This window comes from Bacteroides cutis, assembly GCF_900241005.1.
Classification (GTDB): Bacteria; Bacteroidota; Bacteroidia; order Bacteroidales; family Bacteroidaceae; genus Bacteroides; species Bacteroides cutis.
Genome location: NZ_OEST01000007.1, coordinates 1 through 57,671 on the forward strand (window position 1 = coordinate 1; position 57,671 = coordinate 57,671).

The following is a 57,671-nucleotide window of genomic DNA, read 5'->3' on the forward strand; positions in this document are numbered from 1 at the left end:
GATTTCTATCTCTTGCAATACTATTTGCAAAAGTATAAAATCAAATCCCGGAAAAATTTTATTCGCGTAATGCATTAATATAAACTAATTTAAATCATGTCTGAGAAAATTTCTTTGGACAGTAGTGTTTGAATATTTCAAATTATCAAAGGACCCTACATTGTAATAATAAGATCCTCCTATAAAATAGCGGACTTTTTCCGTACCACCTGTGATATTCAACGCGTGGCGAGTTGCCCATGGAGTTTTCCATGCATCATCCAAGAAACTATAATCTGTAGATGCAAAATGTGCTAATTCATCATCTGTATACCAGGAAGATTTTGTTGTGGGATCTTGTTGTTCCACATTCGGATTCCAAATCTTATTGTTAATATAACCTTGAATAGCCCTATCATTTAGATAAGTAGCGTGTTCATAAGCAGTCAAAGTTTCTGGGATCATGGCCGCAACATCAATACCTACCGTACCTGTATAATTGATAGTTGGTTTTACATTACCTCCTTTTTTAGTAGTGACTAATACAACACCATTTGCAGCGCGAGAACCATATACAGCGGCAGATGCACCATCTTTCAATACTGAAATATTAGCAACTTCACTGGCATCAAGTGCATCAAAAGCCATTTTATCTCTTACGACTCCATCTATAACGTAAAGTGGATCCGAGTTATTGGGAGTTCCTTTTGCACGTACACTGAAGGATGCAGATGTTCCAGGTTTACCGGTACCTTGACTAATATAAACACCTGAAAGACGCCCGGCAAGAGCAGAAGATAAGTTTGCGGAAGGAAATTCTTCAATAGCTTTTGCATCAACGCTTGTTACACTACCTGTAACGCTTCCTTTTTTTTGAGTACCATAGCCCACAACTACCACTTCATCTAATGCCTGTGAATCTTCTGTTAATACAATTTTTAATTTAGTACCTGTTGCTGTTTCTGTAACGTCTTTGTATCCAATGTAACTAAATTTAAGAGTAGCTCCTTTAGTACATTTAATTGAAAAATTACCCTCTACATCTGTAATAGCTCCATTAGTAGAGTTCTCTTCCGTGATTGTTACTCCAATCAGTGGATCACCATTAGAATCTACTACTGTTCCCATAACTGTTATACTTTGAGCTTGCGCCATTATACTCAAAGAAAAACCTAACAGTACCAATAAAATACGCCATGTTAGCGATTTTGATTCGTGTTCTTTCTGTTTCATCAATTTTACATTTTAAAATTAGACTTGGTTTAACAAATTTTCTCATTCTTTTTCTGATGTATCATCTTCTGTATTTTCGCATAATATCAATACGGAATTGAAACAGTAAAATTTGTTGCGGTAAAATATTATTATTTATAAGCGTTTGTTTCGTCTTGAAATATTTATTATAGAGAAATGGTATTAACGGATCTCCTTTATATGATTGAAGGTACTATTACTAAAAAATGACAAACTTTAGTTATAAAAATAGTCAATAAAAGAATAAGGTGATGTATCCCTCTGCGGATACATCACCTTATATAAATTCATGGAATATTAGATATAAATATTAGTAATTAGGATTTTGTACTAATATACCATTTGAAAAATCAATTTGTCCTTGTGGTAATGGAAGGTATTCGTGTTTTTTAGACCATGCAGGAATGATATTTGTATAGAGGGGATCTAATACAAGACCATTTAGTTTATCCATGATTTTCCATCGTCTCATATCATAATATCTAATTAACTCAAATGGAGTTTCAACCCGACGTTCATGACGAATAGCTTCACGCATTTGTTCTTGACTTAAGCCTTCGGGAAGGGCTTCCAGACCTGCACGTTTTCTTACAAGTTTTACCATATCTGCTGCTCCAGGTTTGCCCAATTCATTTGCTGCTTCAGCTCTTAGTAAAAGAAGTTCACCCCAACGTAAAATTACAATGTCTTGCTCGCTACGTTCTGTTTGGTTCCAAAAATCACTTTGTTTTAATACTGGACGTAGCCATTTGATCATACGTTTACCATTACTAGATTTAGTCAGATTAATCATATCACCACCTTCCCATTGATATACATCATTAAATGCAATAATCTGATTTAATCGATTATCTCCTTCTTCATATTCTTTAGTCAGATCTTCTACAGGATTTAGCATACCATAATTACCATATGAATTGTCAAAGATATGATAACTATTCGGAGCTAAATATTTAATGGAGAAAATAATCTCATTACTATTTTCCTGATTGGCCGGACGGAAAATATCTGCATAATTATCATCTAAAGAGTATCCCGTTATTGTTCCAAGTAATGTATAAGCTTCTTCCAAATCATCCATATGAGCTACTGTGCCATCGTCGCCATATGCATGAAACATTAAAACACGAGCCTTCAATGCTTTAGCAGCCCCCTTAGTTGCATGTCCCCCTGCTTCTTTATAAGTTTTATCATCCATTTTATTAATAGCGGATTGCAGGTCCGTTGTCAATTTTGTATAAACCTCCTCCAATGTGTTTTTGGGCATATTTTGTGTTTCCAGGGTCAAAGGTTTATCTATATATGGAACTTCTCCATAAAACATATACAATAAATAGTAACAATAAGAACGTAGAAACAGAGCCTCACCTTCCATCTGATTACGTACAGACGCAATGTCTGTACCTTGATATTTATTCAGTTGATCTATGAATATATTTATACGAGCAATAGCTCTATAGGCTTCCTTATAAATATTTTCGATCAAACCAGTGGTAGAAGGGTCTATGTTATCTGCTTGGATCATATCTGCATTGTATATTTTACTGGATCCCTGATTACCGTATGCATTATCTGTCAAACAGTCAAAAGTAGGAATGATCCATGATAAAGTTTCTTCTTGCATACCTTGATAACAAGCTGTTAAAGCTGATTCAAAATCCGCTTTTGATTGCCAATACACACTTTCGGAAGGTGTTGAGGTTGGAGGAGTATCTAGAATACTTGAACAGGAATTTAATCCCAATGCTCCAACGAAAAATGATATATATACTATTTTTTTCATTTTCATGTTTTTTGTATATTAGAACTGAAGATTTACACCAAATGATACAATTCGATTTTGTGGATAATAAACAAGACGGGTGTTAGCTTTGGAAGTGTAGTTACGTTCCGGGTCTCCTCCCTGAGGAAACTTAGTTATCGTCAACAAATTATCACCAGAGAAATAGACACGTAACTTTTCAATTTTAATTTTACGTGTTAATTCTTGAGGAATAGTATAACCAAATGTCAAATTCTTTAGACGGAAATACGACCCATTATACAAGAAAAAAGAATTAGCGCGAGTATTTTTGGTTCCGCCCATATTATCATAATACAAACGCGGATATTTTCCATTTGGATTTTCTTCAGTCCACATATTTTCAATGTAGTCCCAAGAAATCGGGGAACCTTGTCTAAATGGTTGAATACCCCAATCTTTAGCATAGTGTTTTACTCCCTGCACACCTTGTCCCATTATTGAAAGGTCAAATCCTTTCCATGTAGCACCAAGGTTGATCGTATATTCAAAATCGGGGAAACGTCCATCTATTACGGTACGATCGTAGTCATCAATAACACCATCCGGTTTTCCATCTTTACCACTAATATCTTTGAATTTAATATCACCAGGCTGAGTATTGTCGTTATATTGTTTAGGGGAATTTGCCACATCCTCCTCATCTTTAAAAATTCCAATGGCTTCAAGCATGTAGAATGATTCATAAGGTAAACCTTCACGACAGATTGTTCCGTTATTGATGTAGTCAGCTCCATATTTGGTTAACTCATTACGTGATCGGTCAAAGAAAACGCCGGCATTATAAGACAATCCCTGCATTTTACCAGAATTAACATAGCCATTATAAGATAAGCCAACTTCTATTCCTTTATTTACTAGTTCTCCACCATTTATATAAGGTGCATCCAAAGCTAATAAGTTGTTTCCTTGTGCCCTACGGAGAATATCATAAGTTTTTTTCTTATACCAATCAAAAGTAATATTCAATCCATTAAATAAAGTTGCATCAAAACCGAAATCCCCGATAGCTGTAGTCTCCCATTTCAGATCGACATTACTAAAAGCTGTTTGTGCTACACCTGAAGTCAATTCTGAATTATCAAAGCTGTAATCTTTACCAGTAGAAAGTACAGCATAATAAGAGTATAGGTCAATATTTTGATTACCCAGTACACCGTATGAACCACGAAGTTTCAAGCTATTCAACCAATTCCAATTCAGATTTTTCATCCATTGTTCTTCTGTGACACGCCATCCCAAAGAAAATGAAGGAAATAGACCCCAACGAGAGTTTTTGGCAATACGTGAAGTTCCGTCATAGCGAGCGTTAACTTCTAATAAATATCGTTGTTTGAAAGCGTAGTTTGCCCGGAAGAAAGCAGACATCAATCCCCATTCTTCGGATTTTCCTTCATTGGTTTGTACAGCAGCTGTACCGCCATTGATTTCATGTAACGGAAAATCATAGTACTGGCGATAAGCACCAACCATATCATATCTATAGGCTTCCAAATTATATCCAGCCATTAATGAAATATCATGGTCATGTTTCTTTGAAGTCCAATCATATTTAAGATATGTATAAAAGTTGAAGTAGGAACTATAATCCATGTCACTATCCAATCCTGTTCCTCCTGTGTTTAGGTTGTTAGCAGGCTCTCCGGAATGATACCAATATACTGGAGTAACTTGTGCACGCCAATCTTTGGTATGTGTCTGTTTGTAACGCATAGCTCCTTTGCTATACCAAGATAATCCTTTAGCCAGATTTAATTCAATCCATGCTTGTGCGTTAATATCAGTATTTACATATTTCTTGAAGTTCTCGGTTTCAATAATACCTACCATGTTTTTATTATTGCCTTCAAATTGATATGCTTTGTAAGTATATTTACGTATACCTGAACCATCATCCGGTAACCATGGCATATAAGTTGGTGCTTGAGAGATTGTGGACAAGTAGGCATCAGTATCTCCTTGACGGGTTTGTTGACGATAACTACGGCTTCCTGCAAAATACATACCAAACTTAACCCAACTATTGATTTCAGACTTCAAGTCCAATGCAGCATTATATCGCTCATAAGTTTGTCCCTTCATTGTACCAGGTTGTTTTACCATACTGATAGAAGCATTATATGAGGTTTTTCCTACTGTACCGGCTACACTTAAATTATGTTGTTGAACAAATGCTGGATTAAACATATAATCAATCCAATCAAAACTAGGATATTTTTCTCGATCAGATGGATTAGTATAGGCATCAATCATTTCTTGTGAATAACGATCTGTAGCTGGGGCACCAGAATTATCTTTTGCTATATTGAAATATTTCATATAGGTAGGAGAGTCCCATACCAAGTCTAATAAGGTTGTCGGAGTATGTATAGCGTAATTACCATTATAAGCAACAGATACTTTATCTTTCACTCCAGCACCGTTTTTAGTTGTAATTAATATAACTCCATTAGCTGCACGGGAACCATAAATGGAAGCGGAAGCTGCATCTTTCAATACAGATACAGATTCAATCATATTAGGATCAAGTGTTGCTAAATCACCTTCTACACCGTTTATAAGTATCAAAGGATTAGAACCCGCAGAAGAATATGTACCTTGACCGCGAACACGGATTTGTACATTTTCATCGCCGGGAATACCACGGTCTGAAGTAACACGAAGACCAGGCATTTGTCCTTGTAACATAGTAGAAGTGTTTGCTACAGGTCGTTTAGCAAGTTCTTCTCCTCCGACAGCTGATACTGCTCCCGTTAGGTTTACTTTCTTTTGAGTTCCGTAACCGACTACCACTACTTCCTCTAAAGATTGTGCGTCTTCAATCAACACAATTTTTAAATTAGTTCTTGTTGCTGTTTCTGTTACGTCTTTATAACCAATATAGCTGAATTTGAGGATTGCACCTTTGGCACATTGAATAGAAAAGTTTCCGTCTATATCGGTAATCGTTCCGTTAGTAGTATTTTGTTCAGCGATAGTAACCCCAATAAGAGGATCATTATTGGCATCCACTACTATACCTTTTACCGTTATGTTTTGAGTTTGTGCCAGCGTACTTAAAGAAAAACTTAAAAGTACTAACAAAATACGCCATGATAGCGTTTTTGATCTGCATTCTTTTTTTTCCATTAATAAATTAAATTAAAAAATTAGACTTAAATTAACTAAGGATTCATACCTAATAATCTTTTTGAGTAAAATCATGTTTTGGGTTTTCGCATAATATCAATACGTTATGTGTTTTGTTAATGATTTTCTACTTTTAGTTGATTGATTTAATCTATACAAATAATTTGTGTTATGTGTCTATTTTTGAGTTTTGAACATGCAATTTGCATATACGTTCATTATTATGGATTGAATTTTGTTAATAGTGCCGAGTTCTTTTTTCTTTCATCAGCTTCAAAACTGGCGAGGTAATTCTCGGTGATGATAAGGTTGGAATGCCCGAGACTTTCGGATATATAGGCTATGTTGACTCCACTCCGTTTTAGGACTGTGGCAAATGAGTGGCGGGCAGAATAGGTAGTGATACGGGGAATTCCGATTTCATGAGCTATTTTTTTGAGAATTTGATTACATTCGGTAACAACTTCTCTTATTAGCTTTACCTTTTCAAAAGGATCTTCTGTTCCCTTGGCAAATGGAAAGATGTATGTTTCCGGAGATATATTAGGGTTTCCCCATCTGTTGATTATATGTTGCATTTCGGGGGTGATGACAGCATGTATGATTTTACTATGTTTGGTATTTCTGGCTGTTTTAGCGCGTATAAAACATATTTCCTCATTTATGATGTTGGAATATTGTAAGAAGAGCATATCACGGAAATTAATTCCATTACAGAGATAGGAGAAAAACCATAAATCCCTGTATTTTTCGGTTGTTTCTGTACCATCACTATACGTTACTAATTGTTTGATCTGTTCCAGAGTTAGTGCGAGTTTTCGTCCGCTTCCGTTGGGAACTTCATATTTCCCTTTTCCAAAAGGATACTGGTTTTCTTTGATAATGCCATCTTTACGAGCCATGTTAATGATACATTTTAGATTTCTGAAATAGAAACTCATACTTGAATAACTACTTCCTGTTGAAAGCCAAAAGTGTTCACATCTGTTTAGCCAGTTTATGGTTACATCCTGAAATGAGATTTGTTTTCCTGCAAACTGTTCAATTTTATTTAGAGTACCTTTATAGGAGAGGTAAGTATTTGCTTGTCCATTTATTTTTAACTCTTCCATTTTTTTGAGGAAAACAGAATTAACGGAGATACCGGAATATCTTCCTAAGCGAGCATTCAAGATATCAAAGCTGAACTCTCCTCGGAAGACAAGAGTTTCAACTTGTTGTTTGATAATCGAAAAGCTATTTTCCAGGTTGGAACGTACCGTTGATAATTTACGAATTTTACTATTGGGAAGTAATTTCCATTCTTCGATGGAAAGTTCTTGTCCTGTTGAGTAATACTTTTGTTTACGATTGTAGATGACTTGTACTTTTACGGGATATAATCCGTTTTTTTTTGCTTTTCTTTTGTCTAGTACAGTGAGTACAGAAACACCGTCTTTTGAGTATTTGTACATAATCTAATTAATTAAATTATTAATATGTTTTCTGGATAAATTGCTGTAACATACAAATTGCATACAAAGTTGATAAATGTAGATAGAATTGGATGTTTTTTGATACGCAATCAATAGTAATTGAAACAAAGTTAATAGTATACGTTATTGTGTTTTTTTATTTTTGTTAAGAGATAGAAATATAATAATTGATAACAATTTTAATGTTATGATGAAGAAATTAATTTTCCTTTGGAGTTTATTGGTATTAGGATGGCAAACCACCTATGCAGATGGAAGTCCAACCCGGGAACGTGTCAACATCAATAGGGATTGGCACTATCAAGAGAATGATCCGGCAGGAGTTGACTCTACTTTACATTACTCTCGATTGAGGTCCTATTTACTTCCGTGTGCTAATGATTTTTTTATTTTTGGAGATAGGTACAAACGTCCTGAAGGAAATCCCGGGAATGATGTACCTTACGTTAAAACGGATTTTGATGACAGTCATTGGAGACAACTGGATTTGCCGCATGATTGGGCTATAGAAGGGCCGTTTAATATTGATTATGTGGGAGCTACCGGGAAATTACCCTATTGGGGAATACGCTGGTATCGTAAAAAGATTGATTTACCGAAGGAGGATGTAGGAAAGCAGATTTATTTGGATATAGATGGTGCCATGTCCTATGCTTCCGTTTGGTGTAATGGGAAGTATGTAGGTGGATGGCCATACGGGTATGCTTCTTTCCGTTTAAATTTGACTCCTTATGTAAAGGCCGGACGGCAAAACGTGTTGGCAATCCGTTTGGAGAACCCGGACGATGCTTCACGTTGGTATCCCGGAGGAGGAATTTATCGGAATGTATGGTTAGTGAAAACTTCACCGGTACATATATCTCAGTGGGGAACAGATATACGTAATAATTCTGTAAATGCTGATAAAGCCGTTATGGAAATGGGAGTGCGTATTGAAAATCATCAGGAGTCTGATGTACAAGCAACGCTTCATACCGTGATATATCATCAGGGTGAAAATGGAAATCCAACGGGAGAAGAAGTGGCTCGGGTAGCAGATAAGAAGATTGATATTAAAAAAGGAAGTTGGGGAACCGCACGTTTTAATTTCAGTGTCAGTAAACCTAAATTTTGGGATGTAGACTCTCCACATTGTTATGTTGCAGTAAATCGTGTATTTGTGGACGGAAAAGAAGTGGAAACTTATCAAACTTCTTTTGGTATCCGTACAGCTGAGTTCACACATGACAATGGTTTTATGTTGAATGGACGTAAAGTAGCCATTAAAGGGGTGTGCCTGCATCATGATCTCGGAGCATTAGGTGCTGCGTTCAATGAAGTGGCGGCAGAAAGACAGTTGCGTATTATGAAAGAAATGGGAGCCAATGCGGTACGTACCTCTCATAATCCTCCGGCACCGGAATTGGTGGCTCTTTGTGACCGTCTTGGCTTAATGATGCAATTGGAGTTGGCCGATACATGGCATAAGGGTAAGAGAAAGAATGATTATAGCAGACTTTTTGATGATTGGAATGAAGCTGACATGCGTTCAGTAGTACGTCATTATCGCAATCATCCATCAGTAATTATGTGGAGTATCGGTAATGAAGTGATGGAGCAGATGACGGATATGGGTGTAGAGATAGCACATCGTTTGACTGCCTTCTGCCATGATGAAGATCCTACGCGTCCCACTTCTTTAGGCTGCAATAATCCTAACGCACTTTTCCGGGATATAGTAAATCATGTGGATATATTGGGACAAAATTATCGCCATCAGGCTTATGCTAAGTTTAAAAAGCAAAATCCTACGCGCAGGTACCATGCAAGTGAAACTTCTTCTGCCACCAGTTCTCGGGGAGAGTATTTCTTTCCGGTTACGACAGATCCCAATGACAGTCGTGTCGGGTTTCAGTTATCTTCATACGATATGACTACTATTGGTTGGGGATGTTCTCCCGAAGCACAATTTAAGATGAATGAAGAATATCCTTTTATGAGTGGAGAATTTGTCTGGACCGGATTCGATTATATCGGTGAGCCTACTCCATATAATAAAGATCTGACTAACCTTCTGAACTTCAGCGATCCTAAAGAATTGGAAAAAGCCAAAAGAGAGTTGGAAGAGTTAGGCAAAATCAAAACTCCTTCCCGCAGTTCTTATTTTGGTATAGTGGATTTGTGCGGCTTCCCCAAAGACCGTTATTATAATTATAAAAGTTATTGGCGTCCGGAAGTTCCTACTGTACATATTTTGCCTCATTGGAATTGGGAAGAGCGTATCGGTGAGATTACCCCTGTACATATATATACCTCTGGAGATGCAGTTGAATTGTTTTTGAATAATAAATCATTGGGACGTAAAGAGAAAGTGCATTCTTATGATCGTCTGATTTGGGAGGATGTGCGCTATGAACCCGGAACATTAAAAGCTGTTGCTTATAAGAATGGTGAAAAATGGGCTGAAGAAATTGTTGAAACAACCGGAAAACCAGCCGCCTTGCAAGTAGTGCCTGAAAAGAAGTTTTTGAAAGCAGATGGGGTAGACCTGTCTTTCGTTCGCGTTTTGATTGTAGATTCTAAAGGCCGTATGGTTCCACGTGCTAAAAATCATTTGAAATTTTCTGTTTCAGGTCCTGCCGAGATTGCAGCTACCGATAACGGCGATGCCACTGATCTGACTTCATTCCAAGCGCCGGAACGGAATGCATATAACGGTATGGCATTGGTGATACTTCGTAGTCAATATCAAAAAACGGGTAAAGTAGTGTTGACGGTTGAAGCTAAAGGTTTACCTAAGCAGAAAATTGTATTGGATGTGGAATGAAATCGTCGATAACAAATAAAAAGCGGATGTCTCACAACATCCGCTTTTCCAAACAATCTAACCAAAAATAATCAATCTATGAGATAATACCTATCAATTAACTACGAATTTAAAAAGCCTATGAATTATTTGTGAGTATGATGTGATGTTTGTATTGCAGCCCTCACGTTATCCATTGGAGTTTTGGGCAAAATTGTACAATCCGCTCCCAATATGAAGCGTTTACCTATTAAATCGTGTTTTAATGTGTTTACTTCTTGAATAACTTCGTTTACAGTTCCCTCTAAAATTGTTCCTTTTCTATATAAACCACCCATTACAGGACGTTTAAACAACCTTTCACAATCTTGTAAACTGAATGGTTTGCCATTTACTTCTATGGGAGCATTGACAATCTGTCCCGGATACGATATAAATCGGGTTAAATCATCATAACTGCCCTCATAGTCGCAAATGTGGAGAATATTTAATTTTGTGTTTGTGTTGCATTCTTTCATGACTCTCAGGTCGTATGGTTTAACAAATGTTTCAAAAAAATCAGCTGTTCCATAGAATTTTTGTTCGCCACCCTGAGTAGGAGTGTAGAAACCGTCTACACCAATCTCTTTACAAGCTTTTACATATCCTATTAATGCTTCGGTAAAATATTCGAGCGCACGTTTAATTCGTTCCGGTTCTTTAGTAGCATAGGCTACTACTGTTTTTGCCCCTACACTTTGAATTAGCATCTGGAATGGGGAATACACAGTTGGAAGAACCATTGCATTAGTTCCCGCAATATCATATATTCCTTTTACTATATCTAACGTAGGTTTAAAAAAATCAGCAGGCAGAGGTTTTATCAAATCCCAATCTTCTGCTTTTTCGATACGGACACGTCCGTATCCTTGCTCGAATTGGATTTTCACAAAATCCATTCCTGTTGACAGGAAATACCTCAAATGAGCATTAATTGCATTGTCTCCGACTTTGGCATCTTTACCAAAATGCATAAAGAACGCACAAGGTATGTATGATTTGTCTAAAGTTCCATCTAGAAACTGCTGCATCACTTCCCGTTTATTGGTCGGGATTTGTGCCTGTACCAAAGTGGTGATGCAAAGTAATATGAAGAATAACTTTTTCATTTGTGTTTCTCATTATCAGTTTCGTTGCTGCAAAGATAGGGGCGTAGTTAATATGAGACTTTCAATATCGTTCCATTACTTTGCTCTTTTGTCTCAAAAACGGTTTTTGATATTAAAATGACTGTTTTTTATATGAAAAAAGGACTGAGTTGACACAACCCAGTCCTTTTTAAAAGAATATGTATTAGTTCTATTTCACTTGAATAATATCATAATTCAGATCACTTACCGCTTCTTGCAGGCTGTCGTTGACCAAACGCAAAGTAGTATCGTTTACCACAACAAAGTATACGGGAGCTTCTCCATTGTCTGGGGTCAACTGATAAGCTGTCTTTTTCTTTTTGTTTACCTCTTTCTGGATAACCTTGCTTTTGCCTTTAGAAGTGAAACTCTTGTCTTGTCCTTGTCCGTCTGCATCCAGATAAGTGGTGACCAATGTATAACCACATTCACCGTCAGGGCCTACGCTATCTACACTCAATACATACTGAATACCCGGACCGTCGGCAGCAGGAAGTATGCCTTCGTATACAGCCACAGCAGAAGAATCGTTACCGACTACAGTCATTGCGCCTTCTTCCATTACACCATTGTTTTGATTTCCTTTTGATTGGCAGGACACCAATGCAGCTACGATAGCTACAAACATCATTACTTTTTTCATTGCTTTAACAGTTTAAGTTAATATATAAAGACGCTTACAGCGTGATTATTCTTCATTGTCTCGTTTGATAACAAGTAATTTATCCACTCTTCCGCGGTCCATGTCCACTATTTCGAAATCCAGGTTTTTATAACTGAACAGGTCACCTGCTTTCGGTACACGTCCTATAAGGAACATGGCGAGACCGCTTAAGGTAGTAAAATCCTCTTCTTTCAGGTCATCATAATTCAAGATGTTCATTGCTTCCATAAAATCATCTATGTTCATTGAAGCTTCTACCAGCATTGAACCATCTTGTCTCATTACGATTTCTTCTTCTTCCGTTTCATTCTCTTCCAAGATGTCACCGAAGATACTTTCCGTTAAATCGTGCAGGGTGATGATACCTTCCGTATTTCCATACTCGTCTACAACAACTCCGAACTTATTTTTGTTCTTCTTAAAGAGTTCTAAAACTTTCTTTGCATATAAACTTTCGGGAATAAACAAGGGAGCGCGTGCGATATTCCGCAAGTCGAACGGTTGGTCGTTACCTATCATAAGAATAATATCCTTTACCGAAACTATTCCGATAACCTCATCTTTACCTCTTTCTACCAGTAGATATTTACTGAAATGTTCTTCACGGATGATGCGTAACACTTCTTCTTGCGTATCCGTAGGATGGAGTACGACAATATCACGGCGGTGAGTCATCAAGTCATTGGCTCTTTTGTCTGAGAAACGGAATACATCGCGCAGCATTTCGGTTTCTTCTTTATCAATAACTCCTTGTTCCGAGCTTTGATGCAGGATCATTTTCAGTTCATCTTGCGTCATCTGCCGTTCTTCATCACTGTTCAGCCCGATAAACTTGTTCATTAACTTGGTAGAAGCACTGAGCAGACATACAAACGGATAGGAAATCTTAGTCAGTACAATCATAAAAGGACTAAGCATCGTTGCCCATTTTTCCGGGTTGTTCAAAGCCAAAGACTTAGGTACCAACTCACCGATAATGAGCGAAAGATAAGTGATGACTGCCACTACTGTAACCATGGCAAGCGTGTCGGCATATGCAGCAGTTCCCGGAATCAATTCGAACAATGGTTCTACATCATTAGCAATGGTAGCGCCACCGTATGCACCGGATATAATACCAATCAAAGTAATACCGATTTGAATGGTAGAAAGGAATTTCTCCGGTTCTTCCAGTTGCTTTAAAACTCCTTTAGCTCTTTTGTTCCCTTTACCGACTAACGTTTCTAGACGTGCTTTACTAGACGAGACTAAGGCTATTTCATACATGGCAAAAATGCCATTCAAGATAAGTAGGAATAGAATAATTATAAATTCCATATTAAGTTATGAATAGTTTTGCTGCAAAGATAACGTTTTTCAGATATTTATTGTTAATATTGTCACCTCTTAAGAAGATTAAACAATGAAAAGCAAATTATTCTTATTCAGTCTTTTGTCTGTATTGCCTGTTTTAGTGATGCAGGCTGCACGCGTAGATACCATAAATGTACAAAGTCCGTCCATGAAAAGAAGTGTCAAAGTGGTGTATATCATTCCCGACAGAGCTGTCGGGCAACAGCCTCAAGCTTGTCCGGTGGTTTATCTTTTGCATGGTTATGGAGGGAAGGCTGAAAGTTGGTTACTCTTGAAACCCGAACTCAAAGAGATTGCTGATGAGAAAGGTATTATCTTCGCGTGTCCCGATGGTAAAAACAGTTGGTATTGGGATAGTCCGAAAAATCCGGAATATCGTTATGAAACTTTTGTGTCCTCAGAACTGGTAAACTACACCGATATACATTATGCTACCATACCTTATAGGAGAGGGCGTGCCATCACCGGTCTCAGTATGGGAGGGCATGGAGCATTGTGGAATGCATTCCGTCATAAAGATGTATTTGGGGCAGCAGGTAGTACAAGTGGAGGTGTTGATATCCGTCCTTTCCCAATGAACTGGAAGATGAGTGAACAGTTAGGTGAATATGCCGCTAATAAAGCATCTTGGGATGCACATACCGTCATCAATCAGATAGATAAGATTGAGAATGGAGATTTGGCTTTGATAATAGATTGCGGTGAAAGTGATTTCTTCCTTGAAGTGAATAAGGAGTTTCATAAACGCTTGCTGGCACGTAATATCGATCATGACTTCATCACCCGTCCCGGAGAGCATAACGGTAAGTATTGGAATAATTCTATTGATTATCAAATACTGTTTTTCAGTAAGTTTTTTAAGAAATAATTATTCGATTACATAGTTTATGGTGCGATCGTAGTTCGCATTACCACTTTTTATTGTTTCGTTGCAAGACGTAATAATCCCTTCATTGTTAGTTTTATAGGAATAATGGGTGGTTTCATTGTTTCCCGTATTTCCATCGGGAATAATCTGGGTTATTAGAGTTTCCAATGGTTCTCCCAATAGTTTTCCATAAAGGGCGGCTGAGTGTAAAGACATCGGATACATCTCTGCAAGGAACAGGCATGGTATTTCCGACAGGTTTGCAATTTCATTGCCGGAGGAAGTAGTTGCAGTATATTTTTGCTCGTGAGTGTCTACTTTCTGGGTAATACGCAGTGTCCTGTAACTTTCATAATCAATATCGATGGAAGAATATATCTTTCCTTCATCCAGACTTTCCGTTATCTTCTTCAGATAATATTTATTCTCTGTATTTATGAGATAAGAGAAAGTATATGTACGGGTAGTAACCGCTTCCTGCCGGACACATTTTGTGGCATATCCTTTATCGTTAAATGTATAGGTAGACACATTACCATAATCATCGGTCACTATAGCCTGATGATTGTCATTATAGGTTATGGTTGTAACCGATTTCATTCCGGCCTTTTCACCTGCAACCGTATAAGTTTGTAAGGTAGTGAAGTCTGTTACTTTGCCTTGGTTATAGGAGTAAGTTTGAGTAGTGGTAACCGTAGGGACTCCTACTTCAAAGGGACTATCTTCCGACAGTTGGATTTTAGAAAAAGAAACCTTTGGGTAATTATCCTCTGTAATTCCATTATCTGTATCTTCCTGATTATCGCAAGACGTTACTCCTACAAGAAGAAGTGAAAGAGCAAAGATTACTTTTTTCATTATTGCTTTTACTTTATAATCAGTCCCTTGCGGACATTCCGTTTCATCATGACACTTTTGTCGGCTGTCATGCGTGTATTGCTTGGTTTGGGCAATTCTATGTTTCCAACGATCAGTTGCAATGTTGTGTTGAGTAACGTTTCATCCGGATTTCCCAGGGGAAGATAGTTTGCCAAATAAGCTGTTTCATTGATAGGATAGTCCGGTTTAAAACCTTCGGCATATTCCGACTCTCCGTTGGAGTTGAAGATTTCACATACAACCGGGCGAAGCACCCAAGGGTATCGGGAATTCAGATAAACGGCAGTTCCTACGTTTTCTCCTTTCGTAGTCTGTCCTATGAGAACAACGTTCATATAAGGTTTCAGACAGTTAATAAGCATTTCCGCAGCACCGGCGGTAGTTCCGCTGGTAATTACGTATAAGGTAGATAAATTCAGATTGGCACCTCCCTGTAGCAGTTGGGCATCCAATATGAGATCGCGGTTCTTTGCGCTTTGCTTGTTGTTATATTGCAAGAAAGCCAATGGGCTGTCCAGCTTGTCGGCAGGAGCGAGTATATCTCCTAAAAGTTGCACACACTCCATTTCTCCCCCCGGGTTGTAACGCAAATCAAGTATGAAGTTATTGACGCCTGCCTCTTTGCACTCTGAAGAAAAACTTCTCAGTATGGCATTGTAGTCTTGGCTGCCGTCTGTGGAACCGGGAACAAACTGATTGTATGCCAGATAGCCGACAATCAAGTTTGTATTCTGAAGAGTGAAGATACGGCGGGCATGGATAGCATTGTCCGTTACCGTACGGGCGGCGGGAAGATTGACATTCCGGTCCGATTGGATGATACCCATTTCTTTGTCTTCTTCATCTTTCTGAACCGTATATTTCCCGATAAGCAGTTCACGGTTACCTCCGTCTACCAGTAGTTTTTCTGTTTTCTTGGTAATGGAATCGCCGTCTATCAGCATGATCCATTCTCCTCGTTCCAGTCCGGCATTGGCAGCCGGAGAGTTTGGAATGACGTATGAAATAAGGGCATTATATACCGTATCGCTCGTTGCCAGTTTATATAAAGTATAGTCGAAACCATAACTTGGCACAGGTGTATTGTCTAAAGTATCTACCGTTGAAAAACCTTTGTCATAAGAAGACAAAAGACTTTTCAAGAAAGCCGCCGGTTCTTGGAAATAATTCAGTTCCTTGGGTGAAGGGATATCCTCATACCACAGATAATCTTGTCGCATAACGCTGTCTATCCATAAATCTCGTCCTGTCAAAGGATAATATTCAGGCCAACGGTCTTGTCCGCAGGAAAACAGTGTCGTTAGCGTAAGAATTCCCAATAGAGGGATCAGCAACAGGTTCCTTCTCTTCATCAGTATCTTTTTCATTGATTTTCGTTGCAAAAATAGCGAATAGTTCGCTTATCTACCATAAATATGGTATAAAATTCCCTATACTGTGTCATTGGTTACCCTGCTTTCTCCCTCTATCTTTGCAACATCAGGAGATAGGAACGATTATTAACCATTAAAATACAGACGACAATGGAAACAAAGAAATTGCATTTTGAGACTTTACAGCTTCACGTAGGGCAGGAGCAACCGGATCCTGCAACGGATGCCCGTGCAGTACCCATTTATCAAACCACCTCATACGTATTTCGTAACTCTGCCCATGCGGCGGCGCGTTTCGGCCTGCAAGATGCGGGTAATATCTATGGGCGGTTGACTAACTCTACACAAGGTGTTTTTGAACAACGTGTCGCAGCGCTTGAAGGAGGTGTTGCCGGTTTGGCGGTAGCTTCCGGTGCGGCAGCCATTACATACGCTTTCGAGAACATCACTCGTGCAGGCGACCACATTGTTGCTGCCAAGACAATTTATGGCGGTACCTATAATCTATTGGCACATACATTACCCGGTTATGGAGTCACTGCTACATTCGTCGACCCGTCTGATTTGTCGAACTTTGAGGCAGCTATTCAGGAAAATACGAAAGCCATATTTATTGAAACTTTAGGAAACCCGAACTGTAATATCATTGATATTGAGTCCGTCGCTGAGATTGCCCATCGTCATAAAATTCCTTTGATTGTTGATAACACATTCGGTACTCCCTATCTGATTCGTCCCATTGAGCATGGAGCGGATATTGTGGTGCATTCTGCCACGAAATTTATAGGCGGTCATGGAACGTCACTCGGAGGTGTCATTGTAGATAGTGGTAAGTTCGATTGGGTGGCCTCCGGAAAATTTCCGCAACTCACTGAGTCTGATGCCAGTTATCATGGTGTTCGTTTTGTAGATGCTGCCGGTTCTGCCGCCTATGCAGTACGTATCCGTGCGGTACTGTTACGAGATACGGGGGCTACTATCAGTCCGTTCAACGCTTTTATTCTGTTGCAAGGGCTCGAAACATTGTCACTTCGTGTGGAGCGTCATGTAGAGAATGCCTTGAAAGTAGTTGAGTTCCTGAAAAATCATCCTAAGGTTGCCGCTGTCAATCACCCTTCATTGCCGCAGCATCCCGACCATACTCTCTATGAGAGGTATTTTCCTCAAGGAGCCGGTTCTATCTTTACGTTCGAGGTGAAAGGAGGTGTTGAAGAAGCCCATCGGTTGATTGATAATCTCCGGATTTTCTCTTTGCTGGCAAATGTAGCGGATGTGAAATCACTGGTTATCCATCCTGCCACCACTACCCATTCGCAATTGAATGAACAGGAGTTGGCCGAACAGGGCATCAAACCGGGAACAATCCGCCTTTCCATCGGAACAGAACACATCGATGATTTGTTGGAAGATTTGTCGCAGGCATTGAACAAGTGCTGAAAACGAGTGAAAAGGTGACGGATATATTGAAGAGTGAAAAGTTGATATATAGATGTTTGTAGTTTCCTATGGGTGGAAACGCCCGTTCCCTTTAATGGAAACGACAATTTCCCTTAATAGAAACGCCGGTTTCCCTTAATGGGAACGCCGGTTTCTTACTATGGAAACGAGCGTTCCCCTTTATGGAAACGAAAGTTTCTCTTGGGGAAGGTGATAATTGGATAATTGATTATGGATATTGCTGTACTACTTTCGGGAGGTGTTGACAGTTCGGTTGTTGTACATCTGCTTTGTGAACAAGGTCATCATCCTTCTCTGTTCTACATAAAGATAGGGAAAGATGATGCCGATTTTATGGATTGCTCTACCGAGGAGGACTTGGAGATTGCTTCGGCCATAGCCCGTCGTTATGGGCTTTCACTGGATGTGGTGGATTTGCATCGCGAGTATTGGGACAACGTAGCTGCTTATGCCATCGATAAGGTGCGCCGCGGTTTGACCCCTAATCCGGATGTGATGTGTAACAAACTAATCAAATTCGGCTGCTTTGAACAGCAAGTTGGTAAGGATTTCGATTTTACCGCAACCGGCCATTATGCAACTACCATGCGGCAGAATGGAAAGACTTGGCTCGGTACTGCATTTGATCCTATAAAAGACCAGACGGATTTTCTTGCCCAGATAGACTCCTTGCAAGTTTCCAAGCTCATGTTTCCGTTAGGCGGACTGATGAAACACGAGGTGCGTGACATAGCCCGTAATGTGGGGTTGCCAAGCGCCCGGAGGCGAGATAGCCAGGGGATTTGTTTCTTGGGTAAAATCAATTACAATGATTTCGTCCGTCGTTTTCTTGGCGAAAAGGAAGGAAAAATTGTAGAATTCGAAACAGGGAAGGTGATAGGTATGCATCGCGGTTATTGGTTTCATACAATCGGTCAGCGCAAGGGACTCGGTTTGAGTGGAGGACCCTGGTTTGTGGTACGCAAGGATATAGCGGAAAATGTAATTTATGTTTCACGCGGATATGATACTGATAAACAGTATGGTAATCGGTTCTTTATGCAAGATTTCCATTTTATTACAGAAAATCCGTGGAAAGATATAAAAGGAGAAATACCGGTTACGTTCAAAATACGGCATACTCCGGAGTTCATGACAGGACGATTGTTGCAAGATGGTTCGGGTTATTGTGTTATTTCCGGGAATAGGTTGCAGGGGATTGCCCCGGGACAATTTGGGGTAATTTACGATGAAACTTCCCGTTTTTGTATCGGTAGCGGGGAGATTGGTGTATAGAATAAACCGCTACATCTTATATATAGTATTCCACAAGATCTACAATTCCAGCCTTCATGGCATATTTGGTGGCTTCGTGTGCATTGTTCACCCCTAGTTTCCTAAAGATATTTTTCCGGTGGCTGTTTATCGTGTGGAAGCTGAGGTTTCTTTCGGCGGCTATTTCTTTAGTTGTTTTCCCTAAAGCTATTTCTTTGAGAATATTCCTTTCGGCGGGCGTCAGCAGGTCATCTTTGATGGCGGGATGGGTAGTAGAAGATGTATTGTTGTTTATCGAAAGCAACAGGTTGCTGACATGATTGCAGATAAAACGTTCCTTGCGTGAAGCGCATTGCAAAGCTGTCAATATCTCCTCTTTGGAGTTGTCCTTCATTACTACTCCAAATGCCAGACTGCTGAAAAGTATTTGTCTGAGGAACGGGACACTCAGTTCGTCGGAGAAAAGCAGCCAGTCTACTTCTTTAAATCGCTCGTGCAATACAATGAGTTCCTCAGCTCCGGTGAAGTCGAATAATGTATAGTCTAAAATAACCACCGCTTCGGGATGCAGGCGTAATTGTTGTATCAGTTCTGCCTTGTTGTCAGCTTCCAATAACAGGGAAGTGTCTTTCTGTCTGCCCAGCAAGAACATCATACCTGCTTTGGTAATATCTTGGTTGTCTGCGATGATAAATTCTCTCATAATGAATTAAAATAAAACTCCGTTGCAAATGTACACTTTTTGAGTGATTTGCAACGGAGTTGAGAATATATATATTGTAAAGGGCTTTACCAAGAACGTCCCTTGAAGATATTCGATTGGTTCAACGGTACCAGGTTACCATTCAAGGTCATGGTGTTGGAGTTGAAGTTCGGGCTGATAGTTACGGTCGCATTGTTGCCGCCGTTGGTCAGCGTAAGGAATATCTGTGCGGAGATGCCGATACCTTGAATGCTGAAATTGCAATTTATGTTGCCTTTCTTGTCGGTATTCATCTGGATGTCGGAAACTGTACCGTCTACAGTTACGCCGCCAATTCCGTTAGGACCGGGATATACTGTGTTGAATGCTACCTGGACAGTACCACGCCCTTGATTTACCAATACAAAGTTGGTGTTGGAGGTAACGAAAGCGGTTTGTCCGTTGCGGAACATAACCTGGTTGGCCTCCAATACAAACTGGTGTGCTTTCAGTGCTGCTACGGCGTCGTCGTATGAAACGACATCTGCCGCTTGTTCTTCTGCTTTCAGACGGGCACGTTCTGCGTCTCTCTGTGCCTTGCGGTCTGCACGACGTTCTGTTTTACTCTCTTGCGCATACATGGTGGTTGTCACCATGCTCACCAATACTAATGCTGCTAATGCAATAAACTTTTTCATACTCAATTTTTGTTTAGGTTTAAATAAATTGTTCGTTATAAGTTTATTGCAAAAACAATGCCTAAGCAGGATTGTTCACCGTTTTTTTAATTATTTATATCCACTCAATGAGGTTACGTAATGTAAATGCCCGCTAATAGGCTGATCGGACAATCATCTTTTTCGGCGCCTTTTATGGTATGCTACAAAGGTGTGACAGGTATGTTTAATATTTTTTCTTTCTTTTGTTGTGCAAATAAAAATTGTCAATTCATTACGTTTACTTGGAAATTTGATAGTATATTTGGCTTCCGATTGATGTTTTTGACTATAATAGGATAGTTTATGAATAAGAAATCTCTTGTAACCGGAAAGAAGGTGGTAACTTTTGGTGAAGTAATGCTCAGACTCACCACGTCCGGTTTTTCCCGTTTTTCTCAAGCTAATGAGTTTATTGCAACCTATGGTGGAAGTGAGGCCAATGTTGCCGTATCCCTAGCGCATTTTGGCATTCCAACAGAGTTTGTTACCCGCTTGCCGGATAATGCGGTGGCTCGTGCCTGTTTGGCTTCTCTTCGTGCCAGTGGTTTGGGAACGGAAGGTATCGTTTTTGGTGGTAAACGCTTGGGATTGTATTACTTGGAGAGTGGTGCCGCGTTTCGTAATTCCAATGTAGTGTACGATCGTGAGGGATCTTCCTTTGCAACGCTTCGTCCCGGTATGATCAATTGGGAAGCTATATTTGCCGATGCTGGTTGGTTTCACTGGTCGGGCATTGCCGCCGCCCTTTCTCAAGAGGGGGCTGATGCCTGTCATGAAGCTTTGGAGATAGCAGACCGTATGGGGCTGACTATTTCTTGTGATTTAAATTATCGTAAGAAACTTTGGAACTATGGCCGTCCGGCTGCTGAGGTGATGCAACCTTTGATACAATACAGCGATGTCATCTTTGGTGCCGAACCGGAATATCAGGAAATTTTGGGTATTCAGCCTGTTGGCTTTAAAGCTGTTGATGCCACCGATACTTCTTTTTATTCCAGTCTTCCTGCATTTGAATCTTTCGGACAAAAGGTATCTGAACTTGTTCCCCGATGTCGGAAGACTTTTCTGGAACTTCGCAACTCCATAACTTCCAACCACAATTTGCTCGCTGCCGTTCTTTATTCTGACGGAACATTGAAGCATACGGGGATTTATGACATCGAACATGAAGTAGATCGTGTCGGTGCAGGTGATGCATTTGTCGGTGGATTGATATATGGTTTAATTACATATCCCGATGATGATCAACAAGCTTTAGAGTTTGCACTTGCCGCTTCTGCTTTGAAGAATACTGTTTATGGAGATTTTAATCTGGTAACGGTAGAGGAGGTGGAAAGTTTGATGGGTGGAAATACCTCAGGAAGGGTATCGAGATAGAATGATGAAATAAAAAATCCCCCTTTCGCAACTAAGCTTTATAAAAGGCTTATGTTACGAAAGGAGAAATTAAAAACGAATTTTATTTCTTATACCAGTCCTGGTTATTTTTTCCATTACTGGTTACCCAGCTTTCATAATCTTTATATAATTGGTCGATTGGAACTCTTTCATTTTCGCTTTGCAATAGCTTTTCTATATCTTTTTCATTAGCTCCACTCAGGAAGAAAGCAAAGGGATAGTTGCCACTGCGCACATAATAAATGTTTTTGTTTGGCTGTGAGGCATCATCATTGGTTTGGAATAGAGACATATTCATTTTAGATGTAGGTTTTTCCTTAGGAATATGAACTTCCCAACGTTGTCCGTCCGCTTCATTCTTGAAAATGAATGGTTGGGCTTCCGAAGATGTTGTAATAGGGGAATCATAGTTTAGAATCACCTTGTATTCAGCCCCCATATCATCCTTCACATTGTCAGTCAGAATAAATACATTGTTATCTTTTTCAAAAGTAAAATTAGTCTCGGTAAACTCCTTTTCTCCCGGTTTACGAATAAAATATTGGGTTGAAGATGGATTACCCATATATAGCAATCTGAATGCCAATCCGTTGTTGTTACCTGCTACATTCTGGAATGTCTTGAAGATGAATGATTCTGCATAGATTTTATTATCCTTATCGAAAGTCTTTCCATAATTATAACGAACGACGACATCATTCATATCATAATCACCTTTACTGGGCCAAAGATCCTCGAATGCATAGACACCTTTTAGTATTTCTGTTGTGGTTTGGTTATTATCGGGGTCTACATCAGGATCAACTTCAATAGCTTTTACAGGATTGGATTTCATGGCGACAACAACATCACTGAAATTTCGGTCATTAATGTAATCTTCGAAAGAGACCATCACGAAATCGTTATATCTATATGCTGCTGTACGCGGAGTATCATATGGATTTCCATTATCGTCAATACTTAAACCTCTTGATGTTGCTGCACGATATTTTATGTTTTTATTATATCCGGAAATTCGATTACTCCATGCATTAGTAGCGATGACAAGCCCTACTCTATATCCGGCAGGAAATATTGTAGTTTCTCCTTCTGCGCTACCGGAACTAATTTTAGGATAATATTTTAATTGTACGGCTGTTCCACGATTAATACCGGCGGTAGGCTTTGCTCCCTTTCGATCATTTGCCCATTTGCCATCCTGTGTATTAGGGAACAACATGATAATATTAGCATCGTTGAGACTGGTTGGTTTTTCACCTTCCTTATAATAATAATATCCCATTGAACAGTTCCAACAAGTATTTTGTCCTAAAAATGTTACAGCGATTTCTGCTTTTTCGTTAATGCGTATGTCTGAATAACTACGATATTCTTCCGGACAAATAGCATGTGTGTTGATAATTTGAGCATGAGCTGTATATAAATCACCTGCATTTTGGGCTGCTAATTCTCCTGTATATTTGTAGTTTATCTCTCCATTTTTCATATACTCATATGCTCCTAAAAAAGTATGCCAACGCGTATCATTTTTATAAGCTTGAGGGATTTCTTTACTATAATAGGGGTATTTTACCATATAACTATCATGTGGAATACGCGTTGGGCTGACAATTCTCGTAGTAACTTTCTCCTCTATAATATCATCTGAAGCTTTTATGATACCATTTTCCACGTTAGCTTCTATCAGAGTTTGAGCGAAAAAAGCGGGCGTATAAATGTATACCTTCTTCAGATATGTGGGTAGTTCTATAGTACCTTTATAGACACCATTTTCTGCTGTATAGCTTGCAAAAAGAGGGAAAATATCAGCCTTTTTAGTATACCCATATTCTGTTTTGATGACAGGCATTTCATCGTATAACTCAAAATATACATTAGCTTCTACACCAGAATTAAGATAACTAACTTCCAGGTTAGTAGTTGGGTGAACAGTTGAGAAATCAAAATCATTGAATTTCTTCTCTTCTTCTTTCGGTCCTTGATAAATGTCTTTTTCAAGACAGCTACTCAATGCAAAGAGAGCAATGACAGCAGCTCCAAACCACTTCTTGTTCATAATGTCTGTATAGTTTATTTTTTGATTGGCTTTTTACGCCACAAATATATATCTTTTGATTAGATAATACAACTATATTTGAAGGTTTCTACAATAACATGGCTAATTTAGACAAATTCATAATGAAAGATGATTGTTATTCTTTTTATTTTTCTTTGTAGTATATGGTAATCAACAGTGAAATCAATATTAACACACTACCAATACAAGAAACTCCAGCCCATCCCCATGATTGCCAACAACTTCCAGCGAGGAAGGTTCCCAATGAACCGCCAATGAAATAAGTCGTCATGAAAATAGTATTCACTCGGTTGGAAGCAGAAGGATAAATAGCAAAAATACTGGTTTGATTACTGAGTTGAATGCATTGCATGCCTATATCTATCAATATGACTCCTGCAATAATACCTATATATGTGTTTCCGCAAAAATGAAGAGATGTCCAAGCTAATAATATCAATGTGCAACCTATAAAATTGAAATTACGTATACCTACTTTCTTTACGTATTTTCCGACGAAAGAAGCTGTCAGTGCACCGGCTATTCCGCATAATCCTAATATGCCGATGGTATCGCTATTAGCATAAAACGGTGCTTCTCCCATCTTGAATGCAAGACAAGACCACATGGCAAGGAAAGAACCAAATGCAATCCCGGCACGGATTGAGTAGATACGTAGTGCAGGATATTCTTTTATTAAAAAAAACAGAGACTTCATTAAATCACTGTATTTTCCCTGAAATGTAGGGTGGATATCTGGCAAAACTTTTAAAACGACAATGGAACACACCAACATCATACCTGCTGCAATGGAATACATTTCACGCCATCCAAGTACTTCACCCACAAATCCGCTGATAACGCGTGATGCAAGTATTCCCGTCAATAATCCTGAAATAACAATACCTACATTACGGCCTTTATTTTCGGGTTGGGAGAATTGTGAAGCAATCGGTACAAAAATTTGCGGTATCATAGAACAAATACCTGTGATGAGCGATGCCCCCCAAATTATATAAATGTTAGATGCTACAGCTATGGCTAATAAAGAGAAGATGAGTAGGATAAAATTTGTCAGTATGATCTTTTTGCGTTGATAAAGGTCACCTAATGGTACAATAAATAATAATCCTAACGCATAACCTATTTGCGTGATCATTGCGATCAGGTTTGTTTTGAATTCCGATACTCCCAGTTCGTGGCGTATCACATTCAACAAAGGCTGATTATAGTATAAGTTTGCTACAGAAATACCTGCTACAATAGCGAGTGTCCAAAGTATATGTGCCGGCAGTCCGCCATTTTCTTTCAATTTAGTTTTCATGTTGCAAAGATAATTAAAAGCTTAAAGACTGTAATCTTATTTATGTATCAATATGAATAGGGGACACTCCAAGTTATTATTTGTTCATCAATTCCACGCTGATGTAGCTTGGATACAATATCCTTTGGAAAATGTTCCGTAATGGGAATGATTGGACATCACGGATTGTACCTTAATTTGAAAACAATGAAAGTGAATCCTGTCTTTTTTCTAATTATTAGAATACCGATACTCATTGGGAGAGATACCCATAATTTTCTTAAATAGCAGACTGAAATATTGCACATTGGTATAGCCTAGTTGTCGTGCCACGATGGCTGGGGCGTTTTCTGCTTTGAGTAACATCCTTTTAGCTACTTCAAGCCGTTTCAGTTGGAAATACTCATCTAACGTCTTACCTGTCTCGAATTTCAACAAATCGCTGAAATAAGGAATGGAAAGTCCTAATCCTGTGGCACAATATTCTGATGTAGGCAATATGGCATTACGTAATTTGCCGGAATCTATGTAGTCATCGAGTAAGGTTTCTAACTCTTCAAGTACATTTTTGTTCTTATTCTCCCGTGTGATGAATTGCCGCTCATAGAAACGGGTACAATAGTCCAGCATCAATTCGATATGCCGTGAGAGAATAGTGGCGGTGTGCGCGTCAATGGAATGGTGTAGTTCCTCTTCAATATTTTCAAGACAGCATATAATGGTTGCTGTCTCCCGTTGTGACAAATGCAATGCTTCCTCCTTGCTATAAGAAAAGAATGTGTAGTTCTTGATATGATTCTTCAGTGAGGTGCGATACAGCAAATCGGGATGAAACGTCAATAACCATCCTTTGTCCGGTAACACGTCTGCTTTACTCATACGGAAAATTTCCCCGGGTTTGAGAAACACCATCGTAGCATTGGAATAGTCGTAATACTTGCGGCCGCAGCAGCAATAGCCATCAGAACATTCCTCGATGAGCAGCACGGTATAGAACTCGAATTTCACGGCTTCTTGCTCTAAATCCGGGTGTTCTAGATTGATGATACTTGCTTGGGGATGCAATGTCTTGCACCCCAAACGGCGATTACATTCGCACACGCTCTTTATGTCCAGCGTCTCTTTCATCTGTCCTTTCAACCAATCATCTTTGTCCGATATTCATTCGGTGTGCATCCGACCCGTTTCTTGAACAAACGACACAGATGTTGTGGATATTGAAAACCCAGTGAATAAGCTATCTGGCTTACCATATCTTGAGTGCCGGATATACGATCTTTTGCTATTTCAATCACTTTTTCCTGAATATATTCTTGCGGAGTTTTTCCGGTTTCTTTTTTAAGCATGTCTCCGAAATAGTTAGGTGAGAGAAACAATTTGTCGGCAAAGTATTTCACTGAAGGAAGTCCGTCATGTTCGGCTGTAGATCCTTCGAAATATTCGTCCAGCAGATATTCGAAACGGGTCAGTACATCCCGGTTACTTTTACTACGTGTGATAAACTGTCGTTCGTAGAAACGCATGCAGTAACCGAGTAGCAATTCGATATATGTAGCAATCAGTGTTTTACTGTGCTTGTCTATATCATGTTCCAGCTCTTTTCGGATAATTTTTAGACAATCCAATATAATAGTCTGTTCTTCCTCGGATACGTGTAACGCTTCATTGACTTCATACGAGAAAAATGTGTAGTTCTTTATCGTTTTATTCAATGATGTACCGCGAAGTAGGTCGGGATGAAAGATGATGCCGTATGCATTAGTCTGTATATGCCCGATCGTCGATGTTGTCTCTGCTGTTTGTCCAGGAGCGAAACAGACAATAGTCCCTTTTTCGTAATCGTACTTTTGGCGGCCATACTTGATGTCACATGCCTTTTCCAATTTCAAAAATAGGGCGTACACACCATAGTTAAGGCGTATGGTGTCCACCGCGCGGGTTGCTTCATTGAGATTGATGACGCTGACTAACGGATGCAGGGTTTCAAAGCCGTATAAACGGTTGTATTGATCTACGTTGTCTAAGTTGAGTATCTTATCCATATTCTCTATGTCTCTATGTTCTTCACCGCGCAAAATTAGATGATTATATTGATATTGTCATAACCCCAATTACGGATAATGTAACCTTGACTACAGATTCATGCCGTTTTTCCCGAAAATCATGTAATTGAGGTTATAACATCTGTAATTCATCTACATTGTATTTTTAGGCATACGTTTAATTTTGCATCAAGAAACTGAAACACTAAATTCGATAAAATCAAGAGATAATGAAACGTATATCATTCGTCATGATTGCAAGTTCGTTTGTCTTGGGAACAACTACCGTTACGGATGAGGAGACAGACTGATAAAACAAACGCCCTGCTTGCGTCAATCCGTGATGGTAAACCGATGACACTGCGACAACAGCTACGTCTGACCGTATTGCTCAGTATTCCTGCTATCATCGCGCAACTTTCCTCTATTGTCATGCAGTATATCGATGCGGCGATGGTGGGACACCTCGGAGCCGAGGCATCGGCTTCCATCGGACTGGTATCGACGACCACATGGCTCTTCTGGGGGTTGTGCGTGGCTGCTGCTACGGGATTCTCCGTACAGGTGGCACATAAAATCGGAGCGGGTGATATGCAGGGAGCGCGTGTCGTGTTGCGGCAGTCACTGACCGCCACACTTGTTTTCAGTCTGTTGTTGGCCGTGCTTGGTGCTTCAATCAGTGGTATGCTTCCCCATTGGTTGGGAGGCGATGTTTCCATACGCCGGGACTCGTCGCTCTATTTCTTCATCTTCTCCCTCTTCCTTCCTGCTTTGCAGATGAATTTCCTTGCAGGTGGCATGTTGCGTTGTAGCGGAAATATGCACGTGCCAAGTCTGTTGGGGGTGGCGATGTGCATACTGGATGTTATTTTTAATTTTTTTCTGATTTTCCCTTCGCGGGAATGGCATGTGGCGGGTATCTCTTTCAGGATGCCGGGTGCAGGATTGGGTGTGGAGGGTGCAGCACTGGGTACGGCTGCTGCCGAAGCGGTGGTTGCCGGGATATTATTGTGGTATCTTTGGACCCGTTCCGATGAATTGAAGTTGAGGGGAGAGCAAGGGAGTTTCCGCCCAGAGACAACAACCTTGAGAAAAGCTCTTCGTATAGGGATTCCTATGGGGATAGAGCATTTCGTGATTTGTGGTGCGCAAATCATGACGACTGTTATCGTGGCACCGCTGGGTGTCTTCGCCATCGCGGCCAATTCGTTTGCCATCACGGCTGAGAGTCTTTGCTATATGCCCGGTTATGGGATTGCTGATGCTGCCACTACATTGGTCGGGCAGAGTATCGGTGCCGGTCGCCGGGGACTGACCCGAAGTTTCGCCAGCATCACCGTACTTATGGGAATGGGAATCATGGGGTTGATGGGCGTACTCATGTATGTGTTCGCACCCCAGATTATCGGTTTGATGACTCCCGTCGGGGAGATCCGGGAATTGGGCGTGATGGCTTTGCGTATCGAAGCGTTCGCCGAACCGATGTTTGCGGCTTCGATTGTCGCTTACGGGGTCTTCGTCGGAGCGGCCGACACGCTTGTGCCGTGCCTGATGAATTTCTTCAGCATCTGGGCGGTGCGTTTGGCACTGGCCACTTTACTCGCTCCGTCATTAGGACTGAAAGGAGTATGGATTGCCATGTGTGTCGAACTGTGTTTCCGGGGTCTGATTTTCCTTGTCCGCCTGAAACGGGAACGATGGATGAAAAAAGTATAAAATGATGTCTGTAATTGGGGTTATACAATCTGTAATCCATCTACCGGCTTTCTCTGTAATCTGCTGTAACTTTGCAATGTGAAAAGAAAACAAGAAACATTAAAATCACAGCGATTATGAAACGAATTACAATTTTAATTGCCGCTTTTTTCAACCTCTTTGGTCTGACGGAAAGTCTGGCGCAAAACACTCAAAGTAACAGAAATATGGAACAGTTAAATCTGACACAGGAATGGGACAAGACGTTCCCGAAGAGCGACAAGGTGAATCACAAGAAAGTGACCTTTATAAACCGTTATGGTATCACGCTCGCCGCCGACTTGTATGTACCGAAAACGACCGCTGTAGGAAAACTGCCGGCCATCGCTGTCAGTGGTCCGTTCGGGGCTGTAAAGGAACAGTCGTCGGGGTTGTATGCTCAGACACTTGCCGAACGAGGATTCCTGACGATTGCTTTCGATCCTTCGTTCACAGGAGAAAGCGGCGGACAGCCTCGTAGCGTGGCTTCGCCGGACATCAACATCGAAGACTTCTCGGCTGCGGTAGATTACCTTGCGACACGTCCGGATGTGGATGTCGAGCGTATCGGTATCATTGGTATTTGTGGCTGGGGTGGATTTGCCATCAACGCGGCTGCGGGCGACACACGCATCAAAGCGACGGTGGCTTCCACGATGTACGACATTAGCCGCTGTACGGCAAACGGTTATTTCGATGCCGCCGACAATGCGGATGCACGCTACAAAATGCGTCAGGAATTCAACGCCCAACGCACGGAAGACTATCGTACAGGCACTTATCTCCGTACCGTGATGAACCCGAAACCTGCTGACGACGCGCCGCAGTTCATGAAGGATTATTACGACTATTACAAGACTGAACGAGGCTATCATTCCCGTTCCATCAACTCCGGTCTGGGCTGGAACAAGACCTCAAATCTTGCATTTCTCAACACACCTATCCTTTCGTATGCCGATGAAATCCGTAGTGCTGTGTTACTTATTCATGGCGAGAAAGCCCACTCCCGTTATTTTAGTGAAGATACTTTCAAGAAGTTGAAAGGCGACAATAAGGAACTGATGATTATTCCTGGTGCCGTACATACGGATTTGTATGACCGGACGGATATTATTCCGTTCGACAAACTGGAGGAATTTTTCAAAGAGTACTTGAAATAGAGGGAAACTTCCAATATAAAGTAAACCGGAAGAAGATCCTCGTCCCACGATAATTGAGACAATATGTCAGGGTAACGGGAAAAATGTTCTTGTGCTGATGAGTGTCGGTATGCGACAAGATAACACAGACTGTCTGACCTATGCCTGTATCAAAAGGTTGTCCGAGAAAGGACACACCGTGACGAAAGTGTATCTGGGTAGTATGCGTATACTGGGATGCTGGGGATATAGGGCTTGCTAGCTCAAATTGCACCTGAACATCTTGAAAAAGTCTGTAAAATGGGATTGGAATTGTAAGATCTTACAATAGAATAAGATATGAACAAGTATTTGATTATAATGGTCTTAGCGTCTATGACAGCTATATTTGTATTGACTGTATGCAGTCCGGATGATGAACTTATAACGGAGACTTCTGTCGTACCCGTTCTTGATCCTGAAGAACCGGGAGACGATGACAATTCCGGAAACGGAAGTGACAATAACGGGAATGATAAAGGGAATAATGGTGACGAAAATAATGGAGGGGAAAACGAAATGAACAGAAACATTACAGTCCGTGTGGGCGACTATAGCTTTTCTGTCACACTTGAGGACAATGCCACGGCACACGCTTTTACCGCTTTGCTGCCTATGACGGTGACGATGAATGAAATGAACGGTAACGAAAAATATCATTATCTGTCGGAAAATCTGCCCACAGACAGCTACCGACCCGGCACAATCCGTAATGGAGACCTGATGCTCTACGGTTCCAGTTGTGTTGTTCTCTTTTATGAAACCTTCTCGTCGTCTTACAGCTACACCCATATAGGACGGCTCGATAATCCGTCAGGGCTGGCTTCGGCTCTCGGAAGAGGCAATGTGAACGTGACTTTTGAAATCAATATGACTGATAACTAAAATAATATTCTAAATGAAACTGATTAAAGATACTGAATTCGGGGGCGAGCGTCCCTTATTCGAGTCCCATGATCTCCGTTTGGAGAATGTGATTATCCGTGCCGGTGAATCGGCCATCAAAGAGTGTAGCAATATCGAAGCTGTAGCTTGTCGTTTCGAGGGTAACTATCCCTTCTGGCATGTACACGGTTTCAAAATCGACCACTGTTATTTCGATGTCGGAGGGCGTTCGGCCTTGTGGTACTCCGACCACCTGAAGATGACCGACACGATTATCGATGCACCGAAGATGTTCCGTGAGATGGACGAAATAAACATTGAGAACGTAACAATGAACGATGCCGATGAAGTGTTCTGGCGTTGCAATGGCATCCGCATCAAGAATCTCAAACTTCATGGCGGTACCTATCCTTTCATGTTCAGCAACGATATTTATGTGGACGGATTAGAGAGTGACAGCAAATATGTGTTTCAGTACGTGAAGAATGTGGAAATTCATCATGCCAAGATCACGACGAAGGATGCGTTCTGGGAAGTGGAGAATGTGACCATCTACGATTCTGATCTCAACGGTGAGTACCTCGGCTGGCACTCGAAGAACCTGCGACTGGTCAATTGCCATATTACCGGTGAGCAACCACTCTGCTATGCACACGACCTCATACTTGAGAACTGTACCTTCGGACCGGATTGTGACCGTGCATTCGAGTACAGCACGTTGCAGGCCGATATTCGAGGAACCATCACGAATATCAAGAACCCGATGTCGGGACGTATTGTGGCCGACGAGTTCGGTTCCATAACTATAGACGAGAATATCAAGGCTCCTGCTGATTGTGAAATCCGTCTCAGGGACGAGCGTACCTGTTTCACCGATTAAGACGAAGACACATGAAATACGACTTCGATGAACGAATTTCGCGACGGGGAACTGATTCCTATAAATGGGACAGTGCCGAGAATGAAAATGTATTGCCGATGTGGGTGGCTGATATGGATTTCCGTACAGCCCCTGTCATCATCGATGCTTTGCGTCGACGTGTAGAACACGGTATCTTCGGTTATACCCGTGTGCCTGACAGCTATTATGAAGCTGTTACGAGTTGGTTCGCACGCCGTCACGATTGGAAGATTGACCGCGAATGGATAATTTACACACCGGGTGTAGTCCCAGCCATATCGGCAGTTATCAAGGCTTTGACCGTGCCTGGTGACAAGGTGCTGGCGCAGACTCCCGTCTATAATTGTTTCTTTTCATCTATCCGTAACAATGGGTGTGAAATGGTCTCTTCGCCGTTGGTCTTTGCAGGTAATACTTACACGATTGATTATGAAGATCTGGAACGTAAAGTCGCCGATCCAAAAGTGAAGGTAATGTTGCTGTGCAATCCTCATAATCCTACCGGAAAGGTATGGAGACGTGAGGAACTGGTACGTATCGGAGAAATCTGTATCCGTTACGGCGTTACGGTCGTTTCGGACGAAATCCATTGCGAGTTGGTTTTCCCAGGACACCGTTACACGCCGTTTGCTTCTATCTCAGAAAATTTCCTACGGCATTCCGTTACCTGCATATCCCCCAGTAAGGCGTTCAATATCGCCGGGTTGCAGATTGCGAACATTGTCTGCTCCGATGCCGAGTACCGGGCGAAAATCGATCGTGCTATCAACGATAACGAGGTATGCGATGTCAATCCGTTCGGTATAATTACTACCCAAGCAGCTTACAATGAAGGGGAAGAGTGGCTGAACCAACTCATCGAGTATCTGCATGCCAATTATCTCTATATGCGGGGGTTCTGTCGTGAACATTTGCCGGGATTTCCTATCACGGTCTTGGAGGGAACCTATCTCATCTGGATGGACTGCCGCAAACTCGGCATATCCTCGGATGAACTCGAACGGAGATTGGTTGCCGAAGCCCGATTGTGGCTCAATGCTGGAACGATGTACGGCGCAGAGGGTGAAGGGTTCATGCGTTGGAATATCGCCTGCCCACGTACTACACTGACAGAAGGATTGAAGCGTTTTAGCCGTTTTATACATAGTAATCATATTGGCGATAAACACTATACGTAACAGGTATATTTATTCCTGTACATACTGTTTGTGAGAACAATGTACTACTTTCTTGAATATTTTGCTGAAACTCTGTGTGCTTTGGAACCCATCAATGTTTCAGTCCGAAAGTCTGGTAGAGATTGAGGAGGAATTCAGAGGTGAAATTCACTTTCAATGTTACATAGCCAAATCTGACTTCTCATAGGTGGGGCCTTCTTAGTAAGTCTCATATCGTATAGAATTAATCTGATACGAAGTTAGTTATATTGTAGAGGGAAACTAATGTAAACTAAATGTTTTTGATTTTGAAGGTAGAGGTGTAAATTAAATAATATAAAGTTGTATGATTGAAGCGATTTCGTCATATGTCATTAATAATATAAGAGTAAGAGGGGTTTAATATGATATGTGTTAATACATAGCTATTTATGAATATTTTACCTTGCTGTGACGGTATAGATACCTCGTCATAAGTAACGTCATAGAATTAGCAATAATGTGGCAATTTGTAGAGAATTTATAGAGTATAATATAGGACACCGTCACAATTGATAAGGTGATGATACTAAATGATAGACAAAGGTGAGTAGAGCAAGGATAGCGTGGAAGTCTGTTAAAACAAGAAGAGCCTTCCCTAAGGAAAGCTCTTCGTTATAATCTGTATATCAGATGATTACTTACTAAGAGCAGTAGCTACGTCAACCGCACAAGCCACTGTACATCCTACCATCGGGTTGTTACCGATACCCAGGAATCCCATCATTTCTACGTGAGCAGGAACTGATGAAGAACCAGCGAACTGAGCGTCAGAGTGCATACGGCCCATAGTATCCGTCATGCCGTATGAAGCAGGACCAGCAGCCATGTTATCCGGATGAAGCGTACGCCCCGTACCACCACCTGATGCTACTGAAAAGTAAGGCTTACCAGCAAGAACGCGTTCTTTCTTGTAAGTACCAGCAACCGGATGTTGGAAACGAGTCGGATTGGTAGAGTTACCTGTGATAGATACATCTACGCCTTCTTTCCACATGATGGCTACACCTTCGCGAACGTCATCGGCACCATAGCATTTTACTTTAGCACGAGGACCGTCGCTGTATGCAATTTCCTTCACTACTTTTAATTCACCTGTATAATAGTCGAATTGAGTCTGAACGTATGTAAAACCATTGATACGAGAGATAATCTGTGCAGCATCTTTACCGAGACCGTTCAAGATACAACGTAATGGCTCTTTACGTACCTTGTCTGCTTTAGCGGCAATCTTGATTGCGCCTTCAGCTGCTGCAAATGACTCGTGACCTGCCAAAAAAGCAAAGCACTTGGTTTCTTCACGAAGCAACATAGCTGCCAGATTACCGTGGCCGATGCCAACTTTACGGTCGTCGGCTACAGAACCCGGAATACAGAATGCTTGCAAACCGATACCGATGGCTTCAGCAGCTTCGGCAGCGTTTTTGCAACCTTTCTTAATAGCGATAGCACAACCTACCACGTATGCCCATTTTGCATTCTCAAAGCAAATAGGCTGGGTTTCTTCACACGTCATATAAGGATCAAGTCCATGAGCTTCACAGATAGCGTTAGCTTCTTCGATGTCTTTGATGCCGTTAGCGTTTAAAGCAGCGATAATCTGCTTGATGCGACGGTCTTGACTTTCAAATTTCACTTCTCTAATCATATTCTTTTCCTCCTTATATTATTCGTGACGTGGGTCAATGTGTTTAACTGCTCCCTGTTCGGCTGTTACGCGTCCGTAGGTACCGGTAACTTTCTTCAAAGCTTCGTTTGCGTCAGTTCCCTTCTTGATCTCATCCATGAACTTGCCCAGGTGAACAAATTCGTATCCGCAAATTTGGTCGTCTTTATCCAGGAAAATATTTTTGATATAGCCTTCTGCCATTTCCAGGTAACGGGGACCCTTAGCCAAAGTACCATACAATGTACCTACTTGACTACGCAAACCTTTACCCAAATCTTCCAAACCGGCGCCAATAATCAAACCACCTTCTGAGAAGGCTGATTGAGTACGTCCATAAACGATTTGCAGAAAGAGTTCACGCATAGCTGTATTGATAGCATCACAGACAAGGTCAGTATTCAATGCTTCGAGGATAGTCTTACCCGGGAGGATTTCAGATGCCATAGCAGCTGAATGTGTCATACCAGAACAACCGATAGTCTCAACTAATGCTTCTTGAATAACACCTTCCTTTACATTGAGGGTTAATTTACATGCACCTTGCTGAGGAGCACACCAACCAATACCGTGTGTCAAACCAGAGATGTCAACAATTTCTTTAGCTTTTACCCATTTACCTTCTTCGGGAATAGGAGCTGGTCCATGGTTAGGCCCTTTCTTTACAACACACATGTGTTCCACTTCGTGTGAATAAGTCATAATTAGCTCTTTTTTAAGTTATAATTAAAAAAACGTAGTTCTACTTTTTCAAATCGGTCACAAAGTTAGTCCTTTTCTTGGTTTCTGCCAACCGTACAGTTTGACTTTTTTATTAAAAATAAGTAATAATAAGTTGTAACTTTGTGGAATGTAAAGTAGAGTTTGCAGTTACTACGGTTCTTTTATTGTCAGAGTGGCACCTGCATTACCTTTTACAACTTCTTCTACTTTTGAGGCATCAATGGTTATTAAGGTATAGGGAGGAGTGAAGCTGCTTCCTGTACCGTTTGTTTCGTTACCGCTGAATGGTGAGATACATTGGTTCAGATATACTTTGGCATCATCGGTATAAGTTTTGTAGATTTTGTCCTTTTTAAATCCTGTGAAGACCGATTTTTCCACATAAATATCTGCTTCCTTACCTGCACCGATACAATGACTGCTGACAGTGCTACTGTAAAGGCAGTTGGCTATGTGTATTTGGGCAAAACGTACGCGTGGCATACGGTCGCGGCAACCTTCATCCCACCAACAGAATTGGAAAGTGGTGTTCAGATGACCACGATCTTCTGTATGGTTGTCACTGTTTCCCCAAAGATTACTGAAACAATGTGCGTCATTTCCACCCGGTCCTCCTGCTAAGGGAGCAATAAGATAACGGAAACGACACCAGGTTACAGCAATATTGTCGGATACATTTTTACAGTCGAAGTTACCATCTACACCATCCTGAAAATCGCAATGATCTACCCAAATATTGGTGGTTCCGTCTATACATAGATTATCCCATCCGTCTACGTCGTATGCACCAGCACTTTTGAATGTAATATTACGTAAGATGAGATTGTTGGATCCTTTTTTGAAATAAAGGATACCTGAACCGTCTCTCGTACGGTTGGGATTGATCAATATAGACCCCGGAAGCCCGAGTAGAGTTTTGTTAGTGGCAAGGACAGAAATGACTTTTTCTATAGTAATAGTACCTTTTATATAAATAATGAGTTTCTCTGTTTTTTTCAATGCATTCGCCAGTTCGGTTGCCGTAGTGACAATAATATTGTTTCCGCCTTTACCTCCGGTAGGGGGAGTGGCCATAGTAGCGAATCCGACGGGGGAGTTGGTGTCATAAATAGAAGTTCCGTAGTTTTCATCATCGGTAGGCTTTTCATCCGACGGAGTTGTAGAATCGGTTGTATCTTCCGGTGTATTAGGTGGGATATCTTGGATAGGGGTAGAAGAGCAATTACATAACAAGATAAACATCAGGAAAATAAAAATCTTATTCATAGTGATATCTTTTGATTATGCAAGCAAAGATAGAGGGCTTTTGAAAGGTTTTTGTCGATATTCTGTTTTTCTATGTGGAAGTTTTGGTGTAAAGTGTTAACTTTGTGGCATAATCAATCGTGGTAATTATGATAGAAGTAACAGATACTGCATTACGTCAAGCTGCCAATGAGGGAATGGATATCTTTATTCAAGTGTTTACCAATGCTTATAAAAAGGTGATAGGCGGAGAACTTACCGCAGTGACAATGCCTTTACTCACTGCTGAACAACATTCGTTGTTGGCTTATCAGATATTTCGGGATGAAGTGATGGACGGTGGTTTCTGCCAGTTGATCCAGAATGGTTATGGCGGATATATCTTTGCTAATCCTTTTGCCAAGGTAATGCGGCTTTGGAAAATTGGTGATTTGAGTAAATTGGTATATGCAGCTAAGAAGATATATGATGGACATCGTGAAGATTTGGAGTGTGAACGTACGGATGAAGAGTTTATGGCGATGTACGAGCAATACGAAGTTTTTGATGATTTGGAAGATGAATTTTTGGAAAAAGAAGAAGAATATACAACGTTGGTTGCCAATTATGTAGATGAACATTTAGATTTATTTGCAAAAATAATAAAGTAAGTGTTGCAGTATTTTTTTAGTTACTGCATTTATATTATGTAAAATGGATTTTATATCTTTGCAAACTCTAAAAAATAAATGTTTATGAAACAATTGAAATTCTTGATGGTGGCCTTAACCTTATTAATGGGCATTTCTTTAACTTCATGTATGGGAGATAGCGATCCTACTGTAGGGGGAACTTTTATTATGAAGACGGTAAGTACGTATCCCTATACGTTTAGATTTACTAATAGTGAGGTCAATTATGTAGCTGCAAATAGTAGTGAATTAATGGCAAATACAAATTTAAAGTTGAGTACAGGTGATATTGTACAGATAGCATGGTCATATAATTCAGAAGAACAGCCTGTAACTGAAGCTACCAAAGAAGTGAAAGTACAAGTTTCAGGAATCCAAAATTTAAGTACAAGTGCTGAGTGTTGGTCTCTTGAAGATGATGGTGCAGAATCCGGATATCAGAATGCAACAATAACTAAAATAGGTTTTATTAATGATTATGGAATGAGCGATAATAATGGTATCGGTTTCTTTGATAAAAATATTATAGTAATACCGGTTGTATTCTTGGCTAAGTCTACAGACATAAGTAAATACAACTTTACGTTGATATTTGATAGGTCTCAGGCTAAAGCGGAAGATACAGAAATGGCTTTGTATTTGCGTTATAGAACAGAAGAAGAAAAGCCATCAGATGTGGCTAATATATATAAAGCTTTTGATATATCATCTGCATTGAATGATTTTGAGGGTCTAACCGATAAAAAACCGACTAAGATTAAGATTTATGCATTTGAATCTACCAAGTCCGGTTCAAATAGTTTGGAAGATGGTAAGTTATCTGAGCCCTACGAAGTGGAATATAAATTTGACGAATAGTAATTGAACTACAAAGAATTAATTCATATAGCAATTCAATTGATTTCCTCTCCGGTTCGTGCTTGGGAGGAAATTCGTTTGCAAGAGGATAGGCGGAAAGTATTTACAGCTTTTGTCTATCCTATGATTGGTTTATGCGGGTTGTCCGTTTTCATCGGTTCATTGTTGGTGAAGGGATGGGATGGTCCGGAAAGTTTTCAATATGCCATGACGCAATGTTGTGCGGTGGCTGTATCTTTATTTGGAGGATATTTTTTAGCTGCTTATCTTATCAATGGGTTGTGCGTTCGTATGTTTCAGATGAACAATGATATGCTTTTGACGCAACAGTTTGCGGGATATGCGTTGGTGGTGCCTTTTTTGCTCCAAATTATTATCGGTGTACTACCGGATTTTAATATTATAGCGTTGTTGCTTCAATTTTACATTGTCTATGTGGTGTGGGAAGGAAGTATTGTTTTGATGGATGTAACGGAAAAAGACCGTTTACGTTTCACAATTCTTTCCTCTATTTTGTTAATAGCTTGTCCGGTAGTGATACAATTCGTCTTTAATAAGCTGACGGTAATGTTAAATTGATTGGTTTATGAAACAAGCTCCTGTAAATATTAAAAATAAGCGTGCTACATTTGACTATGAACTGGTAGATACTTATACTGCGGGTATTGTACTCACAGGTACGGAAATCAAATCTATTCGGTTGGGCAAAGCGAGCTTGGTAGATACATTCTGCTATTTTGCTAATGGCGAACTGTGGGTGAAGAATATGCATATTGCCGAGTATTTTTACGGTTCGTACAATAATCATAATGCGCGTAGGGAGCGCAAACTTTTGTTGAATAAGAAAGAATTGGGAAAGCTGATGCGTGGAACAAAAGATCCCGGTTTTACCATTGTACCTGTGCGTTTGTTTATCAATGAAAAAGGATTGGCAAAAGTTGTTGTAGCTCTTGCCAAAGGTAAGAAGCAATATGACAAACGAGAATCCCTTAAAGAAAAAGATGACAAGCGTGACATGGCACGTATGTTCAAGCGGTAAGACAAAATTTGAAGTATAAGTGTGAAGCATAAGGTATATAATATCACATTATATCTTATAATATTGTTGCTTATATCTTATGCTTCACACTTATACTTTATATTTTATACCTTATAACAGTGGCTTCTATTGAAAAGTTGGTGCGTGAGCGCATCTTGATTTTAGATGGTGCGATGGGCACCATGATACAACAATATAACTTAACGGAGGAAGACTTCCGTGGTGAGTATTTTGCTCATGTCTCAGGGCAATTGAAGGGTAATAATGATTTACTTTGTCTGACCCGCCCCGATATAGTACAGGATATCCATCGTAAATATTTAGTGGCAGGTGCTGATATTATTGAAACGAATACTTTCAGTTCTACTCGTGTTAGCATGGCTGATTATCATGTGCAGGAATATGTGCGTGAAATAAATAGTACTGCCGTAAAATTGGCACGTGAAGTAGCCGATGAATTTACTGCTCTTACTCCTGATAAACCACGCTTTGTGGCTGGTTCCATCGGCCCTACCAATAAAACCTGTTCTATGAGTCCTGATGTAAATAACCCGGCATTCCGCGCTTTGAGTTATGATGAACTGGCTACTGCCTATCGTGAACAGATGGAGATTATGCTTGAAACAGGTATAGATGCTCTGTTGATAGAAACTATTTTTGATACGTTGAATGCGAAAGCGGCTATTTATGCTGCCGAACAGGCGATGGATTTTACCGGTATTCATGTTCCTTTGATGCTATCGGTTACAGTTTCCGATACTGGAGGACGTACTCTTTCAGGGCAAACTTTAGAAGCTTTTCTGGCTTCTGTACAACATGCGGATATTTTCTCTGTCGGTCTGAACTGTTCTTTCGGTGCACATCAGTTGAAACCTTTTCTCGAACAGCTTGCTGTACGTGCTCCTTATTATATAAGTGCTTATCCCAATGCCGGCTTGCCGAATGGCTTAGGAACATACGATCAGACTCCTATCGAAATGGCCAATGAAATTGGAGAGTATATTCATGAAGGGTTAGTAAATATTATTGGTGGATGTTGTGGTACTACTGACGAATATATTGCCGAATATTCGGCTCTGATTGTCGATGTTGCTCCACATATACCTGTTCCAAAAACAGATAATCTTTGGCTGTCGGGTTTGGAACTTTTGGAAGTGAAACCTGAAAACAACTTTATAAATGTAGGTGAACGTTGTAATGTTGCCGGTTCGCGTAAGTTTCTGCGATTGATAAACGAGAAAAAGTACGATGAAGCTCTGAGTATTGCCCGCCAGCAAGTGGAAGATGGTGCACAGGTCATTGATATCAATATGGATGATGGTTTGCTGGATGCCAAGGAAGAAATGACTATTTTCCTAAATCTTATTGCTTCCGAACCGGAAATTGCGCGTGTTCCTGTGATGATAGACTCTTCCAAATGGGAAGTGATTGTTGCTGGTTTGAAATGCCTGCAAGGAAAATCCATCGTTAATTCTATTTCTTTGAAAGAAGGGGAAAAAAAATTTCTGGAGCATGCCCGTCTCATAAAACAATATGGTGCAGCTGTTGTGGTAATGGCATTTGATGAGAAAGGACAGGCGGATACTTTTGAACGCAAGATTGAAGTTTGTGAACGGGCTTATCACCTTTTGGTGGATAAGATAGGTTTTAATCCTCATGATATTATTTTTGATCCGAATGTGCTTGCAGTAGCTACAGGTATGGAGGAACATAATAATTATGCGGTCGACTTTATTCGTGCTGCAGGTTGGATACGGAAAAATCTATTTGGTGCACATGTGAGTGGAGGTGTCAGTAACCTTTCGTTCTCATTTCGTGGTAATAATTATATCCGTGAGGCGATGCATGCCGTATTCCTTTATTATGCAATCCGTGAGGGGATGGATATGGGTATTGTAAATCCCGCGACTTCTGTGATTTATACGGATATCTCTGCTGATATTTTAGAACGTATCGAGGATGTGGTTCTCAATCGCCGACCGGATGCTGCCGAGCGATTGATTGAGGTTGCTGAGCGTCTGAAAATAGAGATGGAAGCTGCGAAAAAAACAGATTCGAATGATAGCTCTCGGCATTCAACTTTCAATTCTCAACTTGCTTGGCGTGAGGGGACCACATTGGAAGAACGTTTAAAATATGCTTTGACGAAAGGTATCGGTGATTATTTGGAAGAAGACCTTACTGAGGCTTTGGATAAGTACCCTAAAGCTGTGGATATTATCGAGGGACCATTAATGGAGGGTATGAAACATGTCGGTGATTTATTTGGTATCGGTAAGATGTTTCTTCCACAAGTAGTGAAGACTGCTCGTATCATGAAGAAAGCGGTTGCCATTTTGCAACCGATCATTGAATCGGAAAAGCAGGAAGATGCCACTTCTGCTGGCAAAGTTTTGCTTGCAACCGTAAAAGGTGATGTACACGATATCGGTAAGAATATAGTTGCAGTCGTGATGGCTTGTAATGGTTACGAGATAATCGACTTGGGAGTAATGGTGCCTGCTGAAACCATTGTACAACGTGCAATAGATGAAAAAGTAGATATGATTGGATTGAGTGGTTTGATTACTCCTTCATTGGACGAAATGGTACATGTGGCTTTTGAGTTGGAAAAAGCCGGAGCCGATATACCTTTATTGATAGGAGGGGCTACTACATCTCCTTTGCATACTGCACTGAAGATAGCTCCCGTTTATCATGCTCCGGTGATTCATCTGAAAGATGCCTCTCAGAATGCGACTGTGGCGGCACGCTTGATGAACCCAAAGCAGAAAGCAAAGTTAGTAGAAGATTTATCGATGAAATATCAACAATTACGTGAGAAAAACGAGGAGAGACAGGTTGATACAGTTTCTTTGGAAAAAGCTAAAAAAAATAAGTTGAACCTGTTTTGATTGATGAAAGCAAGAATTAAATAAATGGGCATTTAGTAGTTGTATTTGCTAAATGTCCATTTTTTCTCCAAATAATATCCATTAACAGCTCTTCCGTTTTTGATAGGTTCATAGTTTATATGATTTTCTACATTTAAGTTTACTTATTCTATAAATGTAGAAAATCTATGAACATATATTCTAAATGATATTTATTTAGATAAGTTTAATGAAATTAGAGTGTTTAGATACTGATTTCTTGAGATGTACTGTCTTATCTTTACTCCTTAATTTTTTTCTTATACTGTTCAAATCGTAATGTTATATCCCTGACGAAATTATATGTTTCTATTCCACGGAAATAACCATTTTTACAGACAGGATCAGTAAAATACTCTTCGTTGCTTTTCAGCAGGATGAAATTTTCTACATTATCGCGCCAAACATATTTGTTCTTTCCGTATTTCTCAGCCAGAGCCATAGCATCCAATACGTGTCCAATACCGGAGTTGTAAGATGCCAATACGAAGTTCAGTCTCTCCTCTGGGGGAACTGCAGAAAAACTTCTGGCAGTGGCAGCGATATATTTTACTGCTGCTTTGATGTTTTCTTCAGGGTTATGTTCTTTGCCCGGCGGTACTCCCATGGCTCGTGCGGTAGTCGGCATCAGTTGCATCAGTCCTTTGGCGCCTGCCCATGATACTGCCGTAGAATCGAAATTGGATTCTGTATAGGCCAACGATGCCAATAGACGCCAATCCCAATTGATTTCAGGGGCATATTTCTTGAATAAATGATCGTAATGAGAGATTTTTCCTTCTCGTAAGGATAAGATAGGAGAGTGAGGAATAGCTTTGCTGATTTCAAAATAACGTTTCATACTTGCTGTATAAGCAGGCGAAGTCATATTTTCTTCATGCCATTTGTTAGCTGCTGCTGCCAGTTGTGGACAGTTCCTTCTTACAGCCCATGAAGCACGTTGATCAAAACTTATAGAAAGGCTAATGTTTAGGTGGGGATAATAAGTCGTATTTAATTGTGCTACATCATTGTCGGCTACAGTATAAGATATCTTTCCTTGTGAAACCTGAGTAATCAAATCTTCCACAGTAATACTATCGTTGGTTACTTTATGAATATTTATTCCTCCTCCAAGTTCTTTGTCAAGGTTCACTAAACGATCGTAATACTTACCTGGTTTTACATATATGTCTTTCCCGATAAGTTCTGTAACGTCTTTCAGAGGTTTAGTACGTCCATCGGTACGTTGTACAATAACTTGATGAGTAATTACTTCTTCACCACAGTAAATCAGACTGTCTTTCCATTCCTTTGTAATGGGTAGGTTATAAGCAATAAGATCACCTTCACCTGTAAGGAGTTTTTCTATGAGATCATGTACGTTTTTGGCAACCTTAATTTTTAGATTTATCCCAAGACTTTTGGCAAATTGCTCACTTAATTCGTATTGAAAACCCATGTCTTGTCCACGGTAAATAAAATAGGAAGTAGAACTGTATAATGTCAATACTATCAACTCTCCACTATCCTTTATTTGTTGCAAGTCATCACCACTTTCTTCTACAGCGGCATTATGACTACCACGGCATCCTGAAATGCAACATATTATCATCATTGACAATATCGTCCATAATCCGCTTCTCTTTTTCATGGTACAGCAATTAATATCTGATACTTAATATCTATCTTAAGTGTTTCTTAATATACATCGTGAGTATATCAATTGCCACTTGGTTGTTACCACCTTCCGGAACAATGAGGTCAGCATACCTCTTACAAGGCTCAATGAATTGCAAATGCATTGGTTTTAGAATACGGGTATAACGTTCCATTACAGCCTCGGCGGTACGTCCACGTTCAATCACGTCCCGTTGGATAACGCGGATAAGGCGTTCATCGGGATCTGCATCTACAAAAATCTTGAGATCCATCATGCTACGAAGTTTTTTGTCGCATAAAGCAAGGATACCTTCAATGATAATCACTTCACGTGGTTCGATATGGATGGTTTCGGGCTGACGGGTACATGTCAGATACGAATAAGTGGGTTGTTCGATGCTTTTACCATCGCGCAACATGGAAACGTGTTTGGACAGAAGATTCCATTCGAATGCATCGGGATGGTCGAAATTGATATTCTGCCGTTCTTCCACAGGTACGTGGCTACTGTCTTTATAGTAAGAATCTTGCGGCAATAATACCACTTCACCTACAGGGAGACTTTCAATAATTTTACGTACGACGGTGGTCTTTCCCGAACCTGTTCCGCCTGCAATTCCTATTATTAACATCCGTTTAAGTGTATATTTGAAACAAAACCAGTATTTTTGCAGTTGTTAAATACAGCCGCTTCGGCTGACAAATATAGATATAAATCATTTAAATAACAAAGTTATGGTCAAGCACATTGTTTTATTTAAGCTGAAAGATGAGGCTTCGGCTGAGGAAAAGTTAGCGGCAATGAATAATTTTAAGGAAGCTATTGAAGCGCTTCCTGCTAAAATTTCCGTTATTCGTAAGATTGAAGTTGGATTAAATATCAATCCTGCTGAAGCTTGGAGTATTGCTTTGTATAGTGAGTTTGACACATTGGATGATGTGAAGTTCTATGCTACACATCCCGAACATGTGGCTGCTGGTAAACTTATTGCAGGTGTGAAAGAAAGTCGTGCTTGCGTAGATTACGAAGATTAAATTAGCAATAAATGAACCAAAAATTAGAAATGAAGAAAATATTATTCTCTACTTTTTTGTTGCTTCTCGCTATTGTGGTGCAAGCGCAGATACACGAACCTGTTAAATTCAAATCGGAGTTGAAAACTTTACCAGCAGGTGAAGCCGAAATTGTGTTTACCGGTGTGATTGATAAAGGTTGGCATGTTTACTCTACCGATCTGGGTGATGGGGGACCTATTTCGGCCACTTTTAATACTGAGAAACTTTTTGGTGTTGAGTTGGTAGGTAAGCTGAAACCCGTTGGAAAGGAAATATCCGCGTTCGATAAGTTGTTTGAAATGAAGGTGCGTTATTTTGAGAATACAGCACAATTTGTTCAGCAGTTGAAATTGACAGGGGGTATTTACGAAATAGATGGTTATTTGGAATATGGTGCATGTAATGATGAGAATTGTTTACCACCTACTCAAGTGCCATTCAACTTTTCCGGTAAGGCTGAAGGTGAGACTTCTAAGGAAATTTTAGTCGCTCCACAAACAGAGAGTCAGCCTGTGACACAACAAGTTATTACGAAAACTGTTGCGGATACCGCTTCTGTTGTAGCTATCGGTGGGGGGGATGGAATTACTGGAATAAATGTTTCCGATGGAGATATTGATCTTTGGAAACCGGTTATCAATGATTTACATATGTTGGGAGAAACTACTTCCCAGGAGAATATGTCATGGATTTATATCTTCATTACTGGTTTTCTCGGTGGATTGTTAGCGTTGTTCACTCCCTGTGTATGGCCTATCATACCGATGACGGTGAGCTTCTTCTTGAAACGTAGTAAAGACAAGAAAAAAGGTGTTCGTGATGCGTGGACATATGGTGCGTCCATCGTAGTGATATACGTTACCTTAGGACTAGCTATTACGTTGATCTTTGGTGCTAGTGCACTGAATGCGCTTTCAACGAATGCAGTTTTCAATATCCTGTTTTGTTTGATGTTGGTAGTGTTTGCTGCTTCTTTTTTCGGAGCGTTTGAAATAACTCTTCCCTCCAAATGGAGTAACGCAGTAGATAGCAAGGCTGAAAAAACAAGTGGCTTGCTCAGTATTTTCCTGATGGCATTCACGCTTTCATTAGTATCTTTTTCTTGTACAGGTCCTATTATCGGTTTCTTGTTGGTACAAGTTTCTACGACTGGTAGTGTGGTAGCTCCGGCTATTGGTATGTTGGGTTTTGCTATCGCATTGGCATTGCCGTTCACATTGTTTGCATTATTCCCGTCATGGTTGAAGTCTATGCCTAAGTCAGGAGGTTGGATGAATGTTATTAAAGTGACACTCGGTTTCCTTGAACTTGCATTTGCGTTGAAGTTCCTTTCTGTTGCCGATTTGGCTTATGGCTGGCGTATCCTTGACCGTGAAACGTTTCTTGCTTTATGGATTGTACTGTTTGCTCTGCTCGGTTTCTATTTGTTGGGTAAAATTAAGTTTCCGCACGATGATGACGATAATAAGGTCAGTGTGCCGCGTTTTTTCATGGCTTTGACTTCTTTGGCATTTGCTGTTTATATGGTTCCCGGTTTATGGGGAGCACCGTTGAAGGCAGTCAGTGCTTTTGCGCCGCCTATGCAGACACAGGATTTCAATCTGTACAATAATGAGGTACATGCCCAGTTTGATGATTATGATCTTGGTATGGAGTATGCTCGTTTGCATGGCAAGCCCGTAATGCTGGATTTCACTGGTTATGGTTGTGTGAATTGTCGAAAGATGGAACTTGCTGTATGGACAGATCCGAAGGTGAGCGATATCATCAATAACGATTATGTGCTTATCACGCTTTATGTAGATAATAAAACTCCGCTCACTTCTCCTGTGAAGATTATGGAAAACGGAAAAGAACGTACTTTACGTACAGTAGGCGATAAGTGGAGTTATTTGCAACGAGTTAAGTTCGGTGCCAATGCACAACCGTTCTATGTGCTGATTGACAATGAAGGCAGACCACTTAATAAGTCATATTCTTATGATGAGGATATTCCCAAATATATAGAATTCTTGCAAACAGGTTTGGAAAATTATAAGAAAGAGAAAGTTAATCAAGAATGAAACATATTGTAGATATCGATACGTGGGAACGCCGGGATAATTTCGGTTTTTTCCGGAGTTTCGTAAATTCCTGGTATTCCATTACCACTGAAATTGATTGTACTGAAGCACGTTCCGCAGCAAAAATTGCGGGACGTTCCTTTTTTCTCTACTACTTATATGCTGTGCTTCGTGCCGCCAATGAGGTAGTAGAGCTCCGTTATCGTATAGATAAGGAAGGTCGGGTTATCTATCACGATCAAGTTGATATTATTTCTCCGATAGCAGTTCCCGGAAAGACTTTTTATACGGTTCGTATCCCTTATCACGAAGATTTTGAGAGCTTTTATACAGAGGCTTATGCTCTGATAACGAATATCCCGGAAGACGGTGATCCTTATGGGGCGGAGAAAACTTTGATAAAACATGGAGACTATGATGTAGTGCATCTGAGTGCAGTTCCCAAAATGTTCTTTACTGCCACTACTTATACGCTTGCCGAAGTTGGAAACGGATGTAACTACCCTTTGATGACAGCAGGTAAGGCCGTTCTTCGTGAAGGTAGGTTGGTATTTCCTTTATCTATTTATGTGAATCATGCTTTTGTAGACGGTTCGCATTTAAGTACATTCTTTGAAAAAATCGAACAATATCTTAGGGAAATTTCACGTGGATAATCTCTATAGAAACAAGTTTACCGCTTGTAAAAAGTAGAAAATAACGTTTAATTCAGCGTATTACAGATTTATTACAGAATTTATCTTTAGCTTTGTAGTCATAACTAATAGCCAATGATGAATTTGATTAATAAGAATGTAGAAATAAAGAAAAATAATTTTCGAAGGAAAATTGTTTCTGTATTCGTTATGTTATGCGTTACGTCCCAATTTTTGCAGGCACAGGAAGAGGATTTTACCAGTTGGCTTAATGCTGGTTTCGAATATAAAGTGAAACCAGCATTTGTTATATCTACTGATTTAGAGTGGCGTACTAAGAATGATTTAAATAGAACAGATCGTTGGGGAATAGGAGTAGGGGGAGAGTATCTTTTTTTACCTTTCTTGAAATTTGGTGCCGGATATGAACTGCATTATCGTAACCGGGGTGAAAGTGGATGGGAATTTCGTCATCGTTATCGTGTGGATGGAACGCTTTCTACGCATTTGCAGCATCTCAAGTTATCATTACGGGAACGTTTGCAGCATACCTTTGATGGAGAAAATGATGAATTCCGTCTGCGTTCACGTTTCAAATTAGCTTATGATATACCGAAATGTAAGCTGGAACCTTATGTCTCGGTAGAAATATATAACGGGTTAAATTTTGGAGAACATTTTAATGTACAGCGTATGCGTTATCGGACAGGATTGAGCTTTGAGGTAACAGACAATTGGGATACAGAGGTTTTCTATTGTCGTCAGTGGCAACGTGACAGACAGAAAAATATAGTAGGGATAGAATGTTCGTATAGTTTTTAGAATGTGTCTCGTCTTTCGGATTTCTTCTTCCGATACTCTTTTTTAAGATAGAAATTGAAGCCGGCATATACCTGTAATGTACCGAAGCCATTGTTCAGTGAGAAGTTCTTCCGATAGTAATCGTATGTTCTACCTACAAACGAGCTACCCACGAAATATTTACTATTATTATATACTATTCCGGCTCTTACAATGAAGTCAATATTGATATTTTTGTACCATTCGTTTTTTTCTCCTTCTGCTTTTTCAATCCGGGATGTTTTATATGCCACAGCAGGATTGACTGATAGACATGCAAGACAATTTCGTGCAAATACCCAGTTGTAGGCATAACCGAAATTGAGACTGAGATTGGTGTACTTTATGTGCTTTACTTTCATACCCGAATTCATCGTTTCTCGGATAATTTCCGGTAATAAGGTATAGTCAAAGTTCAGATTATGCGTAGATACCGATAGTCCCGCGATAAATGATCCGGCATTTCTGCGTTGGTTGGTAGATTGGCTGAAAGCTGCTGGATAAGAGAAACGTCGGTTATTGAAAATATAGTATAAATTTAATCCCTTCATATCTACTTTCAATCCTCTGAAATCTTCTGAGTAGTCCGAAGGGATATTTGAAAAGCCGGTTACTTTATGTATTTTATAATCATTACCTGTACGACGGTAGAAAATGTCTACTCCTAACTTTGAACTGTAAAGGCTGAGGTCAAATTCTGTTCCTTTCTTTTTCCCACTTTTTTTTCCGAGAAGTGCTTCTGTGTCTACTGACCATCCCAGGAATATCCAGCGCCATCCGAAATAAACACCGATCTTGTTATGAGGTTTAGGAGAGAGGCGTAATCGTTGAGGTTCAGGAATGATGCTTGATATTGAGTAATATTCATAATTTGTGAAGTGGTCGAGCATCAGAGCATAATTATATCGGTTAGGACTGATATAGGTCGTATCGAAATTACTGAAATTAAGGAATTTCTTAATACCCTTTTTGAACCTTTTCTGATGTGTTTCCGGTTGGATACTATCGTTTGCAACGAGAACACTAACTTCATTCTGAGCAAATAAAGGTAGCGGTAACAGTATCCATAAACAGAAAATAAATCTTTTCAGCATCATTTCCAGTCAGTGTAAAATTTTCTTGTAGACGAAGATAGGTAAAAACACTCTATTAGACAAGTATCCTTTTCTATTTCTCGAATTTTACATACGTTTATGATATTGTAATGGTACGTCATGAAGTCCTTCACATGATGGAAGGAAATAGTTATTCTGAGATTTCGTTGAAAGAAGCAATTATTAAGAAGTTTGGTAAACATCGGCGTTTTTATATTTGTTCGATAGAAGATATGGATACTGATACTCTTATTGGGTTTCTTAAAGAAGAAGGAAAATTTATGTCGTCTGATGATGGCTTCGCGGTTAATATAACGAAAATGTGCAATCATTCATTGGGTTGTTGCAATGAAAGATTGCTTTTATTTCTCATTACAACTTTTTTATTCTATTGAAAGAATATGCAATTGTTCTTTTTATATTTGTTGCCGAAAACATAAATACAAATGATTGTTACTTTAGAAAACAAACAATTTCAAACACGTTATAATATGAAAAAACTACGTTTAATTTTATTCTTATTTTGTTGTTCCTTGTGCTTATGGGGACAAGACCGGGTAACAGTGATACAAAATGATTTTTTAGGTAATAATCCTCACCGGATTTTAGTAGTCTCTCATCGTGCTGACTGGCGTAATGCACCGGAAAATTCTTTGCAAGCTATCCGGAACAGTATTGCTATGGGGGTAGATATGGTAGAAATAGATTTAAAAAAGACTAAAGATGGATATTTGGTTTTAATGCACGATAACTCAATAAATCGTACGATGACTGGGAAAGGTGCGGTTGAAGATTATACTTTGGCCGAACTGAAAACAATGCGGTTGAAGAATGGGGCGGGATGTAAAACGCGGCATCAGATACCTACTTTTGAGGAAGTGATGGAATTATGTAAAGGTAAGGTTATGGTGAATGTAGACAAAGGATATGATTATTTTAAAGAAGCTTACGAGATATTGAAAAAGACCGGGACGGTAAATCAATGTGTTATGAAAGCCTCGTTACCTTATGAACGGGTAAAGGCGGAAAATGGAGATGTTTTGGATAAAATGATTTTTATGCCTGTCATCAATGTAAGTAGAAAAGGTGCGGAAGCTGTTATTGATAGTTATATAACTCATTTAAAACCAAAAGCATTTGAATTGATTTTTAATGATGATGGTCCAGAAGTACAACGCTTAATAAAGAAAGTCTACGATAGTGGTGCTAAGATTTTTATTAATACCCTTTGGCCGGAACTTTGCGGAGGACATGATGATGACCGTGCGGTAGAACTGCAACAACCTGATGAAAGTTGGGGCTGGGTTATAGAACAAGGTGTTAAGCTAATTCAGACAGATCGTCCGGTATTATTATTGCAATATTTGAAAGAAAAAGGATTGCACGAATAAGTGTAGGAAATAAAGGTTGTTATTTTGAAGATTTGTTATCTTTGCTCCATAAAATTAAAGATAGTATGAAGAAGATTATCAATCCATGGAAAAATATGGAAGGTTACAACTGTTTCGGTTGCTCTCCTGATAATGAAGCTGGTGTAAGAATGGAGTTTTATGAAGATGGTGACGAGGTGGTGAGTATTTGGAAGCCGCGTCCGGAATACCAGGGCTGGTTGAATACGCTTCATGGAGGTATCCAGTCGGTATTGTTGGATGAAATATGTGGTTGGGTGGTATTTCGTAAATTGCAAACCGGAGGAGTGACGTCAAAGATGGAAACTCGTTTTCGTAAATCCATATCCACTAATGATACACATGTAGTACTGCGCGCTTTTCTTAAGGAACAAAAGCGTAATATCGCTATTATAGAAGCGAGGCTTTACAACAGTGTGGGAGAACTTTGTACAGAAGCTACGTGTACATATTTTACTTTTCCACAGGAAAAAGCGGAAACAGAAATGTATTTCCATCATTGCGATGTGGAAGCAGAAGAGATTTTGCCACTAATTTGAAAGAAAAAACAATTTTTTTGTGATAAATCCTTGGATATTACGATGGGATACTTTACTTTTGTCGCATTGAAATAAAAAACATGAAGAATATCGTTGCACATCATCACCATCATCATCCTGACGAATAATTCGGTGGGCGTATGAGTGTATGTGTATAACGTAGAACATAGATAACGAGGCTTACCGGATATTGGTAAGTCTCGTTTTTTATTTTCAAGTATTTAGGAAAATAATTTGAATACTATATTTAGTAAATAATTAAATTATAAATAAATAGTTATGTTAAGAATTGCCGTGCAAGCTAAAGGTCGTCTTTATGAGGAGACGATGTCTTTCCTGGAAGAATCGGATATAAAATTGAGTGCAACTAAACGTACGTTGCTGGTACAGTCTTCTAATTTTCCTATCGAAGTGTTGTTCCTTCGGGATGATGACATTCCACAAACAGTGGCGACAGGGGTTGCGGACATTGGTATAGTCGGTGAAAATGAGTTTATGGAGAGAAATGAAGATGCTGAAATTATCAAGCGTCTGGGTTTTAGTAAATGTCGTCTCTCATTGGCTATGCCCAAGGATATTGAATATCCCGGCATAAAATGGTTTGATGGGAAAAAAATAGCAACATCCTATCCCGGTATACTTTCCAGCTATCTGAAAGAGCAAGGGGTAAAAGCTGAGATACATGTGATTACAGGTTCTGTAGAGGTTTCTCCGGGTATCGGTTTGGCCGATGCTATTTTTGATATAGTAAGTTCCGGTTCTACTTTAGTAAGTAATCGTCTGAAGGAAGTGGAAGTCGTGATGAAGTCTGAAGCGTTGCTCATTGGTAATAAGAACATGAGTGAAGATAAGCAAGAGATTTTGAAAGAATTGCTTTTCCGTATGGATGCAGTGAAAACAGCTGAAGATAAAAAATATGTGTTGATGAATGCACCAAAAGATAAGTTGGATAAAATTGTGTCTGTACTTCCAGGTATGAAAAGCCCGACAGTGATGCCATTGGCTCAGGAAGGTTGGTGCTCTGTACATACAGTGCTCGATGAAAAATGTTTTTGGGAGATTATCGGTAAGCTGAAAGCGTTGGGGGCAGAAGGGATTTTGGTATTGCCGATTGAAAAAATGATAATTTAGGAACTTTGCCAGGTGTTGCGTCCCTAAATTCTCATTTATATAATGTTAAAACTGATAGATATGATTTTAATAACCAATCCTGATAAATCACAGTGGACCGAGTTACTGGAACGTCCGGTGATGAATACTGAAAATCTGTTCGATACGGTACGGAATATTATTGACTGCGTAAAGTCTGAGGGTGATCGTGCTGTGTTGAACTTTGAAGAGAAGTTTGATAAAGTGAAGTTGTCTTCCCTGATTGTTACAGATGAAGAACAACAAGAAGCAGAAGTTTTGGTGGGTGAAGAATTGAAAGCCGCCATTCGTCTGGCCAAACAAAATATAGAGATATTTCACGCTGCACAGCGCTTTGAAGGTAAGAAGATAGAAACCCAACCGGGAATAACCTGTTGGCAAAAAGCTGTAGCTATCGAGAAAGTAGGATTGTACATACCCGGAGGTACAGCACCTTTATTTTCCACTGTATTGATGCTTGCCGTTCCGGCCAAGATTGCAGGATGCAAAGAGATAGTTCTCTGTACTCCTCCGGGAAAAGATGGAAAGGTACATCCTGCTGTATTGTTTGCCGCAAAAGTAGCGGGTGTACACCGGATATTCAAAGCTGGTGGCGTGCAGGCCATTGCAGCTATGGCATATGGTACTAAAAGCGTGCCTAAGGTCTATAAAATATTCGGACCAGGTAACCAGTATGTCACAGCTGCCAAACAGTTAGTAAGTTTGCGTGATGTAGCAATAGATATGCCTGCCGGTCCGTCCGAGGTAGAAGTATTAGCGGATGAAACAGCTAATCCTGTATTTGTTGCCGCTGATTTGTTAAGCCAAGCTGAACATGGCGTGGATAGTCAGGCAATGCTGATTACTACTTCTGTAAAGCTGCAACAAGCAGTGAAAGACGAAGTAGAGCGCCAACTTACTTTGTTGCCCCGCAAGGAAATAGCAGAAAAATCACTTGCTAATAGTAAACTTATCGTGGTTCGTGATATGGATGAGGCTATCGAATTGACAAATATCTATGCTCCTGAACATTTGATTATTGAAACTGGTAATTATATGTCTGTGGCAGAACGTATAGTGAATGCCGGTTCGGTATTTTTGGGTTCTTTGACTCCTGAGAGTGCGGGAGACTATGCGTCGGGTACCAATCATACCCTGCCCACCAATGGGTATGCCAAGGCATATAGCGGTGTCAGTCTTGATAGCTTTATACGTAAAATCACATTTCAGGAAATCAAGCCTGAGGGAATACGTATTATAGGAGCTGCCATTGAAGAAATGGCTGCCAATGAGCATCTGGATGCACATAAGAATGCAGTAACCGTAAGGCTTGAAGAGTTGAAACTTAAAAATTAATATTTGATATCGTAAATATCATGATGAAGACATTAGAACAATTGACCCGCCCCAATATCTGGCGTTTAAAACCTTATTCTTCGGCACGAGATGAATATAAAGGTGTAACTGCATCCGTGTTTCTTGATGCCAATGAAAATCCTTATAATTTACCACATAACCGATATCCTGATCCCATGCAGTGGGAACTGAAAAAAGAGTTGGCAAAAATTAAAAAAGTAAGTCCTGAGCATATCTTTTTGGGAAACGGCAGTGATGAAGCGATTGACCTTGTATTTCGTGCTTTCTGCGAACCGCGTATTGATAATGTGGTTGCCATAGACCCTACATACGGTATGTATCAGGTATGTGCGGACGTGAATGATGTGGAATATCGCAAGGTATTGTTGGATGATAACTTCCAGTTTTCGGCAGATAATTTGTTGGCGGCTACAGATGAGTATACGAAACTTATTTTTCTTTGTTCTCCCAATAATCCCACAGGTAATGACTTGCTTCGTAGTGAAATAGAGAAACTACTTTGGAGGTTTGACGGATTGGTAATATTGGACGAAGCATACAACGACTTTTCGGAAGCCCCTTCTTTCCTTGAAGAACTGGATAAGTATCCTAATCTCATCATTCTCCAGACTTTCTCTAAAGCGTGGGGATGTGCTGCTATCCGTTTAGGTATGGCATTTGCCTCACAAGATATTATCACTATTTTTAGTAAGATAAAGTATCCTTATAATGTAAACCAGTTAACACAGAAACAAGCTATTGAAATGTTGCACCGCTATTATGAAATAGAGCGATGGGTGAAGATGTTGAAAGAAGAACGTGAACATTTGGAGGCGGAATTTACAGGATTGCCTTGTACTGTTGAAGTATTTCCGTCAGATGCAAATTTCTTCTTGGCTCGTGTGACAGATGCCGTGACGATTTACAACTATCTGGTAGGCGAGGGTATTATTGTTCGTAACCGTAATTCTATTTCACTTTGTGGAAACTGTTTGCGTGTAACTGTAGGTACTCATGTTGAGAATGAAAAACTGATCGAAGCATTGAAAAAGTATAATATATGAAGAAAGTACTTTTTATAGACCGCGATGGTACACTGGTTGTCGAACCTCCTATAGATTATCAGCTTGATTCGCTCGAAAAGTTGGAATTTTATCCGAAGGTGATGCGCAATCTTGGTTTTATCCGTAGCAAATTGGATTTTGAGTTTGTAATGGTTACCAATCAAGATGGTTTGGGTACGGTTTCTTTTCCGGAAGAGACTTTTTGGCCAGCTCACAACTTGATGATGAAGACATTGGCAGGTGAAGGTATCACTTTTGATGAGGTATGTATTGATCGTAGTATGCCTGAAGATTTTGCACCGACACGTAAACCTCGTACCGGCATGCTTGTTAAATATTTGAATAACCCGGATTATGATTTGACAAACAGTTTTGTAATTGGTGATCGTCTTACGGATGTAGAACTGGCTAAGAACTTAGGATGTAAGGCTATTCTTCTTCAAGAAAATATGAATATACTGAAATCCGGGTTAGAAGGTGGCGGGACGAACTCTGAAGATTTTGGAGAGGTGTGTGTACTCGCAACAAAAGATTGGGATAAAGTGGCTGAATTCCTTTTTGCCGGTGAACGAAAAGCGGAAGTACGCCGCACAACAAAAGAGACAGATATTTATATAGCTCTCAATCTGGATGGAAACGGTCATTGCGACATATATACAGGTTTAGGTTTTTTCGACCACATGTTGGAACAGATCGGTAAGCATGGTGGACTAGACTTGACTATTCATGTGAAAGGTGATTTGGAAGTAGACGAGCATCATACTATAGAAGATACTGCACTTGCTCTCGGTGAATGTCTTTATCAGGCGTTGGGAAACAAGCGGGGAATTGAACGCTATGGATATGCATTACCAATGGATGATTGTCTTTGCCAGGTATGTCTTGATTTTGGTGGGCGTCCGTGGCTGGTATGGAATGCGGAGTTTAAGCGTGAGAGAATAGGAGAGATGCCCACAGAAATGTTCCTGCATTTTTTCAAATCACTGAGTGATACCGCTAGGATGAATCTTAATATCAAAGCAGAAGGACAAAATGAACATCATAAGATAGAAGGTATTTTCAAAGCTTTGGCAAGGGCATTGAAAATGGCAGTAAAGCGAGATATCTATCATTATGAATTGCCAAGTTCCAAAGGAGTATTGTAAATACTCGTTTATCGTCCGTAAATGAACAGGGGGAGTGTCCGATATCGGACACTCCCCCTGTTTTGGCCTTTTCCGGTCATTTGGCACACTCTTTGCTTTTCTTTTCGCGATTATTATTATGCTCAAACATGAAAAACTTTTTTTTACTTGCAGTTTATTTTTTTATACCGTCGGTGCTTTTTGCGCAAAACGATTCGATGGTGCATGAACGCGACATTACTTTGGCAGAAGCCATTGCATTGGCGCGTACTCAGTCTGTAGATGCTGCTGTCGCTTTAAATGAATTGAAGACCGCTTATTGGGAATATCGTACATTTCGTGCGGATTTATTACCCGAAGTGAATTTTACGGGTACATTACCTAATTATAATAAATCCTACAGTGCTTATCAGAATTCGGATGGTTCTTATAGTTTTGTCCGTAATAATACACTGGGACTATCTGGTACATTGTCTATAGACCAAAATATTTGGTTCACAGGAGGTAAACTGTCTTTGGCCTCTTCACTTGATTATCTCAAACAGTTGGGCTCTAACGGAGATAAACAATTTATGTCCGTCCCTATTAGCCTTGAGTTGACACAACCCATTTTTGGTGTGAACAATTTGAAGTGGAACCGTCGTATTGAACCTGTCCGCTACGCCGAGGCAAAAGCTGCATTTATCTCTGCTACGGAAGAAGTGACAATGAAGACCATCACTTACTTCTTTCAGCTATTGTTGGCTAAAGAAGCATTGGCCACAGCACAGCAAAACAAAGAAAATTCAGACCGTCTTTATGAAGTAGCGATTGCTAAACGCAAGATGGGACAGATTTCTGAGAATGATTTGTTGCAACTCAAGTTGAATGCATTGCAAGGAAAAGCGGATGTGACGGAAGCAGAAAGTAACCTGAATGCAAAAATGTTTCAGCTCCGTTCTTTCCTTGGGGTATCCGAACAGGAAGGACTAAATCCTGTATTGCCAGCTTCTGTTCCTAACATAAAAATGGCGTATGATTATGTGTTGAATAAAGCGTTGGAACGTAATTCATTTGCCCAAAACATCCGTCGC

The 57,671-nt window shown here is 40.0% G+C and carries 48 protein-coding genes and 2 pseudogenes (1 of these 50 running past the window's edge); 29 read left to right on the forward strand and 21 right to left on the reverse strand.

The genetic code is table 11. The features are described from left to right. Positions 1-84 precede the first annotated feature (84 nt). From C1A09_RS13650 to C1A09_RS13665, 4 genes are all read right to left on the reverse strand, one after another. Entirely contained in the window at positions 85-1,212 is a 1,128-nt protein-coding gene (locus C1A09_RS13650; RefSeq protein WP_245875042.1) for a SusC/RagA family TonB-linked outer membrane protein, read from the reverse strand. A gap of 331 nt (positions 1,213-1,543) precedes the next feature. After that, entirely contained in the window at positions 1,544-3,016 is a 1,473-nt protein-coding gene (locus C1A09_RS13655) for a RagB/SusD family nutrient uptake outer membrane protein (protein WP_101545495.1), read from the reverse strand. An 18-nt stretch (positions 3,017-3,034) separates the two neighbouring features. Beyond that, the gene (locus tag C1A09_RS13660) at positions 3,035-6,163 is read right to left on the reverse strand and encodes a SusC/RagA family TonB-linked outer membrane protein (RefSeq protein WP_101545156.1); all 3,129 of its coding nucleotides are present in this window, start codon (positions 6,161-6,163) and stop codon (positions 3,035-3,037) included. Positions 6,164-6,384: 221 nt separating this feature from the next. Beyond that, positions 6,385-7,617, reverse strand: a complete 1,233-nt coding sequence (locus C1A09_RS13665; protein ID WP_101545159.1) for a site-specific integrase — start codon at positions 7,615-7,617, stop codon at positions 6,385-6,387. Positions 7,618-7,828: 211 nt separating this feature from the next. Here C1A09_RS13665 and galB point away from each other — a divergent pair, with 211 nt between their 5' ends. After that, positions 7,829-10,444: a beta-galactosidase GalB gene (galB, locus tag C1A09_RS13670; protein WP_101545498.1), complete on the forward strand. Its 2,616-nt coding sequence runs from the start codon at positions 7,829-7,831 to the stop codon at positions 10,442-10,444. 125 nt (positions 10,445-10,569) lie between these two features. Here the strand turns inward: galB and C1A09_RS13675 are convergent, their stop codons facing one another. The 3 genes from C1A09_RS13675 to C1A09_RS13685 form a co-directional block, all read right to left on the reverse strand. After that, positions 10,570-11,571, reverse strand: coding sequence for a uroporphyrinogen decarboxylase family protein (locus tag C1A09_RS13675; protein ID WP_101545162.1), 1,002 nt, complete (start codon positions 11,569-11,571; stop codon positions 10,570-10,572). Between the two features lie 190 nt (positions 11,572-11,761). Further along, positions 11,762-12,235 (reverse strand): copper resistance protein NlpE N-terminal domain-containing protein, encoded by a 474-nt coding sequence (locus C1A09_RS13680; protein WP_101545164.1) that lies wholly within the window; start codon positions 12,233-12,235, stop codon positions 11,762-11,764. A 45-nt stretch (positions 12,236-12,280) separates the two neighbouring features. After that, a complete protein-coding gene (locus C1A09_RS13685) occupies positions 12,281-13,573 on the reverse strand; it encodes a hemolysin family protein (protein ID WP_101545166.1) in 1,293 nt (430 codons plus the stop codon). An 85-nt stretch (positions 13,574-13,658) separates the two neighbouring features. Between C1A09_RS13685 and C1A09_RS13690 the strand changes: the two genes are divergently transcribed. After that, the gene (locus tag C1A09_RS13690) at positions 13,659-14,477 is read left to right on the forward strand and encodes an alpha/beta hydrolase (protein ID WP_101545168.1); all 819 of its coding nucleotides are present in this window, start codon (positions 13,659-13,661) and stop codon (positions 14,475-14,477) included. Here C1A09_RS13690 and C1A09_RS13695 read toward each other — a convergent pair whose 3' ends face one another. Both C1A09_RS13695 and C1A09_RS13700 read right to left on the reverse strand, forming a co-directional pair. Continuing rightward, the gene (locus tag C1A09_RS13695; protein WP_101545170.1) at positions 14,478-15,335 is read right to left on the reverse strand and encodes a DUF4595 domain-containing protein; all 858 of its coding nucleotides are present in this window, start codon (positions 15,333-15,335) and stop codon (positions 14,478-14,480) included. An 8-nt stretch (positions 15,336-15,343) separates the two neighbouring features. Continuing rightward, complete coding sequence (locus tag C1A09_RS13700; protein ID WP_101545500.1) at positions 15,344-16,708, reverse strand: S41 family peptidase; 1,365 nt, start codon at positions 16,706-16,708, stop codon at positions 15,344-15,346. Between the two features lie 171 nt (positions 16,709-16,879). Between C1A09_RS13700 and C1A09_RS13705 the strand changes: the two genes are divergently transcribed. Both C1A09_RS13705 and mnmA read left to right on the forward strand, forming a co-directional pair. Next, positions 16,880-18,166 (forward strand): O-acetylhomoserine aminocarboxypropyltransferase/cysteine synthase family protein, encoded by a 1,287-nt coding sequence (locus tag C1A09_RS13705; RefSeq protein ID WP_101545172.1) that lies wholly within the window; start codon positions 16,880-16,882, stop codon positions 18,164-18,166. Between the two features lie 231 nt (positions 18,167-18,397). Continuing rightward, positions 18,398-19,462: a tRNA 2-thiouridine(34) synthase MnmA gene (gene mnmA, locus C1A09_RS13710; protein ID WP_101545174.1), complete on the forward strand. Its 1,065-nt coding sequence runs from the start codon at positions 18,398-18,400 to the stop codon at positions 19,460-19,462. A 16-nt stretch (positions 19,463-19,478) separates the two neighbouring features. Here mnmA and C1A09_RS13715 read toward each other — a convergent pair whose 3' ends face one another. Together C1A09_RS13715 and C1A09_RS13720 are read right to left on the reverse strand one after the other, a co-directional pair. Further along, positions 19,479-20,144 carry a response regulator transcription factor gene (locus C1A09_RS13715; RefSeq protein WP_101545177.1) on the reverse strand — a complete coding sequence of 222 codons (666 nt, stop codon included), beginning with the start codon at positions 20,142-20,144 and terminating at the stop codon, positions 19,479-19,481. Between the two features lie 86 nt (positions 20,145-20,230). Further along, positions 20,231-20,821: a DUF4251 domain-containing protein gene (locus C1A09_RS13720; RefSeq protein ID WP_101545179.1), complete on the reverse strand. Its 591-nt coding sequence runs from the start codon at positions 20,819-20,821 to the stop codon at positions 20,231-20,233. Positions 20,822-21,145: 324 nt separating this feature from the next. Here C1A09_RS13720 and C1A09_RS13725 point away from each other — a divergent pair, with 324 nt between their 5' ends. Next, positions 21,146-22,219 (forward strand): sugar kinase, encoded by a 1,074-nt coding sequence (locus C1A09_RS13725; RefSeq protein WP_101545181.1) that lies wholly within the window; start codon positions 21,146-21,148, stop codon positions 22,217-22,219. An 82-nt stretch (positions 22,220-22,301) separates the two neighbouring features. Here C1A09_RS13725 and C1A09_RS13730 read toward each other — a convergent pair whose 3' ends face one another. Both C1A09_RS13730 and C1A09_RS13735 read right to left on the reverse strand, forming a co-directional pair. After that, entirely contained in the window at positions 22,302-24,296 is a 1,995-nt protein-coding gene (locus C1A09_RS13730) for an LruC domain-containing protein (RefSeq protein WP_101545183.1), read from the reverse strand. Between the two features lie 145 nt (positions 24,297-24,441). Beyond that, entirely contained in the window at positions 24,442-25,620 is a 1,179-nt protein-coding gene (locus C1A09_RS13735) for an MFS transporter (RefSeq protein ID WP_101545185.1), read from the reverse strand. Between the two features lie 80 nt (positions 25,621-25,700). Here C1A09_RS13735 and C1A09_RS16590 point away from each other — a divergent pair. After that, positions 25,701-25,887: pseudogene (locus C1A09_RS16590) on the forward strand (hypothetical protein); the annotation flags it as partial. Here C1A09_RS16590 and C1A09_RS13740 read toward each other — a convergent pair. Together C1A09_RS13740 and C1A09_RS13745 are read right to left on the reverse strand one after the other, a co-directional pair. After that, positions 25,831-26,727, reverse strand: coding sequence for a helix-turn-helix domain-containing protein (locus C1A09_RS13740; protein WP_101545503.1), 897 nt, complete (start codon positions 26,725-26,727; stop codon positions 25,831-25,833). The pseudogene C1A09_RS16590 and the gene C1A09_RS13740 overlap by 57 nt on opposite strands. Before the next feature lie 8 nt (positions 26,728-26,735). Then, the gene (locus tag C1A09_RS13745) at positions 26,736-27,641 is read right to left on the reverse strand and encodes a helix-turn-helix domain-containing protein (RefSeq protein WP_101545188.1); all 906 of its coding nucleotides are present in this window, start codon (positions 27,639-27,641) and stop codon (positions 26,736-26,738) included. 294 nt (positions 27,642-27,935) lie between these two features. On the opposite strand from C1A09_RS13745, the gene C1A09_RS13750 reads away from it, so the two are divergent. The 6 genes from C1A09_RS13750 to C1A09_RS13770 all read left to right on the forward strand — a co-directional run bounded on the left by C1A09_RS13750 (position 27,936) and on the right by C1A09_RS13770 (position 33,517). Next, positions 27,936-29,357, forward strand: a complete 1,422-nt coding sequence (locus C1A09_RS13750; protein WP_101545190.1) for an MATE family efflux transporter — start codon at positions 27,936-27,938, stop codon at positions 29,355-29,357. 116 nt (positions 29,358-29,473) lie between these two features. Then, a complete protein-coding gene (locus tag C1A09_RS13755; RefSeq protein WP_101545193.1) occupies positions 29,474-30,535 on the forward strand; it encodes an alpha/beta hydrolase in 1,062 nt (353 codons plus the stop codon). A 109-nt stretch (positions 30,536-30,644) separates the two neighbouring features. Continuing rightward, positions 30,645-30,776 carry a hypothetical protein gene (locus C1A09_RS16650; RefSeq protein WP_281258244.1) on the forward strand — a complete coding sequence of 44 codons (132 nt, stop codon included), beginning with the start codon at positions 30,645-30,647 and terminating at the stop codon, positions 30,774-30,776. A 113-nt stretch (positions 30,777-30,889) separates the two neighbouring features. After that, complete coding sequence (locus C1A09_RS13760) at positions 30,890-31,438, forward strand: cyclophilin-like fold protein (RefSeq protein ID WP_180949230.1); 549 nt, start codon at positions 30,890-30,892, stop codon at positions 31,436-31,438. A 13-nt stretch (positions 31,439-31,451) separates the two neighbouring features. Beyond that, on the forward strand, positions 31,452-32,318 hold the full coding sequence (locus C1A09_RS13765; RefSeq protein WP_101545197.1) for a DUF3737 family protein: 867 nt from the start codon (positions 31,452-31,454) through the stop codon (positions 32,316-32,318). Positions 32,319-32,329: 11 nt separating this feature from the next. Next, positions 32,330-33,517, forward strand: a complete 1,188-nt coding sequence (locus C1A09_RS13770) for a MalY/PatB family protein (protein WP_101545199.1) — start codon at positions 32,330-32,332, stop codon at positions 33,515-33,517. 655 nt (positions 33,518-34,172) lie between these two features. On the opposite strand, the gene C1A09_RS13775 is transcribed toward C1A09_RS13770, so the two are convergent. The 3 genes from C1A09_RS13775 to C1A09_RS13785 all read right to left on the reverse strand — a co-directional run bounded on the left by C1A09_RS13775 (position 34,173) and on the right by C1A09_RS13785 (position 37,190). Beyond that, positions 34,173-35,183, reverse strand: a complete 1,011-nt coding sequence (locus tag C1A09_RS13775) for a GGGtGRT protein (RefSeq protein WP_101545202.1) — start codon at positions 35,181-35,183, stop codon at positions 34,173-34,175. 18 nt (positions 35,184-35,201) lie between these two features. Next, positions 35,202-35,903: an iron-sulfur cluster assembly scaffold protein gene (locus C1A09_RS13780; RefSeq protein ID WP_101545204.1), complete on the reverse strand. Its 702-nt coding sequence runs from the start codon at positions 35,901-35,903 to the stop codon at positions 35,202-35,204. Between the two features lie 171 nt (positions 35,904-36,074). Further along, entirely contained in the window at positions 36,075-37,190 is a 1,116-nt protein-coding gene (locus C1A09_RS13785) for a pectate lyase family protein (RefSeq protein ID WP_101545206.1), read from the reverse strand. Positions 37,191-37,318: 128 nt separating this feature from the next. On the opposite strand from C1A09_RS13785, the gene C1A09_RS13790 reads away from it, so the two are divergent. The 5 genes from C1A09_RS13790 to metH all read left to right on the forward strand — a co-directional run bounded on the left by C1A09_RS13790 (position 37,319) and on the right by metH (position 42,631). After that, entirely contained in the window at positions 37,319-37,819 is a 501-nt protein-coding gene (locus C1A09_RS13790) for a DMP19 family protein (RefSeq protein ID WP_101545208.1), read from the forward strand. An 84-nt stretch (positions 37,820-37,903) separates the two neighbouring features. Then, entirely contained in the window at positions 37,904-38,698 is a 795-nt protein-coding gene (locus C1A09_RS13795; RefSeq protein WP_117737704.1) for a hypothetical protein, read from the forward strand. A 3-nt stretch (positions 38,699-38,701) separates the two neighbouring features. After that, positions 38,702-39,277, forward strand: coding sequence for a Yip1 family protein (locus tag C1A09_RS13800; protein WP_101545212.1), 576 nt, complete (start codon positions 38,702-38,704; stop codon positions 39,275-39,277). A gap of 7 nt (positions 39,278-39,284) precedes the next feature. Then, on the forward strand, positions 39,285-39,737 hold the full coding sequence (smpB, locus tag C1A09_RS13805; protein ID WP_101545214.1) for an SsrA-binding protein: 453 nt from the start codon (positions 39,285-39,287) through the stop codon (positions 39,735-39,737). Between the two features lie 119 nt (positions 39,738-39,856). Beyond that, positions 39,857-42,631, forward strand: coding sequence for a methionine synthase (gene metH, locus C1A09_RS13810; RefSeq protein ID WP_101545216.1), 2,775 nt, complete (start codon positions 39,857-39,859; stop codon positions 42,629-42,631). A 259-nt stretch (positions 42,632-42,890) separates the two neighbouring features. Here the strand turns inward: metH and C1A09_RS13815 are convergent, their stop codons facing one another. Both C1A09_RS13815 and udk read right to left on the reverse strand, forming a co-directional pair. Next, positions 42,891-44,246, reverse strand: coding sequence for an MltF family protein (locus tag C1A09_RS13815; protein WP_370448212.1), 1,356 nt, complete (start codon positions 44,244-44,246; stop codon positions 42,891-42,893). Between the two features lie 67 nt (positions 44,247-44,313). Continuing rightward, positions 44,314-44,922: a uridine kinase gene (udk, locus tag C1A09_RS13820; protein WP_101545222.1), complete on the reverse strand. Its 609-nt coding sequence runs from the start codon at positions 44,920-44,922 to the stop codon at positions 44,314-44,316. A 103-nt stretch (positions 44,923-45,025) separates the two neighbouring features. Between udk and C1A09_RS13825 the strand changes: the two genes are divergently transcribed. The 4 genes from C1A09_RS13825 (at position 45,026) to C1A09_RS13840 (ending at position 48,866) form a co-directional block, all read left to right on the forward strand. Then, positions 45,026-45,325 (forward strand): Dabb family protein, encoded by a 300-nt coding sequence (locus tag C1A09_RS13825; RefSeq protein WP_101545225.1) that lies wholly within the window; start codon positions 45,026-45,028, stop codon positions 45,323-45,325. Positions 45,326-45,354: 29 nt separating this feature from the next. Continuing rightward, positions 45,355-47,409 (forward strand): protein-disulfide reductase DsbD family protein, encoded by a 2,055-nt coding sequence (locus C1A09_RS13830; protein ID WP_101545506.1) that lies wholly within the window; start codon positions 45,355-45,357, stop codon positions 47,407-47,409. After that, positions 47,406-48,065, forward strand: coding sequence for a chloramphenicol acetyltransferase (locus C1A09_RS13835; protein WP_101545227.1), 660 nt, complete (start codon positions 47,406-47,408; stop codon positions 48,063-48,065). The genes C1A09_RS13830 and C1A09_RS13835 overlap by 4 nt, the downstream gene beginning before the upstream one ends. Before the next feature lie 189 nt (positions 48,066-48,254). Beyond that, the gene (locus tag C1A09_RS13840; protein WP_370448211.1) at positions 48,255-48,866 is read left to right on the forward strand and encodes a DUF2490 domain-containing protein; all 612 of its coding nucleotides are present in this window, start codon (positions 48,255-48,257) and stop codon (positions 48,864-48,866) included. On the opposite strand, the gene C1A09_RS13845 is transcribed toward C1A09_RS13840, so the two are convergent. Then, complete coding sequence (locus tag C1A09_RS13845) at positions 48,863-49,978, reverse strand: DUF4421 domain-containing protein (RefSeq protein WP_101545509.1); 1,116 nt, start codon at positions 49,976-49,978, stop codon at positions 48,863-48,865. The two genes, C1A09_RS13840 and C1A09_RS13845, sit on opposite strands and share 4 nt — an antisense overlap. A gap of 110 nt (positions 49,979-50,088) precedes the next feature. Between C1A09_RS13845 and C1A09_RS13850 the strand changes: the two are divergent. From C1A09_RS13850 to C1A09_RS13885, 8 genes and pseudogenes are all read left to right on the forward strand, one after another. After that, positions 50,089-50,310: pseudogene (locus C1A09_RS13850) on the forward strand (YecH family metal-binding protein); the annotation flags it as partial. A gap of 159 nt (positions 50,311-50,469) precedes the next feature. Continuing rightward, positions 50,470-51,369 (forward strand): glycerophosphodiester phosphodiesterase family protein, encoded by a 900-nt coding sequence (locus C1A09_RS13855; protein ID WP_101545513.1) that lies wholly within the window; start codon positions 50,470-50,472, stop codon positions 51,367-51,369. Positions 51,370-51,434: 65 nt separating this feature from the next. Next, positions 51,435-51,926, forward strand: coding sequence for a PaaI family thioesterase (locus C1A09_RS13860; RefSeq protein WP_101545233.1), 492 nt, complete (start codon positions 51,435-51,437; stop codon positions 51,924-51,926). 279 nt (positions 51,927-52,205) lie between these two features. Next, positions 52,206-53,057 carry an ATP phosphoribosyltransferase gene (gene hisG, locus C1A09_RS13865; protein WP_101545235.1) on the forward strand — a complete coding sequence of 284 codons (852 nt, stop codon included), beginning with the start codon at positions 52,206-52,208 and terminating at the stop codon, positions 53,055-53,057. Positions 53,058-53,117: 60 nt separating this feature from the next. Further along, the gene (gene hisD, locus C1A09_RS13870; protein ID WP_101545518.1) at positions 53,118-54,410 is read left to right on the forward strand and encodes a histidinol dehydrogenase; all 1,293 of its coding nucleotides are present in this window, start codon (positions 53,118-53,120) and stop codon (positions 54,408-54,410) included. 23 nt (positions 54,411-54,433) lie between these two features. After that, positions 54,434-55,474, forward strand: coding sequence for a histidinol-phosphate transaminase (gene hisC, locus C1A09_RS13875; protein ID WP_101545522.1), 1,041 nt, complete (start codon positions 54,434-54,436; stop codon positions 55,472-55,474). Next, positions 55,471-56,619 (forward strand): bifunctional histidinol-phosphatase/imidazoleglycerol-phosphate dehydratase HisB, encoded by a 1,149-nt coding sequence (hisB, locus tag C1A09_RS13880; RefSeq protein ID WP_101545236.1) that lies wholly within the window; start codon positions 55,471-55,473, stop codon positions 56,617-56,619. The genes hisC and hisB overlap by 4 nt, the downstream gene beginning before the upstream one ends. Before the next feature lie 128 nt (positions 56,620-56,747). Beyond that, on the forward strand, positions 56,748-57,671 hold the 5' portion of the coding sequence (locus tag C1A09_RS13885; RefSeq protein ID WP_101545239.1) for a TolC family protein. The gene runs 564 nt beyond the window's last position; 924 of the gene's 1,488 nt are visible here — the first part of the coding sequence; it begins with the start codon at positions 56,748-56,750; its stop codon lies beyond the right edge, outside the window.

Coding starts and splice junctions, on each gene's coding strand:
- C1A09_RS13650 (WP_245875042.1), bottom strand. CDS start 1,212: ATGAAACAGAAAGAACACGAATCAAAATCGCTAACATGGCGTATTTTA.
- C1A09_RS13655 (WP_101545495.1), bottom strand. CDS start 3,016: ATGAAAAAAATAGTATATATATCATTTTTCGTTGGAGCATTGGGATTA.
- C1A09_RS13660 (WP_101545156.1), bottom strand. CDS start 6,163: ATGGAAAAAAAAGAATGCAGATCAAAAACGCTATCATGGCGTATTTTG.
- C1A09_RS13665 (WP_101545159.1), bottom strand. CDS start 7,617: ATGTACAAATACTCAAAAGACGGTGTTTCTGTACTCACTGTACTAGAC.
- galB (WP_101545498.1), top strand. CDS start 7,829: ATGAAGAAATTAATTTTCCTTTGGAGTTTATTGGTATTAGGATGGCAA.
- C1A09_RS13675 (WP_101545162.1), bottom strand. CDS start 11,571: ATGAAAAAGTTATTCTTCATATTACTTTGCATCACCACTTTGGTACAG.
- C1A09_RS13680 (WP_101545164.1), bottom strand. CDS start 12,235: ATGAAAAAAGTAATGATGTTTGTAGCTATCGTAGCTGCATTGGTGTCC.
- C1A09_RS13685 (WP_101545166.1), bottom strand. CDS start 13,573: ATGGAATTTATAATTATTCTATTCCTACTTATCTTGAATGGCATTTTT.
- C1A09_RS13690 (WP_101545168.1), top strand. CDS start 13,659: ATGAAAAGCAAATTATTCTTATTCAGTCTTTTGTCTGTATTGCCTGTT.
- C1A09_RS13695 (WP_101545170.1), bottom strand. CDS start 15,335: ATGAAAAAAGTAATCTTTGCTCTTTCACTTCTTCTTGTAGGAGTAACG.
- C1A09_RS13700 (WP_101545500.1), bottom strand. CDS start 16,708: ATGAAGAGAAGGAACCTGTTGCTGATCCCTCTATTGGGAATTCTTACG.
- C1A09_RS13705 (WP_101545172.1), top strand. CDS start 16,880: ATGGAAACAAAGAAATTGCATTTTGAGACTTTACAGCTTCACGTAGGG.
- mnmA (WP_101545174.1), top strand. CDS start 18,398: ATGGATATTGCTGTACTACTTTCGGGAGGTGTTGACAGTTCGGTTGTT.
- C1A09_RS13715 (WP_101545177.1), bottom strand. CDS start 20,144: ATGAGAGAATTTATCATCGCAGACAACCAAGATATTACCAAAGCAGGT.
- C1A09_RS13720 (WP_101545179.1), bottom strand. CDS start 20,821: ATGAAAAAGTTTATTGCATTAGCAGCATTAGTATTGGTGAGCATGGTG.
- C1A09_RS13725 (WP_101545181.1), top strand. CDS start 21,146: ATGAATAAGAAATCTCTTGTAACCGGAAAGAAGGTGGTAACTTTTGGT.
- C1A09_RS13730 (WP_101545183.1), bottom strand. CDS start 24,296: ATGAACAAGAAGTGGTTTGGAGCTGCTGTCATTGCTCTCTTTGCATTG.
- C1A09_RS13735 (WP_101545185.1), bottom strand. CDS start 25,620: ATGAAAACTAAATTGAAAGAAAATGGCGGACTGCCGGCACATATACTT.
- C1A09_RS13740 (WP_101545503.1), bottom strand. CDS start 26,727: ATGAAAGAGACGCTGGACATAAAGAGCGTGTGCGAATGTAATCGCCGT.
- C1A09_RS13745 (WP_101545188.1), bottom strand. CDS start 27,641: ATGGATAAGATACTCAACTTAGACAACGTAGATCAATACAACCGTTTA.
- C1A09_RS13750 (WP_101545190.1), top strand. CDS start 27,936: ATGAGGAGACAGACTGATAAAACAAACGCCCTGCTTGCGTCAATCCGT.
- C1A09_RS13755 (WP_101545193.1), top strand. CDS start 29,474: ATGAAACGAATTACAATTTTAATTGCCGCTTTTTTCAACCTCTTTGGT.
- C1A09_RS16650 (WP_281258244.1), top strand. CDS start 30,645: ATGCGACAAGATAACACAGACTGTCTGACCTATGCCTGTATCAAAAGG.
- C1A09_RS13760 (WP_180949230.1), top strand. CDS start 30,890: ATGACAGCTATATTTGTATTGACTGTATGCAGTCCGGATGATGAACTT.
- C1A09_RS13765 (WP_101545197.1), top strand. CDS start 31,452: ATGAAACTGATTAAAGATACTGAATTCGGGGGCGAGCGTCCCTTATTC.
- C1A09_RS13770 (WP_101545199.1), top strand. CDS start 32,330: ATGAAATACGACTTCGATGAACGAATTTCGCGACGGGGAACTGATTCC.
- C1A09_RS13775 (WP_101545202.1), bottom strand. CDS start 35,183: ATGATTAGAGAAGTGAAATTTGAAAGTCAAGACCGTCGCATCAAGCAG.
- C1A09_RS13780 (WP_101545204.1), bottom strand. CDS start 35,903: ATGACTTATTCACACGAAGTGGAACACATGTGTGTTGTAAAGAAAGGG.
- C1A09_RS13785 (WP_101545206.1), bottom strand. CDS start 37,190: ATGAATAAGATTTTTATTTTCCTGATGTTTATCTTGTTATGTAATTGC.
- C1A09_RS13790 (WP_101545208.1), top strand. CDS start 37,319: ATGATAGAAGTAACAGATACTGCATTACGTCAAGCTGCCAATGAGGGA.
- C1A09_RS13795 (WP_117737704.1), top strand. CDS start 37,904: ATGAAACAATTGAAATTCTTGATGGTGGCCTTAACCTTATTAATGGGC.
- smpB (WP_101545214.1), top strand. CDS start 39,285: ATGAAACAAGCTCCTGTAAATATTAAAAATAAGCGTGCTACATTTGAC.
- C1A09_RS13815 (WP_370448212.1), bottom strand. CDS start 44,246: ATGATGATAATATGTTGCATTTCAGGATGCCGTGGTAGTCATAATGCC.
- udk (WP_101545222.1), bottom strand. CDS start 44,922: ATGTTAATAATAGGAATTGCAGGCGGAACAGGTTCGGGAAAGACCACC.
- C1A09_RS13825 (WP_101545225.1), top strand. CDS start 45,026: ATGGTCAAGCACATTGTTTTATTTAAGCTGAAAGATGAGGCTTCGGCT.
- C1A09_RS13830 (WP_101545506.1), top strand. CDS start 45,355: ATGAAGAAAATATTATTCTCTACTTTTTTGTTGCTTCTCGCTATTGTG.
- C1A09_RS13835 (WP_101545227.1), top strand. CDS start 47,406: ATGAAACATATTGTAGATATCGATACGTGGGAACGCCGGGATAATTTC.
- C1A09_RS13840 (WP_370448211.1), top strand. CDS start 48,255: ATGTTATGCGTTACGTCCCAATTTTTGCAGGCACAGGAAGAGGATTTT.
- C1A09_RS13845 (WP_101545509.1), bottom strand. CDS start 49,978: ATGCTGAAAAGATTTATTTTCTGTTTATGGATACTGTTACCGCTACCT.
- C1A09_RS13855 (WP_101545513.1), top strand. CDS start 50,470: ATGAAAAAACTACGTTTAATTTTATTCTTATTTTGTTGTTCCTTGTGC.
- C1A09_RS13860 (WP_101545233.1), top strand. CDS start 51,435: ATGAAGAAGATTATCAATCCATGGAAAAATATGGAAGGTTACAACTGT.
- hisG (WP_101545235.1), top strand. CDS start 52,206: ATGTTAAGAATTGCCGTGCAAGCTAAAGGTCGTCTTTATGAGGAGACG.
- hisD (WP_101545518.1), top strand. CDS start 53,118: ATGATTTTAATAACCAATCCTGATAAATCACAGTGGACCGAGTTACTG.
- hisC (WP_101545522.1), top strand. CDS start 54,434: ATGAAGACATTAGAACAATTGACCCGCCCCAATATCTGGCGTTTAAAA.
- hisB (WP_101545236.1), top strand. CDS start 55,471: ATGAAGAAAGTACTTTTTATAGACCGCGATGGTACACTGGTTGTCGAA.